The 57,671-nt window shown below is 35.4% G+C and carries 49 protein-coding genes and 3 pseudogenes; 19 read left to right on the top strand and 33 right to left on the bottom strand.

What is annotated here, in order from left to right; translation table 11 throughout:
* Positions 1-8: 8 nt before the first annotated feature.
* From XJ32_RS13445 to XJ32_RS12975, 14 genes and pseudogenes are all read right to left on the bottom strand, one after another.
* Complete coding sequence (locus XJ32_RS13445) at positions 9-2,285, bottom strand: restriction endonuclease subunit S (RefSeq protein WP_437339621.1); 2,277 nt, start codon at positions 2,283-2,285, stop codon at positions 9-11.
* A gap of 216 nt (positions 2,286-2,501) precedes the next feature.
* Positions 2,502-5,153, bottom strand: a pseudogene (locus tag XJ32_RS13440) (N-6 DNA methylase); the annotation flags it as partial.
* An 85-nt stretch (positions 5,154-5,238) separates the two neighbouring features.
* A complete protein-coding gene (gene purB, locus XJ32_RS09135) occupies positions 5,239-6,567 on the bottom strand; it encodes an adenylosuccinate lyase (RefSeq protein WP_077389234.1) in 1,329 nt (442 codons plus the stop codon).
* A 318-nt stretch (positions 6,568-6,885) separates the two neighbouring features.
* On the bottom strand, positions 6,886-7,833 hold the full coding sequence (locus tag XJ32_RS09130; RefSeq protein ID WP_077389232.1) for an arginase: 948 nt from the start codon (positions 7,831-7,833) through the stop codon (positions 6,886-6,888).
* Between the two features lie 17 nt (positions 7,834-7,850).
* On the bottom strand, positions 7,851-11,057 hold the full coding sequence (locus tag XJ32_RS09125) for a cytochrome c biogenesis protein CcsA (RefSeq protein WP_254422343.1): 3,207 nt from the start codon (positions 11,055-11,057) through the stop codon (positions 7,851-7,853).
* A 51-nt stretch (positions 11,058-11,108) separates the two neighbouring features.
* Positions 11,109-11,714, bottom strand: coding sequence for a thioredoxin fold domain-containing protein (locus tag XJ32_RS09120; protein WP_004083968.1), 606 nt, complete (start codon positions 11,712-11,714; stop codon positions 11,109-11,111).
* Positions 11,715-11,809: 95 nt separating this feature from the next.
* A complete protein-coding gene (locus XJ32_RS09115) occupies positions 11,810-12,397 on the bottom strand; it encodes a thioredoxin fold domain-containing protein (RefSeq protein ID WP_034563969.1) in 588 nt (195 codons plus the stop codon).
* Positions 12,398-12,679: 282 nt separating this feature from the next.
* Complete coding sequence (locus XJ32_RS09110; RefSeq protein WP_077389230.1) at positions 12,680-12,859, bottom strand: hypothetical protein; 180 nt, start codon at positions 12,857-12,859, stop codon at positions 12,680-12,682.
* A 58-nt stretch (positions 12,860-12,917) separates the two neighbouring features.
* Positions 12,918-13,445 (bottom strand): restriction endonuclease subunit S, encoded by a 528-nt coding sequence (locus tag XJ32_RS09105; protein WP_254422535.1) that lies wholly within the window; start codon positions 13,443-13,445, stop codon positions 12,918-12,920.
* A gap of 81 nt (positions 13,446-13,526) precedes the next feature.
* Positions 13,527-13,691, bottom strand: coding sequence for a hypothetical protein (locus tag XJ32_RS12025; RefSeq protein ID WP_155761505.1), 165 nt, complete (start codon positions 13,689-13,691; stop codon positions 13,527-13,529).
* A 192-nt stretch (positions 13,692-13,883) separates the two neighbouring features.
* Positions 13,884-14,392 (bottom strand): annotated as a pseudogene (locus tag XJ32_RS09100) (N-6 DNA methylase); the annotation flags it as partial.
* Between the two features lie 15 nt (positions 14,393-14,407).
* Positions 14,408-15,076, bottom strand: a complete 669-nt coding sequence (locus XJ32_RS09095) for a Crp/Fnr family transcriptional regulator (RefSeq protein ID WP_174566019.1) — start codon at positions 15,074-15,076, stop codon at positions 14,408-14,410.
* Positions 15,077-15,351: 275 nt separating this feature from the next.
* Positions 15,352-16,749 (bottom strand): TonB-dependent receptor, encoded by a 1,398-nt coding sequence (locus XJ32_RS12980; protein WP_254422533.1) that lies wholly within the window; start codon positions 16,747-16,749, stop codon positions 15,352-15,354.
* Between the two features lie 17 nt (positions 16,750-16,766).
* Positions 16,767-17,750, bottom strand: coding sequence for a TonB-dependent receptor plug domain-containing protein (locus XJ32_RS12975; protein WP_254422342.1), 984 nt, complete (start codon positions 17,748-17,750; stop codon positions 16,767-16,769).
* Between the two features lie 250 nt (positions 17,751-18,000).
* Between XJ32_RS12975 and XJ32_RS09085 the strand changes: the two genes are divergently transcribed.
* The 3 genes from XJ32_RS09085 to XJ32_RS09075 all read left to right on the top strand — a co-directional run bounded on the left by XJ32_RS09085 (position 18,001) and on the right by XJ32_RS09075 (position 23,155).
* Positions 18,001-20,466 carry a putative barnase/colicin E5 family endoribonuclease gene (locus tag XJ32_RS09085; RefSeq protein ID WP_155761504.1) on the top strand — a complete coding sequence of 822 codons (2,466 nt, stop codon included), beginning with the start codon at positions 18,001-18,003 and terminating at the stop codon, positions 20,464-20,466.
* A 275-nt stretch (positions 20,467-20,741) separates the two neighbouring features.
* Positions 20,742-21,104: a DNA adenine methylase gene (locus XJ32_RS09080; RefSeq protein WP_077389224.1), complete on the top strand. Its 363-nt coding sequence runs from the start codon at positions 20,742-20,744 to the stop codon at positions 21,102-21,104.
* 80 nt (positions 21,105-21,184) lie between these two features.
* Complete coding sequence (locus XJ32_RS09075; RefSeq protein WP_077389222.1) at positions 21,185-23,155, top strand: PBECR3 domain-containing polyvalent protein; 1,971 nt, start codon at positions 21,185-21,187, stop codon at positions 23,153-23,155.
* Between the two features lie 201 nt (positions 23,156-23,356).
* On the opposite strand, the gene XJ32_RS09065 is transcribed toward XJ32_RS09075, so the two are convergent.
* Positions 23,357-23,659 (bottom strand): FeoA family protein, encoded by a 303-nt coding sequence (locus tag XJ32_RS09065; RefSeq protein ID WP_254422341.1) that lies wholly within the window; start codon positions 23,657-23,659, stop codon positions 23,357-23,359.
* An 88-nt stretch (positions 23,660-23,747) separates the two neighbouring features.
* Between XJ32_RS09065 and hisC the strand changes: the two genes are divergently transcribed.
* The 6 genes from hisC to XJ32_RS09035 all read left to right on the top strand — a co-directional run bounded on the left by hisC (position 23,748) and on the right by XJ32_RS09035 (position 29,543).
* Complete coding sequence (gene hisC, locus XJ32_RS09060; RefSeq protein WP_077389216.1) at positions 23,748-24,848, top strand: histidinol-phosphate transaminase; 1,101 nt, start codon at positions 23,748-23,750, stop codon at positions 24,846-24,848.
* Positions 24,849-24,869: 21 nt separating this feature from the next.
* Positions 24,870-26,561 carry a flagellar basal-body MS-ring/collar protein FliF gene (gene fliF, locus XJ32_RS09055; RefSeq protein WP_005218340.1) on the top strand — a complete coding sequence of 564 codons (1,692 nt, stop codon included), beginning with the start codon at positions 24,870-24,872 and terminating at the stop codon, positions 26,559-26,561.
* A gap of 9 nt (positions 26,562-26,570) precedes the next feature.
* Entirely contained in the window at positions 26,571-27,602 is a 1,032-nt protein-coding gene (gene fliG, locus XJ32_RS09050) for a flagellar motor switch protein FliG (protein ID WP_004088974.1), read from the top strand.
* A complete protein-coding gene (gene fliH, locus XJ32_RS09045) occupies positions 27,589-28,383 on the top strand; it encodes a flagellar assembly protein FliH (RefSeq protein ID WP_004088976.1) in 795 nt (264 codons plus the stop codon). The genes fliG and fliH overlap by 14 nt, the downstream gene beginning before the upstream one ends.
* 17 nt (positions 28,384-28,400) lie before the next feature.
* Positions 28,401-29,102, top strand: coding sequence for a 1-(5-phosphoribosyl)-5-[(5-phosphoribosylamino)methylideneamino]imidazole-4-carboxamide isomerase (hisA, locus tag XJ32_RS09040; RefSeq protein WP_077389214.1), 702 nt, complete (start codon positions 28,401-28,403; stop codon positions 29,100-29,102).
* 66 nt (positions 29,103-29,168) lie between these two features.
* A complete protein-coding gene (locus XJ32_RS09035; RefSeq protein ID WP_004088980.1) occupies positions 29,169-29,543 on the top strand; it encodes a chemotaxis response regulator CheY in 375 nt (124 codons plus the stop codon).
* A 74-nt stretch (positions 29,544-29,617) separates the two neighbouring features.
* On the opposite strand, the gene XJ32_RS09030 is transcribed toward XJ32_RS09035, so the two are convergent.
* Positions 29,618-30,274: an outer membrane beta-barrel protein gene (locus XJ32_RS09030; protein ID WP_005218348.1), complete on the bottom strand. Its 657-nt coding sequence runs from the start codon at positions 30,272-30,274 to the stop codon at positions 29,618-29,620.
* A 306-nt stretch (positions 30,275-30,580) separates the two neighbouring features.
* The gene (locus XJ32_RS09025; protein ID WP_077389212.1) at positions 30,581-31,246 is read right to left on the bottom strand and encodes a DNA-methyltransferase; all 666 of its coding nucleotides are present in this window, start codon (positions 31,244-31,246) and stop codon (positions 30,581-30,583) included.
* Between the two features lie 165 nt (positions 31,247-31,411).
* Between XJ32_RS09025 and XJ32_RS09020 the strand changes: the two genes are divergently transcribed.
* Complete coding sequence (locus tag XJ32_RS09020; protein ID WP_077389210.1) at positions 31,412-31,687, top strand: EscU/YscU/HrcU family type III secretion system export apparatus switch protein; 276 nt, start codon at positions 31,412-31,414, stop codon at positions 31,685-31,687.
* A gap of 219 nt (positions 31,688-31,906) precedes the next feature.
* Here the strand turns inward: XJ32_RS09020 and dnaJ are convergent, their stop codons facing one another.
* Positions 31,907-33,028, bottom strand: coding sequence for a molecular chaperone DnaJ (gene dnaJ / locus XJ32_RS09015; RefSeq protein WP_077389208.1), 1,122 nt, complete (start codon positions 33,026-33,028; stop codon positions 31,907-31,909).
* A 93-nt stretch (positions 33,029-33,121) separates the two neighbouring features.
* Here dnaJ and recR point away from each other — a divergent pair, with 93 nt between their 5' ends.
* Positions 33,122-33,703 (top strand): recombination mediator RecR, encoded by a 582-nt coding sequence (gene recR, locus XJ32_RS09010; RefSeq protein ID WP_077389206.1) that lies wholly within the window; start codon positions 33,122-33,124, stop codon positions 33,701-33,703.
* 214 nt (positions 33,704-33,917) lie between these two features.
* Here recR and XJ32_RS12020 read toward each other — a convergent pair whose 3' ends face one another.
* The 4 genes from XJ32_RS12020 to XJ32_RS08995 all read right to left on the bottom strand — a co-directional run bounded on the left by XJ32_RS12020 (position 33,918) and on the right by XJ32_RS08995 (position 36,314).
* Entirely contained in the window at positions 33,918-34,094 is a 177-nt protein-coding gene (locus XJ32_RS12020; protein ID WP_155761503.1) for a hypothetical protein, read from the bottom strand.
* 53 nt (positions 34,095-34,147) lie between these two features.
* A complete protein-coding gene (locus XJ32_RS09005) occupies positions 34,148-34,504 on the bottom strand; it encodes a hypothetical protein (protein ID WP_254422340.1) in 357 nt (118 codons plus the stop codon).
* A 341-nt stretch (positions 34,505-34,845) separates the two neighbouring features.
* A complete protein-coding gene (gene leuC / locus XJ32_RS09000) occupies positions 34,846-36,108 on the bottom strand; it encodes a 3-isopropylmalate dehydratase large subunit (RefSeq protein ID WP_077389204.1) in 1,263 nt (420 codons plus the stop codon).
* Positions 36,099-36,314: an NADPH-dependent FMN reductase family protein gene (locus XJ32_RS08995; RefSeq protein WP_254422339.1), complete on the bottom strand. Its 216-nt coding sequence runs from the start codon at positions 36,312-36,314 to the stop codon at positions 36,099-36,101. Before XJ32_RS08995 ends, leuC begins: the two co-directional genes overlap by 10 nt.
* Positions 36,315-36,604: 290 nt before the next feature.
* Here XJ32_RS08995 and gatB point away from each other — a divergent pair, with 290 nt between their 5' ends.
* From gatB to XJ32_RS08970, 5 genes are all read left to right on the top strand, one after another.
* Positions 36,605-38,035: an Asp-tRNA(Asn)/Glu-tRNA(Gln) amidotransferase subunit GatB gene (gatB, locus tag XJ32_RS08990; protein WP_077389202.1), complete on the top strand. Its 1,431-nt coding sequence runs from the start codon at positions 36,605-36,607 to the stop codon at positions 38,033-38,035.
* 51 nt (positions 38,036-38,086) lie between these two features.
* Positions 38,087-38,266: a hypothetical protein gene (locus tag XJ32_RS08985; RefSeq protein ID WP_077389200.1), complete on the top strand. Its 180-nt coding sequence runs from the start codon at positions 38,087-38,089 to the stop codon at positions 38,264-38,266.
* A gap of 49 nt (positions 38,267-38,315) precedes the next feature.
* Positions 38,316-39,464, top strand: coding sequence for a lipid-A-disaccharide synthase (gene lpxB, locus XJ32_RS08980; protein ID WP_077389198.1), 1,149 nt, complete (start codon positions 38,316-38,318; stop codon positions 39,462-39,464).
* Positions 39,465-39,575: 111 nt separating this feature from the next.
* Positions 39,576-40,397, top strand: a complete 822-nt coding sequence (gene galU, locus XJ32_RS08975) for a UTP--glucose-1-phosphate uridylyltransferase GalU (RefSeq protein ID WP_004086979.1) — start codon at positions 39,576-39,578, stop codon at positions 40,395-40,397.
* Positions 40,398-40,535: 138 nt separating this feature from the next.
* A complete protein-coding gene (locus tag XJ32_RS08970; RefSeq protein WP_077389196.1) occupies positions 40,536-41,606 on the top strand; it encodes a hypothetical protein in 1,071 nt (356 codons plus the stop codon).
* 249 nt (positions 41,607-41,855) lie between these two features.
* Here XJ32_RS08970 and XJ32_RS08965 read toward each other — a convergent pair whose 3' ends face one another.
* From XJ32_RS08965 to folE, 7 genes are all read right to left on the bottom strand, one after another.
* Positions 41,856-42,446 (bottom strand): phosphatase PAP2 family protein, encoded by a 591-nt coding sequence (locus XJ32_RS08965; RefSeq protein WP_005217672.1) that lies wholly within the window; start codon positions 42,444-42,446, stop codon positions 41,856-41,858.
* Between the two features lie 31 nt (positions 42,447-42,477).
* Positions 42,478-43,236: a hypothetical protein gene (locus XJ32_RS08960; protein ID WP_077389194.1), complete on the bottom strand. Its 759-nt coding sequence runs from the start codon at positions 43,234-43,236 to the stop codon at positions 42,478-42,480.
* A 344-nt stretch (positions 43,237-43,580) separates the two neighbouring features.
* Complete coding sequence (locus XJ32_RS08955; protein ID WP_155761502.1) at positions 43,581-44,030, bottom strand: hypothetical protein; 450 nt, start codon at positions 44,028-44,030, stop codon at positions 43,581-43,583.
* Positions 43,975-45,126: a class I SAM-dependent methyltransferase gene (locus tag XJ32_RS08950; RefSeq protein ID WP_077389190.1), complete on the bottom strand. Its 1,152-nt coding sequence runs from the start codon at positions 45,124-45,126 to the stop codon at positions 43,975-43,977. The genes XJ32_RS08955 and XJ32_RS08950 overlap by 56 nt, the downstream gene beginning before the upstream one ends.
* A 256-nt stretch (positions 45,127-45,382) precedes the next feature.
* Positions 45,383-47,548 carry a menaquinone biosynthesis decarboxylase gene (locus tag XJ32_RS08945; protein ID WP_077389188.1) on the bottom strand — a complete coding sequence of 722 codons (2,166 nt, stop codon included), beginning with the start codon at positions 47,546-47,548 and terminating at the stop codon, positions 45,383-45,385.
* A 1-nt stretch (position 47,549) separates the two neighbouring features.
* Positions 47,550-48,776, bottom strand: coding sequence for a GHMP family kinase ATP-binding protein (locus XJ32_RS08940; RefSeq protein WP_077389186.1), 1,227 nt, complete (start codon positions 48,774-48,776; stop codon positions 47,550-47,552).
* Positions 48,777-48,840: 64 nt separating this feature from the next.
* Positions 48,841-49,371, bottom strand: a complete 531-nt coding sequence (gene folE / locus XJ32_RS08935; protein WP_254422532.1) for a GTP cyclohydrolase I FolE — start codon at positions 49,369-49,371, stop codon at positions 48,841-48,843.
* A 522-nt stretch (positions 49,372-49,893) separates the two neighbouring features.
* Between folE and XJ32_RS08930 the strand changes: the two genes are divergently transcribed.
* Complete coding sequence (locus XJ32_RS08930) at positions 49,894-50,835, top strand: GTPase family protein (protein WP_077389182.1); 942 nt, start codon at positions 49,894-49,896, stop codon at positions 50,833-50,835.
* Positions 50,836-50,950: 115 nt separating this feature from the next.
* On the opposite strand, the pseudogene XJ32_RS12015 reads toward XJ32_RS08930, so the two are convergent.
* Positions 50,951-51,118: pseudogene (locus XJ32_RS12015) on the bottom strand (NAD(P)-dependent alcohol dehydrogenase); the annotation flags it as partial.
* A gap of 319 nt (positions 51,119-51,437) precedes the next feature.
* On the opposite strand from XJ32_RS12015, the gene XJ32_RS08925 reads away from it, so the two are divergent.
* The gene (locus XJ32_RS08925) at positions 51,438-52,811 is read left to right on the top strand and encodes an MBOAT family O-acyltransferase (protein WP_077389180.1); all 1,374 of its coding nucleotides are present in this window, start codon (positions 51,438-51,440) and stop codon (positions 52,809-52,811) included.
* Positions 52,777-53,919, top strand: coding sequence for an SGNH/GDSL hydrolase family protein (locus XJ32_RS08920; protein ID WP_254422338.1), 1,143 nt, complete (start codon positions 52,777-52,779; stop codon positions 53,917-53,919). The genes XJ32_RS08925 and XJ32_RS08920 overlap by 35 nt, the downstream gene beginning before the upstream one ends.
* 146 nt (positions 53,920-54,065) lie before the next feature.
* On the opposite strand, the gene XJ32_RS08915 is transcribed toward XJ32_RS08920, so the two are convergent.
* The 3 genes from XJ32_RS08915 to XJ32_RS08905 all read right to left on the bottom strand — a co-directional run bounded on the left by XJ32_RS08915 (position 54,066) and on the right by XJ32_RS08905 (position 57,161).
* The gene (locus tag XJ32_RS08915) at positions 54,066-54,311 is read right to left on the bottom strand and encodes a hypothetical protein (RefSeq protein ID WP_155761501.1); all 246 of its coding nucleotides are present in this window, start codon (positions 54,309-54,311) and stop codon (positions 54,066-54,068) included.
* Between the two features lie 207 nt (positions 54,312-54,518).
* Entirely contained in the window at positions 54,519-56,837 is a 2,319-nt protein-coding gene (gene priA, locus XJ32_RS08910; protein ID WP_077389177.1) for a replication restart helicase PriA, read from the bottom strand.
* 12 nt (positions 56,838-56,849) lie between these two features.
* Positions 56,850-57,161: a hypothetical protein gene (locus tag XJ32_RS08905; RefSeq protein WP_077390277.1), complete on the bottom strand. Its 312-nt coding sequence runs from the start codon at positions 57,159-57,161 to the stop codon at positions 56,850-56,852.
* Positions 57,162-57,671: the final 510 nt, after the last annotated feature.

Genomic DNA, 57,671 nt, shown 5'->3' with positions numbered 1-57,671 from the left:
TCAACGCATTATACAGCAGAACCTGTTACTAAAAAACTTTTTAAAACTTGCATTTTTCTGTCTTCAAATGTTTGACTTTGCTCTTTAAACAATGTTATTTTATTTTCCACGCTTTCAATAACGGATATGATTTTTTCTTGCTCTTCAATTGGTGGGAGTGGGATTTTTACATTTCCTATTCTCTCAATAGAAGCACGCAAATTTCTGCTAAATCCTGCCTTTTTTCCTGCCTCATCTAGTAAAAAGCTTACAATTTTAGCTTTTATATCTTTGTCATTAACTTGCAAAACTCCGCAATGGTCTGTTGGATAAAAAGGTGTATTTTTGGGGATAAATCCCACCATCCAATCCCCATCAATCCCCCATAACACGCTGTCTTTTTCATAATCTTTTAATAATTCTTTATCAATAAATCCAAAAGGCTTTTTGACATTTGCACTAAAAACAGGGATTTGCCCTTGTGGGTTTAGCTCACTATCTAGCACTCGCTTACCAATTTGTAGGCTAAATTTGCTTTTATCATTTAGGCGATATTGTGGATAGCCTTGTGTTGATGGGGTGGGGAGAGAATCTAGCAAGGAATGTAAGCTTTGAGTAAGTCCTGCTTTTTGTAAGATTTTTGTAATGAAGCGTTGTAAGGTCTTTCTTTGTGAAAGCAGAGATTCTATCTCGCTTAAGATTTCTTTAAGCTCTGCCTGTTCTCTCTCTCTCTCGTTATTAGCATTCAAGGCATTGCTCAAAATCTCTGTCTTTCTTGTTTCTAAAATTTCAAGCTTAGAATCTATTCTTTTGATTTGAGATTCTACGCTATCAATAGCACTTACGATTTTTTCTTGTGCTTCAAGGGGTGGGAGTGGGATTTTGAGATTTTCAACTTGTTCTAGCGATAAGTTCTGCTGTGCTATCCCCTTTTTAAAACTATCAATTTGTTTTTCTATATCATTTGTATGTAAAGCCACTCTAATAAAATGGGTTTTATTTACATTTGGCTTCAATCGCACAATCGCTAACGCCTGATTAGTGTTAGCTGGTAAAATTTCTTTTGTTACAACCGCAACTCTACCTAAAGCACCTGCTATTGAAAATAAAATATCATTTTCTTGTAATTGTGAGCGTTCTAGTTTATCGTAACACTCTTTGGAAATATAAGCCATTTTATGTGGAATAAACGCTCCAGATTCTGCAATACTTTCAACTTTCACAAAGTTTATTCCCTTATCTAAAAATGAAAAGCCTATTGTCGTGGGTGTCGTGCCTTTTGTAATTTTTATTGATATATCGCCTAGCCTTACCCTTTCCCAGCCGTGTTTTGGTGGGATAGGGATAGAATCTAAAAGGGCTTTTAAGTCATTTGTGTTTGTCATACTGAAGGGTTTTGAATGCGAAGTATCTTTGCTAGTTTTATTGTCGTTTTGAGTGGTAGCGAAAAATCTTGTTCTAGATTCTGTATTTGTAGATACTTCGCCTAAAGGCTCAGTATGACAAGTAGCGGAGTTGGTAGGATAAGTGGTTGGGTCGGTATAATTAGCTAAAAGGTCAAAATCTAGTTTAGATTCTAGCTCTTGTATAGAATCTAGTAAGGAAGTGATGAAGTCTCTACTGCTCTCGCTAGAATCTACAATGCCGCATTTGACTAAAATCGCTCTTATTAACTCTTGGTGTTTTTCTATGACTGCTCTTATGGTGTTATACTGCTCTTCTACTTTTTCACATTCTGCTACGATTTGCTTTTGAATCTCTAAAGGCGGCAAGGGGATTTTCACTTGCTCTTTTAAAATTGTGCTATTTAGACTTTTTCCAAATGCGTTATTGCCTCTAATAGAATTTAGATTTAATATTTTGCTTTCAAAAACCCAAAACAAGTATTTATCTAAAATTTTCAACTTATCTTTTGGTATAAGTCCAGCTATTGCTTCATTTGTGTATAAATCTTTTCCAGCAATAGCAGTTTTACCTATACTTAACTTAAAACTTAAAAGTGTTGTGCCTTTGGGTATAAGCTTTACATTTGATTTTTTAATTGCTTCATCGGTGATTTTTTCTTTTGTATTTGTGATAACCTGTCCGTTCATTTCGGCTATTGAAACCCATAAGTTATTACCTTGAAAATAACTATAATTACTTCTTGTTGGAGTTCCGCCGATTAAAATTTCACACACTTCCCCTAACTTCACCAACTCAAATTTACAATTTTCAAAAGGATTCTGTGCGTTAAACTCGCCTTGTGAATTGATAGGATTTAAGCTTATAGCCTTATTAAAATCTACTTTGCTAAAGTCTAGCATATCTATGAGTTTTGCTTTAAAAGCATAGGGGCTTAAGTCTTGTGGGATAGGATTGGATTCTATTTGCTTGTCATTTTCTAAAGAAGCTTCGCTTTGAGCGTTAAGCGAAAAATCTAGCTTAGATTCTGTATTACTAGATACTTCGCTACGCTCAGTATGACAAGGGGAAGGGTCAGTATGATAAGTAGCGGAGTCGGTATGATTGCCATAAGCAGTAGATTCTAAAAACGCTTGGCGGACAAGGTAGGCTAGTTTGTTTGGATTATGCGGATTATCCCTTTCAAAAAGTGGGCTTAGATAGGGGCTATGTAGCTCTTTTAAGCCTTCATCGCCTTTGCGATTACTCCACTCATAGCCTAAGAATCTTTTCTGCTCTTTGCTATCACTTGGGGCTTTGATGATGATAGGGGCTTGGTTGCGACTTAGAGAGAAATAGAGTAATTTATCTTTTTCTATCGCTCTTGCGTAGGCTAAAAAGGCGTTGTGTGCTAAGGCGTCTTTGTCTTTAGAATCTTTATAGGCTTTAGAATCTAGCAGCTTTTTATACTCACTTGTTTCTTTAAAGGCAGCGTGGTATTCTTTAAAGGCTTCTAGCTCTAAAAGCTGTGTTGTATTTTTAGTATTTTGCGCCCTAAACCCCGCAGCCCACCCATTTGGTTGAGATTCTAAACTTCCATTTAAAAAGCTCTCATACTCCCCTTTATCAAAGCCCCTAAAATCACAATACGCATTAAAGGCGTTTATGTAGTCTTTATAAGGCTCATTTTGTGATAAATGTCCGCTTTCTATGTAGTTTTTGATATTGCTATAATCTTGTGAAATGGTTGTGTTTTCTGGTGTGAAATTTTCCTTTTTGCGTAAGAATAAAATAATGGTATTTGTGCCTGTCGCTCCAAAAGTCCCGCTGCCTAGCTCCACGATAGCGATAAAGTCAAAATTGATAAGCAATATCTCTCTTGTGCTTTTATAAATGCCATCTTTGTTTAAAATAGAGCTTGGCAGGATAATGGCGGCTTTGGCATTGTCTCTTAAAAGCTGGTTTGCTCTCTCTATAAAAAAGCATTCAATGGCGTTGTTTGTCTCTATATTTATCTCATTAGTAAAAAGCGTGTAGGTTTTTTTGGATTTAGCACTTAAGGTCTCTAAAAAGCCCTTGACAGAATAAGGGGGATTAGCGATAAGTAAATCAAAGCTGTGGTTATTGATTTGAGGCTTTTGCTTGTTGCCTTTATCTGTTTTGGGATTTTCTAGCTCGTGTGTGGCAAGGGCGTCTGCATAAAGGATATTGATTTCATTTTGTCCATACATTGCAGAGGAGACTTTTGCCACTTTACTTAGGCGGTATTCTTTCTCAATGCCATAAATTTGTTTGTAATGCTCTTGTAAATCCTGCGTGGCGTAGCGTTTAAGCTCGTTTGCATAAGTGTTTAGAAAATGTCCCGCCCCACAAGCAAAGTCAAGCACTTTTAAGGGTTTAGAAGCCTTTGCCATAGAATCTAGCGGTAAGGCATACATAATAAATTCACAAATTTGAATCGGGGTGAAAAACTGCCCTTCATCTTGCTTCATACCCTTTTGTAAAAAAAGCTCAAAAAGATTGCCTAAGAATTGATTGGTGGAATTTTGCGTGAGTTTGTAGGGAGAAAAAAGCTCGATGATTTCTTTTAACACTATGGCATTTTGTAAAAACAGCTCTTTATTATGCACTTCTAAAAAGGCAAAGTCATTGTTGGAGTAGAATTTCAACTCTTTGATATGCTTTTGTATTTGTGCTTTTAAATCTGTTGCGTGGAGTTTTTTAAAGGCTTTTTCTATATCATCATTAGAGACAAAGGTAATTTCTTCGCCTAAAAACTCACTCATCGCTTCTTTGTAAAGGAGCATTAGCCTATCTTGCATATTGGCATAAGTATCTGCCATAACGCCAAAATAGCCAAATTTAAGATTGTTTTTATTAAAGCTTTCATCATAGATTTTACAAAGAAAGATATTTACAAGTTTGTCAAAGGCATTTTCCTTGCCTGAAATGTTGTGTTTGCGTAAAATCTTGGCAAACTCGTGGTATTTACCCTCTTCTTTTAGCTCTTGTAGCTTGTCAAAAGTTAGGATTGTTTCTAAAATCCTATAAGCATTAACATCATTTTCAAAAATGCCTTGTGTGAAAGATTGTAGTTTATAGCTCTCTTTCCATACTGCAAAAAGTTCAGTGTTATTGCTTGCTTTTTTGTAAGATTTTTCTATATCGTTTTCTTGCAAATATTCATCATTATCAAAGGCTTGGATAATGTAATTTTGATATTTGATACTTTTAGATTCTTGGTCGTGCTTTTCTAAATCGCTAGTGTAAAGGCACAGGAATTTTGTAGCTTTTTCTTGCTGAAAATAGCTAAAAAGCTGTCCGCCGTTATTTTGCATTCTCTCCCATTCTTTGCTAAATTCGCTTTTAGTTTTATTGTTTTCTTGTGTGGTTTTACATTCTATAATGAGATAAGTGTTGTCTTGGTTATCACGCACTAAAATATCAGCTTTACCACCTTTTAGTTCTCCGCCCAATCGCCATTTTTTCTCTAATTCTAGCGACTCTGCCTTATAGCCTTTTTCTAATAATCTATGCACACATTCAAAAACGACAAAATTTTCAGGGTGAGAGAAGTTTGAAGTCGTGGTGTCATTGATTTTTATGCCTTGTGGATAGATAAGCTTTTGATTGGTAAAATCTACTTGCATTATGTAGGAGTTTATGGTCTTTGTGTAGATATTTGCTTGTTTAGATTCTAGACTTTTAGAATCTAGCTTTTTGTCCCCCGTAGAGAGAGCTTCAAATCCCAAAATCTCTAACACTTCTTTTAAATTTTGCTGTGTAATCATTAAACGCCTTCATAAATAAAATTAATAAACCATTCAAAACAGAATCTAACTTGCTAAATTACTATCTGCAAATCACTTCCCTTATTTACCCAAACACCCTTTTAAAGATAGAATCTACATTTTTTGTGTAGTAGCTAAACTCAAAACATTCGCGGATTGCTGCTTCACCGATAAGTCCTACAAGTTCGCTATCCGCTAAAAGATATTGCAAATATAAGCTCTCGCCCTTATCGTTTAACGCACTTTTCCCCCCTTGCAAATCACCCCACACTTTCATCGCATTTCTTTGCACGATTTTATAGGCGTCTTCGCGTGATACGCCTTTTTTAGGTAGCTCTAGTAAGATTCGCTGTGAAAACACAAGCCCACCTGTAAGGTTGAGATTTTTCATCATATTTTTTGGATAGACCACTAGCTTTTCAAGCAGTCCTTTTAAACGCATTAGCATAAAATCTGTGGTGATAAAGCTATCTGGCAGGATAAATCGCTCCACGCTACTATGGCTGATGTCTCGCTCGTGCCATAGTGCTACATTCTCCATTGCGGGCAGGGCATAAGCGCGTATCATTCTGCAAAGTCCTGTGATGTTTTCACTCAAAACCGGGTTTCGCTTATGCGGCATAGCCGAGCTTCCCTTCTGCCCAGATTCAAAATACTCTTCTGCTTCATAGACTTCTGTGCGTTGCAGGTGTCGCACTTCCACAGCGATTTTCTCACAGCTACTAGCCAAAAGGGCTAAATCACTCATAAGCCTAGCGTATCTATCCCTTTGTATCACTTGATTACTCACAGGGGCTGGTTTTAGCCCTAGCTCTTTGCACACTAGCGTTTCTAGCTCCATAGGCGTATGGGCGAGATTCCCCATAGCCCCGCTTAGCTGCCCCACAGAGATGACTTCAAGCGTAGATTCTAACGCCTTTAAATGTCGCCCTAGCTCATCATACCAAATCGCTAAAACTAGCCCAAAGGTGATAGGCTCTCCGTGGATTCCGTGGCTTCGCCCTACCATTAGCGTGTCTTTATGCTGATAAGCCCTTGTCTTTATCGCTTCTCTCACTTGCCTTATATCATCTAAAATAATCTTTAAGCTATCTCGCATTTGCAGTGCCACAGCGGTATCTATGCAATCGCTAGAAGTGATCCCATAATGCACCCATCGGCTCTCTTCACCCAAGCTCTCCGCCACAGAAGTGGTAAAAGCGATTAAGTCGTGTTTGGTAACCGCTTCAATCTCATCAATCCTAGCGATGTCAAATTTCGCGTTTTTACATATCTTTTCACAATCGCTATCAGGGATTAGCCCTAGCTTATTCCACCCTCTAACTAATGCCTTTTCTACCTCTAACCACGCGGAATACTTGGCATTCATATCCCATAGCTTTTTCATCTCTTCTCTTGCGTATCGCTCTACCATATCATTTCCTTAAGTTGTGTTTATAAACCTAGAAGTGTAGCAAAAAGTTTTTAGTATCATTTAAATTATGCTTTTTAGAATCTTGTTAGTCTGCAGCAAGTAGATTTTGTGGTGAAATTTACTTGATAAAATGAGAAATAAAGTATTATCTCTTTTGCAGGTTAAGCTGGTGATTTTTACAGATTCTGTAATGTCTGATCCAGTTATACCTTTTAGGCACTTCTAAATTTTACTCAAAGATACTTTCACAATCTTTTTATTAACACTTTCTGCAGAGTCATAAAATTTATGTGATGTCATCAATGCTAGATGCATATACTATCTTTGCAATACAACATTATTTGTTAAAGATTCTATAACCTCATGTAAAAAGTTGCATACTGCGGCTTTGTCTTGTTCTTTTGTGTTGCCTAAGGTTGGGTTAAATTCACTCAGCTCAAAGGCGATGATTTTATGTGAAAAAGATTCTATAATATCTTTAGTAAGCATGATTAGCTCTTGCATATACAGCCCATTTGGCTCGTTGCAACCTGTGCTTTGAAACTCACTGCAATCAAGCACATCTATATCTACACTCACATAAATCTTTGTGCTTTGAGTTAAGACTTCTTTCATCTTTTCTATGCAGTCTGCCCTGCCCTTTTGTAAAGATTCCACACTAAAGACACATATATTTTTAGAATCTATAACATCTTGTTCTGCTTTCTCTAAGCTTCTAATACCGCAATACACGATATTTTCTGGTTGTATAGAATCTTTTGAAATATTCATTAACTTTTCCCAAGATTCTTCTTGTGATTGTGTGAGTGTGTTTTTATTTGGGGCTTTATGTCCTATGATGGCGGCTAAGGGCATACCATGCAAATTACCGCTAAAAGTGCTAAAAGGCGTGTGAATGTCTGCATGTGCGTCAATCCAAATTATGCCTATTCTCTCATCTGGTAGCGCATTTTGAATGCCTTGTGCTACTGCCAATGCACTTGAGTGATCCCCACTAATAATAAATGGGAAATTATTCTCACAAATAATCCCTTCAGCCCTTTTAGCGACTTTATCTTTAAAAAAATCATACAATACATCAATATGCTTTGTATAGTCATCTTTTTTTGCTGGTGGGATTGTGCTACTATCTAAAGAGAGATAATTTTTATCATGCAAAATAGCAAGATTCTTCTCTCTCATATACTCACATAGCAACGCAACACCTTTTGCTGAGCCAAGCTTCCCCCCTGCAATATCAGAAGCTATTCCTAGAATCTCTATCATGCCCTACCCTTTTAATATTAATGTGTCTCTTTTGTATGAAGCAATTTTCTTTTCATAAAAGCTAAAGAGACTAATATAAAAATTAATGCCAATGAAATGAAAATAAGCCTATTTACACTATCACCCTCACCTTGAGCGTAAGCGTGCATACCTGTGCCAAGATAGAAATTCACCCCAAAATATGTCATCAAAATGCTAGAGAAAGCAAGCACTGCAAGGACATTATAAATATAAGGCAAATAAAGCGGTTTTAATAATCGCACATGCAGCACACACGCATACACGCCAACAGAGACAAGCGACCAAGTCTCTTTAGAATCCCAACCCCAATATCTACCCCAAGATTCATTCGCCCATACACCACCTAAGAATGTGCCAACAACAAGCATTAATATCCCAATAATCATACTCATCTCACTGATCGCACTTAAGGCAAGAATGGCAGAATCTACTTGTGGTCTTTTCTGCTGATTACGGAAGATAAAAAGGATAAGATTTGTAATGCCAAGCATAAAAGAAAGTCCTAAGAAGCCATAACTTGCTACAATTACTGCAACATGGATATTAAGCCAATATGATTGTAAGACGGGCTGAAGATTGCCAATTTGTGGGTCCATAAAGCCCCAATGTGCTACCATTAGAGCCATACCCGCAAGAAAGCTAGCCCCACACATAGCAAAATAAGACTTACGCAAGATAATAACACCTGATAAAGCACTAGCCCATGCGATATAGAGCATAGATTCATAGGCATTACTCCATGGAGCATGTCCGCCGACATACCAACGCAAAATAAGTCCTAAAGTATGTGCGACAAACACACAAAAAAGCAAGATATAGCAAGTTTTGCCAAGCCATTTTGGAATCTGTTTATTACTCAAAATCGCAATAAAAGCTATGAAAAATAATAACATGCCAAGTGCTAAATAAAAGTATTGTGATACTGGAAACACATCTGTTTTATTGAGAAAAAGTTCAGATTCTACAAGCGTGGGATTAAGATACAAGCTACCACCTACAAGGGCTTGATAGCGATTGTAAAAGAGAAGTGTTTCATTTAACTTCTCCCATTCACCTAAAGCAACACCTACGCGTGTTTGCAAACGAAAATCTTCTAAGAAATAGACAAGCAGTGTTAGCTCTTTTCTATCCTCTGGATTACTTTGCTGAATTTGTGCTATATCAAGCATATTTGGATTACCAAAAGGTATCCACGAGTCGCCATCTGCTGGAATTAGTCGCAAATAATGCCATATTGAAAATGGCATAAGCAAGTCCATTTTCTCATGCAATCTTAAGATTTGCTTATCAAACTCATTGCGTTCAGAATCTCTTTTTTTAAGTGCCGTATTTACAAAATGATAAAGCTTATATGCTTTCTCAAACTTCTCCAATCTCTCTGCATTAGGCGATATACTAAAGGCATATACATCGTTTAATCTATCTTTGTGAAATAAATCTTCAAACGATACATAGCTATCTCTAACGCCCAAAATATCAAGTATTTCTTTATTTGTTACTTTGATTAACCTTAGCTTTGCCATATCCTCTGGCATAGTCATAAGTCCTAGTAAAAACTGATTATGCTTTAAGCCCTTAAACTCTTTTTTACCTGTAACTTTTCGCATAATCTCATCACTATAAGTATCAAGCAGTTTAATACGCCCATCAAAGCCTTGTATCTGTATCTTTGCAAAACGCTTTAAAGTCTTATTAGGGATTTTTTTGAGCCCCTCTATTCTCTCTCTTATAGCTTCATCGCTCATATCTGCAAAAATGGGGGCTATTTTTTCTGCACTTTCTTTGCTTGTTGCAATATGTGCTATGAAATCTTCATTTGCTTGTATATATTTTTCCCTTAGCTGCTTGTCTAAATGTGATTTTTTCTCACTATTAACACTATCTAGCGATTTTTTGCGGGGTAATTCTTGTGAGAATTTGCTTGTATCAGATTCTATATTCTTAGATTCTGCATTTGCATATAAAGGTGTGCTTAGTTGAAATAAGGCTAATCCGCAGAAAATAAAAGCAATGCTTAATACCTTTTGCGATTTTACATAATTGCTTAACTTTCTAAAGCGAGAGTCATTGTCAAATAAAAGCCATAAAGCCCCTAGAATTAAAAGCGTATAGCCTATATATGTTGGAATCTTTCCGGGGTCATTATTGACTGAAAGAATCGTTGCCGCATAAAGTGGCATTCCATTTTCATCGTGCATTTCCTTGCCTTCTTCATCTCTTTTTACACGATATTCACTTTGGAAGAATCTATATCCCTTGTAGTCAAGCACATTATTCATAAATATCTTAAATGGATATTCGCCATATGTTTCATCAATCACACGCACATAAGAAGCAAAGCTTGATGGCATTTGTGAGCCCGGATAATTTATCACTTCAAATTTATCAAGCTTTAATTCAAATGGAAGTTGTATAAACTTTGGTCCCCATGAAAGCGTAATAAAGCGATTGCCAAAACGAGCAATTGCCCTTTCACCGCGATTTGATAAAAGCATGGTATGTGTGATACCATCATAGGTTACCTCAAATTTTGCTAAATAATGATTCTCTCTTTTTTTCGCATCAATCTCTTTGGGATCTATCTCTCTATTCTCATTTTTTGCTTGTTCAAAAAGAGAGCTTAAAGAATAGTTAATAATAGAAACAGATTTAATACTTAAAGGCTTATCAAAAGCCTCTTTTGTATCTAAGCTAAATTTTGAGAATCTCACATAAGGACTAAGTGAAATATCATAACCTTTTTTAAAGCTATCGAGCGGCAAAATATCACTTTGTGTGCCATTCTCCCCGACATCATTACTCACAAGCACATTTAAAAAGTTATCCCTAGATTCTATAAAGCTACTACTTCCCCCATCTTCTAGCACCATATTGCCCTCAAAGCCATAATAACGAGTAATACCAGCCCCCATAATAATCACAATCAAAGCAAAATGGAAAGTATGCACGCTGACTTTAAAGCCATTATATTTCACACTCTTTAGCATACAGCCAAATAGACTAAGCCCAAGCCACGCATTAAGTAACTCAAACCACCATGACGCATAAATCACATCATGTGCGACAATAGAGCCATACTCTTTCTCTACAAAAGTAGCCCAACCGATTGAAGCCGCATAAAGCACCATGAGAAAAATGCTAAGAGGCATGGACGCAAAAAGATTATTCAAAAGTGCCTTAAACAATACAGAAAGTTTTGCCATAATATCTCCACTTACAATTCACTACAAAAGAGATTCTCTAAAAGTTTAACCCTAAAAATTTAATTTGCCCTGCGTGTATTGCTCTATAAACATAGCCATACGCTTTTCACTATTTTTTTCATCACCATAACCTTTGTTTTTTACAAATTGTAACATGGCATTAAAATAATTAGGATCATATCCATCAAGTTTTAGAATCCTAGTCCCATCACTCTCAAGCCATATAATAAGTGGAGTTTTCACCGCACCATAATATCTTGCTAAATCATCACTTTTTAGACTTTTTTGCATATAGGCTACTTCATGTGTTTTGCTATAACTCGTATTTACATAATAGGTTACAAAGTTATCTTTTATAAAGTCATGCAATTTTTGATTATCACGCATATCTTGTTTTAATATCTCGCAATATTTACAATTATTCACACCAAAGATAAGCATAATAGGCTTAGAATCTGATTCTATACGCACATTATTGCTGATAATATCTTCTAGTCCCTTATATCCAGCTACATCGATATTTTCTAGCTTTGTATCTAGCTCTTTTGTACTTTGTTCTCCATCGCTAATTGAGATATTACCATCTTTACAGCCAGACATAACACAGCAAAAACCTAATATTGCTATACTTAAACTTTTCTTAAAAACTTTATTCACAACAATCCTTTTTGTATTTAATAAACCTTTAACGCTTTTTAGACCTTAGTCGCCCTACCCTATTTTATAGAATCTTATCTTGATTTTATAGAATCTTATTTTGCACCTTTTGCTAAATCCTCTTCATATTCTAAGAATCCAGCCACACGCTCTTTTGGGCTATTATAATTTTTCCAAATATCATTATAAATAAATTCTAATAAATGGATTATCCTTTTCTCCCCGGGGAATCCAGCTACACGCATAATCTCTTTACCATCAGTGCTTACAAACACGATTAAAGGCAGGGATTCTAACTTATAGAGCCTTGCGGTATCAAGTGAGCTTAACCCAGAGAGATTGAGATAGGGGATAGAGTGCTTTTTCTTATCGCTTAGATTGATATAGTAAGGCAAGAAATTTAGCGTAATATAGCCTTGTATCACATCATTACCGATTAAACTTGCACTCAAAATACTACAATGATAGCAATCATCTTTGCCAAAGACTATCATCACAGGCTTATCACCAAGCTGAATGCTTTTACTATTAAGAAAGATAGAATCTAAATCATCATCTATATTCACATTCGCCACTTCTTGCTTTGCCATAGCATTTTCATTATGATTTGCATTTGCTTGCAAGATTCCAAACACACCAAAAACTAACAAACATAAAAGCATTGTGCGTATCTTACATTCCATCTTGATACTCCCTTTATCCACAAAGCATAAAAGCTTGTATTCTACAATCTTAAAGGAAATAAAGCTTTAATAAACTTGCTTAGATTCTATGTTTAAAATGCAATAAGTTACCAAACTATAAGGCAAAATCTCTAGCTTAGATTCTATATTTTCAGATACTTCATCTAAGGCTTAGTTATGACAAATTTAAATTCTAAGCTTAAATACTTCACTACACTTTAATCATGATAAAATACATTGTCATTTTGAGTTTGCGTAGCAAACGAAAAATCTCTATGCGTGTCATTTTGAGCCTTCCGCCTCCCTCTTGTCATTTTGAGTCCTCTCCCCTTTGTCATTTTGAGCCTTTGAAAAAGGCGAAAAATCTTTTTTAGATTCTATTGTGGATTCTGTATTATGAGATACTTCGCTACGCTCAGTATGACAAGGTGGAAAGACTTTTGATATGACAAGTGGGGACATTGTCATGACTAAAGCGTAGGCAAAGTATCCCTTTATATTCCTTAAACCATAATAATACCTAAGCAAATATTGCTTTTAATAACATATCCCGCATTGCTTGGAGATTCTGAATCTGCTTTGTGTTGTTTTCAATCTTATTTTGAATACCATTTAATTGTTCGTTCAGTATTCTTATAATATCTGTATGCGGAAGGTGTATATTAACTGCTTTTAATGCTGCGATAGTTAAAGCTTGTTGAGTGCTACCAATAGCAATGGAATCTAACTTTTCTTTTCCTTGTGGGGATTTAAACCAATAAAACAAAAATAAGCTTGTAATGTTTTTAAAATTTTTAAACCAAGTTAGATTACCATCTTTAAAATAAAACTTTTTATCCTTTGGCACAAGATAGGGAATCCCCAAAGTCCCAACTGAAGTGAGCAGAATATCATTTGCTTGTGGCACTCCAAATTTATTTGCTATATCGTTGTATTTATTTTCATCAATAAATAATTCATTTTGTGGATTATTGCCCTTGCTAAATTCTATAATTTCTTTACTTCTATAAAAGGGGATTCCATATTCTACATATTCGCTATAAAAAATTCTTTTGCTTGAAGTGATTTCTGCAACTTCCCCAAGCCTTACTTCCTGCCATTGCTCTTTATGGAGAGATTGTAGAAAAGGTTATAAAGAGAGAGATTCCAAAGGTAAATCTAAGCTAGATTTTGTGTTACAAGATACTTCGCTACGCTCAGTATGACAAGGAGGAGAGTCGGTATGACAAGAATAATAAGTATGGCAGGGGGACAAGGCTTTTGTATGACAAGTGCAAGATTCTAAAGATTTCATTACTACGCTCCGTTATAAATTTTAGACACTTCGCCTAAAGGCTCAGTATGAAAAAATATATTCTCTTTTTTTCGTTGTCATTTTGAGCCGTAGGCGAAAAATCTTTTTTTTTTTTTAGAATCTTTTTAGATTTCATAATTTTAGATTTTTCGCCTTTTTCAAAGGCTCAAAACGACAAGATTAGATTCTGTATTATGAGATATTTTCATTCCCACCTATAATCTCTAAATTATTTAGAATCTTTTCACTTAAGATTCTCTTTCAAAATCAAAGTCTTCATCATCTTCTGCCAAGCCCACATAGCGACCGGGTGTGAGGACATAGCCTAGATTTGCTATCTCTTCTTTGCTTACACTTTTACAAAAGCCTAGAATATCGCTATATTCCCCACTTTGCTGCTCTTGTGCCTTTTGCCATTTGTGATAAGTCTCTGTGATTTTAGCAATATCACTTTGAGTTAGAATCCTATTTTTGCGATTGATGAGTTCGCCTAGACTTCGCGCGTCAATAAAAAGCGTGTTGTTATGGGATTTATTGCGTTTGATAAACCACAGACACGCTGGAATCTGCGTGTTTAAAAAGAGTTTTGCAGGGAGATTGACAATACATTCTATAAGGTTAGATTCTATTAAGTTTTTGCGGATTTGCCCCTCTGTGCTTGTGTTGCTTGTAAGAGAGCCTTTCGCAAGGACAAATCCCGCCCTGCTTTAAGAAAGCTAAGATTCTATATCTTTGCCTAGCTCATACAGCCCATTTTTAAGCACAATCTCATTGCGATTTGTCTCAATTAGCCCTTGTGTTTTTAGCTCTTTTATCACTCTTGTAACTGCCTCTCTGGCACTGCCGATATTGTTTGCTATGCTTTCTTGACTTGCTTCTACGCGGTTATTTTTGGCATTGCTTAGTAGAAACTTTACTACGCGATTTTTAAGACTTTTAAAGGTTACATCATTAATGGTGTCAAAGGCTTGTTTTAGGCGTTTAGAGACTAAAAAGAGATTAAAACGCATAATAGATTCATTTGTGTGCGTGAGTGTCTCAAAAATCTTATTTGGCAGGATAAACACGCTAGAATCTTCCATAAACTCAAGCACCACATCAGCCTTAATGTTTGATAAAATACAGCTTGTAGAGATGATACAGCTTTCCTTATCGCTTATGGTAAAAATGGTGATTTCCTTAGCATTGCTTGAGACACTAAAAAAGCGAACTTTCCCGCTTAAAACATACAAAAAGCCTAGCAACTCATCGCTATCTGGGTAGATTCTATATCCTTTTGTGTAGGCTTTTACAATACCCTTATTCTGTAATACTTCAAGGCTTCTCTCATCGCCACATATTGTGGTATTTATCTGCGTTAAAATCTCTTTAGATAGTGGTTGCATATTTTCCTTTTGTGATAAAATCGCTTGAATTATAACTTAAAAAGGTTAGTGTTGAATCGTGCATAAAGATAGATCTTAGCTATCTGGCTAAACAAAAAAAGGGGATAAGTAAATTTTTAGATCCATTGTATTAAGAAAGCATTGTCTCTTTGTCCATAGTTGCAGATCAAAAACTAAAAATGCTCTACTACACCCAAATAACAACCGCTGGAATCCAAATCTATAACTAGAAACCACATTATATTGCCGATATTTAATTCCCTATCCAAAACCACCTAAAAATTATATCTCAATTCCGCATAGTAGTTTCTACCAAGGGCTGGGGCATAGAGTGGGTATTTTTGATAGGTAGCATACCAAGAGTTAAAAAGATTTCGCACGCCGACATTAATTTTTACATCTTTAATGCTAAACATAGCACCTAAATCACTCAGCACATAGCCACCCTTATTCATAATATGACTTTTTCCCGCTGCATTGCTTGTGCCACTTGTAGAATCAAGTGATTGCGAAATATAGGTATTATTGAGAAAGAGTGTAAGGTTTAGGGTGTTTGTCCGCAAAATATCAGCTTCTACATTGAGAGTTGCTTTAAGCCAAGGGACATAAGGCACCATGTTGCCTTGCAAATGGGCGTTTGCGACATTTGTTTGCAATATATTTGTATAAAGCATGCCTATACTTTCACTTAGTCTTAGCCATGAAGTATCAAAAAAGCTTTGTTGCGCACTAAGCTCTGCACCCACTCTTTGTGTCTGCCCTAGATTGCTATATGTATAGGCTGTGCCATGCGTGATATTATTTACAAAAATCTCATTAAATGTGTGCGTATAAAAAAGTGTTGCAGAGATATAGCTAAAGTCAAACTCATCTTTCATACCTATTTCAGCTGTGATATATTGCTCTGGTTTAATGCCATTTGCTTCATTTTTATTTAACATGCCTTTACCACTATTTGTGCTTGACTTTGGATCGGCGTTAATCATTTGAAAAGCACTCGGGCTTATAAAGCCTAACTCCAGCTTTGCATAGGTGTTGCCTGTATCGCTGTATTGATAGCTTGGTGTGATTTCTGCAGCATAGCTTAGATTCTGTGCGTGGTCTTTGAAGTTAAGATATTCGCTAGATTCTGTTGTGTTGTTATTAGTTTTTGTTTTTTGCCAATAGTCTTGGATATTTTGCATCCAATAGTTAGAATACTCTAGACGCACACCGCCACTAAGCTTTATGGAATCTGTAAAGCTAAAGCTATCAAATGCATAGAGACTATTTGATAGCTTTATGGCGGTATTTGTGATGTTTGTTATATAATGAATCATTTGTTGTTGTGGAGCAGCCCTAAAAGATATGGTTGCCCCTCTTGCATACATAGGAAAAAAGTGATCGATATGATTTATACGCTTTGAAGATTCTAGGATATTATCAAGTCCTACTATCAGTGTATTGTTTGTCGTTGTGTATTTTGCCTTTAGATTCAGTCCTGCGGCATGATTTTGGAAACCACTAGGCTTTCCCATATCCATGATACCTGCTGGACAAAATGATCCCGTTGCCTTTGTGCTAATGCAGTATTCATACTCCATATATCTTGTAAGTGAGAATTGATAAAAGGCTAACGCATCAAAGTCTAGATTCTCACTCCATTTTGTCGTGTAGTTAAGTGAAGTTTGCAGGGAGTCATTTTGCGTTTTTATGGTGTATTCATCTGGGTTGTTTCGCTCTTTTTTATGGTGCTTTCATCTTTTGTGATTGTTGTTGAACTGCCACCATTTCTAACATTAGAAGTATATGAGAGATAGCTTAGAGGGATACTCTGCCATGAGTGTGAGTAGCTGATATTAAAGTCAAACTTTTGATTTTCAGAGGGATTATATAGGACTTGAAAAGCGGTGTAGAGATTTGTCTCATTGTCATTGCTAAAGGCTTTAATCTCACTTTTATCAGTAGCAATACCTGCAACATTACGCGCCCCGGGTGTATATCCCACACTCACATCGCCTTTTATGAATAGATTCTCACTCAATTTTTTACCACTAGCAATGCTTAAACTCCCACCTTGAATCCCCACACTCTCCCCGCTTATCGCTTTTAATACTATGCGGTTAAAATCCTTGCTTGGCATTTTTGTAACGATATTGATAATCCCACCTCTTGTGCCATTACCATACACCACAGCCCCACCACCCGGTATTATCTCTATCCTTTCTATATTCTCAATATCTATATTATTGTAGGGCGAAACGCCATGAGAGGTATCTAGCAGGGATATAGGCACACGATTGACTAGGATTTTCACCGCACGATTAGAATCTAGTCCTTGACCCCTTAAGTCTATATTATTGCCAAATCCATTGCTATTAAAAGTGATAAGGGGGCTGTATTGCAAAGCTTGATTAATGTTTAAAAACCCCTTGTTTTGCAGCTCTTCTTTGTCTATCAATACAATATTTTTTGCCTCATCTTTGAGTGGTAAATCAAAGCCTGTGCTAGAGGTTACCACAGCATTTAGTCTTTTTGTCTGTGTATCTGTATTCTCTGGTGTAGAATCTATTAATGCAGCTAGTTTGTCATTTGTCGCTATTTCATTCGCACATAAACTTTGACTTAAAGATATGCTTAGTAATGCAGCGGATAGAATGAGTTTTGAACCTTTTTGTGTTAGTATATTACACATTGAAATACTCCAAATATAAAATAAGAATTAATATTATAATTATATAAAATATTATTTATGATAATTACTTGCATAATTGAATATTAAATATTTTAAGTAAAATATGTTACTTTGAGTAACTAGATTTTAGATAGATAGGAATTGTATGAGATAAAAATATTGAGATTATGGAGCCTACATTTATTCATTCACAGGACAAGAAGAATACTGCAAAATCCCAAAAGGAATCCACAAAGATAATCGCTTTGATATGATGAAGCTAAAACAATATTTTGAACAAGGCAAAACGGAAGCGGATTTCCCACCTGATTTTTACCCATCACCTTCAGGAGTAAGACAGGCGATAGAAAATGATTTAAACATTAAACCTATAAAAGAATTTGGCACAAATTATGCCGAGCATTATCATAGTGGGGAATCTGCTATACAAAAACTCATAAGTGAAGCACAAGCACATAAAGAAAGCGGAGTTAAGGGCGAGTATAAAGGACAAGTTGCAGGGGCGTTTCATCGTAAAGAATTAGGGGATATTGATTCAGTTTGGGGGAATGATAAAATAGGCTTACAAAAAGTAGTGGAAAAACATTTAAACGATTTTGCAAACTTTGCAGGAAATAATCCTTATGAAAAAATGTCAAATGCAATAAATGAGATTATACAAAATGGCAAATTGCTTACCGAAAATGGCGTAAATACGCTATGGTATAAAAATGGCAATGAGTGTTATCTCGTGGGAATCTCAAAAGGATTTAATAAAAAAGGTGATAACAATTGGATTATAACGAGTTATAAAAAGACAAAAGGTAAAATACCTGATGAGATTAAAGGCGACACCGCGAACCTGTCCGCTTATAGCGATGAATTTAATCCTTTACTGACTTCTAAAGATGAACCTTCAAACTCTGGTGCCATTATACCACAAAATCCCACAAAAGCACAAAGCGAGTATTTTAATCCATTTATGAATGAGTATGAGAAAATTAAAGAAATTAAAAAACTCCACACACAAGATGACAATCTTATTAGAGTAATGAAAATTGAAGGCAGGAATGACTATATAGAGCCTTTAAGCAATATGAGTGTAAGCAAAGAATACCTACAAAAGCAAACAGCCCAAAGCTTAAAAGAGCAAATCACACAAGCTATTTTAGGCAACCAAACACAGCTTAAAGCCCTGCAACAAGGCTATAATACCTACCACTTAAGCCCTTTTCAAAAAGAAATATTAGAATCTGCCCTAGATATAGCAAATAATCCCGCAAAGCTTAAAGAATACAAACTACAAGGACTACAAAAACAACTCAATAATCTTAATAACAATGAATCCTATCATATAGAAAAAGGCAGGGAATACGACAAAGCTAGATACGCAAAGGATAGGCAAGAGCTAGAAAAAGAAATCTATGCGTTAAAAGGAATGGAATCTAATCCAAACATAAAAGCACAAGAAAAGGCTTTAAATAATGAAATAGATTCTAATTTCACATACACCACACAGGAAACAAAAGGCATAAGAGATTTAAGAAATGATTTAAAAGAAGTATTAAACCCTTATCTTAATAAAGAGATAGTTAATAAGGAAACAGGCATAATCGCCACCATATCCACAAAAGGATTAACCAAAATAAGTAGCAGTAAGGCTGTTGCAAAAACCATTCAAAATGGTTTTACACGAGATGAACACTTTAAAGTAGCACAAGATTTAAAAAGTTTATTTGAAAATAGTAAATTAAAAGAATCACACTCAGATACAAAGGCACGAGATGAAATACAGGCGGTGCACAGATTTACAAAATCTTTACAAATAAATGGAAGCCAAGCCGAAGCAAAAATTACGCTATTTGAAAATAATCAAGCAGGAAATAAGATTTATAGCTTAGAATTAGAAAGTTTGGAAAAGCCCACACCCTTAAGCCCTAGCACGCCCCAAACTAAAGCAGGTGTGGCGGATTTAACTCAGTCTGTTGGAGGAGACGCAAACCCAACCAATATTGCTAAATCTGTTGCCGACATTGTACCACAAAACATAAAAGATTCTATAACTATGCAAAGCAACGCACATTTAGGAAGTGGATTTTTGGGTGGAGTGATGAGCGGTAAAAGTATAGAAAGACTAGCTAAGAATCCTAAAGCAAAGGCTGTAATGGAGAGAATATATTTAAAAAAAGATATAATACCAAAAATGCAACAAGGCAAAAAAGTGGATACACAAGAAGTTATAAAAATACTAGAAACAAGCCCACAAAAAGGCGATGATAAAATCCTTATCGGTGCAGAAAACCTTAACGCTGAAGTAATTGCTTGGGCGATAGATAACAACAAGAAAATACCCATTAACACGCTTGATGAGACAAAAGCCAAACAATTAGGTTTTAGAATTCCACAAAAAACCACAAGAAGCATAACGCCAAGCGAAGTGATACATACGCTAAAAAGGCATGGCGAAAACTCACCTATGGTAAAAAATGGAAACCAAAAAGCTGTAACGCTTGATGAAATCGCAAAATACCAAAGCTATGCGGATAAAGCCGATAGAAAAACTTTAACAAAAGACCATAAGGGCAAGGAAATTTTATTAAGCGGTAAGCAAATAAATGGATATTATGTAATTGTAGAAGAGATACGACAAAAGGTTAATGAACTAAGTTTTAAAAGTATGTATTTTGAAAAAGGGGATTTAAATAAGTCAAACGCCTTTAAAAACGCTAACCATTAGAATCTAATGGCGTCCCCGACATACACGATTAACGCTGGAAACTTAGATAACGCACTAAACCTTTAAGGCTTATCTCTAAAGGCTTAACAAATCATACCACAAAATCCCAAATAAAACAAGCCCCTATATTTCAATTAAAAAAGTAAATACAATAAAAGGTGTCGCTTATGTTTTAAGCAGTTTTACGCAATAAAGCATAAGTCCCGTTATTAGCATATGCGTAGTGGGATTAACTCTAAGATAGTATATAAACAATAGGGGATATAATAAAAAAAATGCAATACAACAAACCCCCTTTAGCATTTATGGGAAATAAGAAAAACATGCTAAAACATATAAAGCGAGTTTTGCAAGATATGCAGGGCGATGGATATATAAACGATGAAACAATATTTTTAGATGTATTTGGCGGTAGTGGCTTAATCTCACACAATATAAAGCAATGGTATCCTAAAAATAGGGTTATATGGAATGATTATGACAACTATCAAAAAAGACTAGATGGCATAAGCGATACAGAGATATTAAGGGCAAAGATTTATGAAGTATTTGGTATTAATGATTCAAAAGAAAAATTCATACAAGCACAGAAGCAAGAGATACAAGACTTTCTAAAGAATACGAACAACAAATCATAGATGAGTATGCAAAAAGTGGGAAAATAAAAGGATTAAACCCACATACAGAAACTAGCATACAAACAAATAAAGATTCTGTCATGTTGAGTGCGAAGCACGAAACATCTTACTTAAATGGAAATAAAGATGTTTCGCCTATGCCTCAACATGACAATATAGAATCTAAAAGCATACAAGAAGTAATAAATATTATTGAAACAAGCCCACAAAAAGGGCGAGACATGCAAATCATCGGGGAAGCAAACTTTACTCCACAAATTATAGAATACGCACATAAGAATAATAAAAAAATAGCTATCGACAAGTTAAGCAAAACAGAAGCGGAACAATTAGGTTTTAAATATGCAGATGATGTAAGAGTAACCATTGACTATCAAGCAATTAACCACACGCTTAATCGGCATGGAGTAGAATCTAACTTAGTTAAACAAAGCGGACAAAAGCCAGTAGAATATAGCGATATAGCAAATTATAGGAATATTGCAAAAACCGCTAACGAAACATTTTTTAGTAAAGATGATTTAGGACAAGATGTAATCTTAAGTTTTAAGCAAATTAATGGACACGCAATAATAGTGGAAAGTATCCGTAAAAAAGGCAATGAATTAGCATTTAAAAGTATGTATTTTGAAAAAGGTAGTTATAAAAATTCCAAAGCATATAAAGATGTGGTGGAAAGCCAAAAGGCTAACCATTTTCAAGCTCCTTATGGTTATGAGCCACACGCTGACGCCAACACTCCGCAAATAAAAGCGGATAACCACATTATACCACAAAACCTGCCAGAAGTCTATAAGCACATGTTAGATGAAATAGACAAACAAGCAAAACAAGATTATAAAACAAGCATTGATAACTTGCAAAATGCCCTAAATGATACAGACTTTAAAGCTACATTACTGCAAGGCTACAAACAAGTAACAGATGATGCAATTGAAAGCTTAGGACTTGATAATCAACTCACAAATACTTTAAGACGAGAAACACAAAAGCTAGAATCTAAACAAAGCATAAGTTTAAGCGAAGCCATAGAATTACGCAAAAATATAAATGAAATCATGCGAAATTATGAAAAAAGCAGCAGTGATTTAAAGAAATTTAGGGCAAACAAACACCTAGATAGCATAAAAGATAATATCGATAATGCGATTAAAAACGCCCTAGATTCTAAAGTCGCACAGAATGAAGCGAACCAAATGGGTGGGGTGCGGGGTTTAGGACGCAATGAAATAGAAATAAGTCCAATTACGCAAAACAAATCTTTGCCAGAACTAAGACAGGAATTAAAAGATACACTGCTCCCAATCCTTAACAAAGATATTATAAACGAACAAACACAGGCTATCGCACAAATATCAAACAAAGGCTTAAAAAAGATGATGAGCGATAAAGCCATATTAAAAAGTATAACAAATGGCTTTACTAAAGAAGAGCATTTTGCCATAGCAAAAGATATAGAAAACCTATATAAACGAGCAAAGCATATCGCAACGCAAGATGACTTAAAAGGAAATGACACTAATTTAAAAATTCACAGATATAGTAACGAAGTGGTGATTAATGAAAAACCAGCAAAAGTATTAATAACTGCTAAAGAATATTTAGAGAATGGTAAAAAGATTTATAGTGTTGAGCTAGACAAAATCGCGTCAGTCAAGCTAAATCCCAGCGGCAAGGGCTTAACTGAATACCCAAAGTCAAAAGACATCGACACCACAACCTTCGATGCGCCCAATGGGATCCCAAATCCTACCCAAAAAACATTAACGCGTCAAGAAGCAGACGAACTTTTCTCACACTTTCAACAAGCAAATAAAAACTACGCACAAATAAAAGAGTCTTTAAATGACAAATTTGCCAAAGCCCTAACCAAAGGCATGAATAAAAAAGATTTAGATTCAAGACTTACCATAGAGCAATGGAAACAAAGAGTGCTAGACACACAATGGGGCGATTCAGTAAAAGGCTTAGAGAATACAATATTTAAAAACTTTAATCCAAGAATGCACTTAACATATTGCTATGAGTCTTCATTAATGCGTTACATTTAGGACAAATTATAGCCGCAATATCTTCAGCACCAAAACAATCACTTTTTGCTTGATGGTATTTCATATATCCGCATTTTTTACATACATAAAATACAGGTTTTGGTTGTATCATAATAATGCTCCAGAAAGTTATTTTGATAGAGTATTTGATAAGTGATTCTAGTTTCATTTTATATGGTATTCAATATGAATTAAATAATTTTATATTTTTTCAATTTCAATTAATTCCGCTTCACTCTTTCGCAGTGCCACTTGTGTGCCATTCACATATACACTATAAGTGTGTTGCCACATTGAGACATATCCAAGTTGCACAGAAGCCCCTTCATAAATACCTAGAGAATGCAGTCTTTGTGCGAGTAGATTCTGCATATTACATACAGATTTTATCCTATATGTTTCATTACGTTGCATATCAAGCAAAGTCATAATCACCACCACAATAATGTCTATTTTCAAAGTAAAAACTCTGTAAAATAGTAACATAAAAATATAAATTCGCAATCTTTATGCTACAATTTCGTTTTTAAGGTTACAATAAGCAATGAGACCTTGTTAGTGATTATGCCAGAGCGATTTATAAGGAAATATTATGAAATTTCACCAGCATATCTCTGTTTTGCCTACTTATGAAGTTGGAAAACCACTAGAGCTTGTTATGCGTGATTACAATATTGAGCCACAAAATATTATTAAGCTTGGTAGCAATGAAAATCCGCTAGGCACATCGCCGCTTGCAAAGGAAGCAATCCTTGAGAATGCGTGTAATGCATATATATATCCCGATGATTCTTACTATGAGCTTAAAGAATCTTTGGCAAAAAAATATGATATAGAAAGCAATCAAATCATTATTGGTAGTGGTAGCGACCAAATAATTGAGTTTTGCATACATGCAATTTGTGATAAAAATACTAAGGTGCTTATGGCAAAAACGACTTTTGCAATGTATGCTATCTATGCAAAGCATTGCAATGCTACTATTTTACGCACACCTGATTTTTTTCATAATCTAGATTCTATGTTGCAATATTATGAAGCACATAAGCCTAGCATAATCTTTCTATGTACGCCAAATAATCCGCTTGGAGAAGCGTTGCCTAAATCTCAAGTGATTGATTTTTTAAAAAAAATTGATAGAGAGAGTCTTGTAGTCCTAGATTGTGCGTATATGGAGTATTGTGCGTATAAAGATTCTAATTATGCGATTAGTCCTAAGGATATTATAGATTTTCCAAATGTAATTTATCTGGGGACTTTTTCTAAAATATATGGATTAGGTGGTATGCGTGTTGGATATGGTATCGCAAACAAGACTATAATTGACACATTAAATAAGATAAGACCGCCTTTTAATATCACGACTTTAAGCCTTAAAGCCGCTAGTGCTAGTCTTTTTGATGAAGAGTTTTTGCTAGATTCTGTTACAAATAATTTTAGTGAAATGGAAAAATATAAGCATTTTGCAAAGCAATATGAGATTGATATTTTGGAATCTTATGCAAATTTTGTTACTTTTATATTGCATAATAAGTTAAATTCTACTAAAATAAGCAATTTATTGTTACGGCAAGGAATTGTTGTGCGAGATTTGGCAAGTTATGGACTTAGTGCTATGCGGATTACCATTGGAATCCCACAGCAAAATGACATTGTCATACAAAAATTAACAGATATACTACAAGATTTATAAATATTTTAAGGAAGGTGAGTTTTGGATTTTAAAGCGATATTTACGCAGTTACAAAATTTAATTAAAAAATTAAATCGAAAACAACAAATTGTTATTCTTGTAACTGTTGTTGTTTTTGTTGCTTTTTTATCATATCTCATTGTATCCTCTTTAGGTTCAAAGAAAGGGGATAGTGTCGATGGTTTTGGGATTCTCTTTTCAGCTGAGAATCCAGCAGATGCAGGGTCTGCGATAAGCTATCTTAAGCAGCAAAATATCCCTTATAAAATGATTAATGACAACACTATTGCAGTGCCACAAGACCAAGTCTTTGTTTTGCGTAATGAGCTTGCCGCACAGGGCATTATAAAAGGCAGGGTTGATTATGATATTTTTAATGAAAATAGCTTTGGTGCAACACAAAGTGAATTTGATGTTAAAAAACTGCGTGCAATTAAGGGACAATTAGAAAAGACATTAATGGCATTAGCCCCCATACAAGATGCAAGAGTTGAGATTGCAGAACCAAAAGATGATGTATTTGTAAAAACTCGTGCTGTGCCTAGTGCAAGTGTAGCATTAACGCTTAGAGATGGCATGACGCTTACACAGAATCAAATCTTTGGTATTCAAAACCTTATTGCAAATTCATTCAATGGGCTTAAACCAGAAAATGTTATCATGGTAGATCAATATGGTAATCCACTAAATAAACGCGATGAAGCAACCATTGAAAACGAACAGGCATTTAAAAACTTTGCTTATAAGGTGCAGGCAGAACAAGAGATTGCAAACAAGATTAGACAATCGTTAAGCAGGCTTGCTGGTGGCACAGACAGAATGACTGTGAGTGTGAATCTAGACTATGACTTTGGTAAGCAAGAAAGCACAGAAGAGATATATAGTAAAGAATCTGCTGTTGCAAGTGAGTCTGGTAAAGAGATAGAGAGAAAGGGACTTGCACCAAAAGATCCGGGTGGCGTTCCGGGTGTTATTAATAACATTGCCGAAGTTAAAGACCTAGATTCCAATAATAGAGAAGAGTATAGAGAAAGTCAGTTTGTTAAAAACTATATGCCCGATAAAAAGACAACGACTATGCGATTGCAAACCCCCCAACTTAAACGCATGACTGTTGGTGTTGTGATTGATGGGACTTATACTGAAGAGACAAATGAAGAAACGGGCTTTATTACAATGAAATATACCCCAAGAAGCCCAGAAGAGCTTGCAGAGATTAAAAAAATTGTCGAAGCAAGTTCAGGTTATGATGAAAGTCGTAATGATATTGTAAGCGTTATTGCTGGGCAGCTTAATGCTATTGGTTCTGGCACACCACCATTAACAAACTTTGAAAAAGTAGCCCAAGCGGTTGAAAAATATCTCGGTCCATTTATGCCGTTACTACGATATGTGCTTGTTGTTATCGTGCTATTCTTCTTCTATAAAAAGGTTATTGCACCATTTGCGGAGCGTATGCTTGAAGTGCATGAAGAAGAGGAGACAGAGAAACAACCGCTATTTGACTTTGATGATGATGATGATACGCTAAACAGAGCGAATGAAATGCGTAAAAGAGTGGAAGAGCAGCTTGGCATTGGCGGTGGATTCAACGAAGATGCTGTAAAATATGATGTGTTGTTAGAAAAAATCAAAGAAGCAGTGAGAACGAAACCAGATGAGATAGCAGGTTTATTTCAAGCACTCATACGCGATGAAATCGAAATGAAATAAGGGGCAAAAATGGCAATGACCTTAACTCCAAAGCAACGAGCTCAGTATGATGAACTCTCTATGTCTGAAAAAGTAGCGATTCTACTCATTCAAGTTGGTGAAGAAATCACAAGCGAAGTATTCCATCATTTAGATATAGAATCTATTACTGAAATCAGTAAGCATATCATGCAATTAGGTGGCACAGACAAGGCTGTGGGTGCTGCTGTATTGGAAGAGTTTTACACTATATTGCAATCTAACCAATATATTAATTCTGGCGGTGTTGATTATGCAAGAGAGTTGCTGATTAAGACACTTGGACCAGATATTGCAAAGAGAGTGCTTGATAAACTTGCAAAAACTATGCAATCTACCAAGAATTTTGGTTATTTGGATAAGGTAAAGCCGCAACAACTTGCAGACTTTATTGTAAATGAGCACCCGCAGACAATAGCCCTAATTCTAGCACATATGGATTCTGGTGGTGCAGCAGAAACTTTGGGCTTTTTTACAGATGAGCTGCGCGCGGAAATTTCTATCCGTATGGCAAACTTAGGGGATATTTCACCTTCTGTTGTAAAAAGAGTTTCAGCGGTGCTAGAGCAACAAGTAGAATCTCTTACAAGCTACAAAGTCGAAGTTGGTGGTCCTCGTGCTGTTGCTGAAATGTTTAACCGCATGGGACAAAAAACCGCAAAAGCTACATTAGCACAGATAGAGCAAAGAGACGAGCAGCTTGCCAATGAGATTAAAGAAATGATGTTTACTTTTGAAGATATGATTAAGCTTGATAAGTCCGCTATTATTGAGATTCTAAAAGTTGCAGATAAGAAGGATTTAGCATTGGCATTGAAATCAAGTGCTGATGAATTGAAGCAGAAGTTTATGAGTAATATGAGTTCGAGAGCAAGTGAGCAGTTTGCTGAAGAGATTCAGTTTTTAGGTGCGGTTAAAGTGCGTGATATAGAAGCGGCACAAAGAAAGATTATTGAGATAGTTCAAAATCTATCAGAACAAGGCTTAATACAATTAGGAGAACAAGACGATGTTATCTCGTAATCACAATCTCATACAAGATGAACAAAAAGGTGATCACTCAATCAATAAATATGAGTTTAAAGCTATTGTGCCTTTAGAGATTCAGACAAATACAGATTCCACTGAAAATACAACCGATGAGCAAAATGTAGAGCAAGTGAATGCATATCGTCCGCCAACTATGAACTCTTTAGAAAAGGAATTAATCGAAAAGCTATTGCATAAAAGTGATGAGTTATCCGGGAATCTTGCAAAGCTTGAAATGCAGTTTGAAAAAAATCAAGTAAGCATGCAAGAAACACTTGAAAAAACAAGTGATGAGTCATATAAAAGGGGATTTGAAGAGGGAAAAAATGAAGCAAAACAAGCAATGGAAGCAGAGATACAAGCAGAGCGTGAAAAGATAGTGCAATCATTGATCACTTTAGAAAATACACTAAAACAATCACAAATCCATCTTGAAGCCCTTGAAAAAGAGTTAAGTTCTATTGCTATTGATATGGCAAAAGAAGTTATAGTAAAAGAAATTGAGGAAAATTCACAGCGAGTTGCTTTGGAACTTACAAGATCTTTACTATCAAATATTATGGAAGCAACACAAATTGGTATTAAGGTCAATCCTATTGATTATGTATATTTGAAGGAAAATCTAAAGGATAAAGAAAAAATACAGATTGAAGCGGATAATGCCATTTCTCGTGGGGGTGTTGTTATCTCATCAAATCTTGGTAATCTCGATGGAAATGTAATGTCTCGCTATAAGATGCTGAAGCAGTCAGTGTTGGATAATTTAAATGATTAGAATCTAGGATAAAAATCATGGCAATTTTATTTCCTGCAATAGATTTGTTAGGCGGAAAGGCTGTGCGTTTAACAAAGGGTGAGAAAAAAAGTGCTAAAGAGTATGGTAATGCCCTTGATTTTGCAAAATATTTTGAAGATTGCGGTGCAAAATGGCTTCATATAGTGGATTTAGATGGTGCGTTTGAGGGAAGTCCAAAAAATCTTAGCGTAATAGAAAATATTGCAACTGAAACTAATCTGCAAATACAAGTTGGCGGTGGAATCCGCACTGAAGACACTATAAAAAATTACCTAAATGCTGGTGTATGTCGCACGATTTTAGGCTCTATCGCCCTGCAAAATCTAGATTGGACTATCTCAATGGCAGAAAAATATCCAATTGCTTTAAGCATAGATTCTAAAGATGGCAATATTGCTACTCATGGTTGGGTAAATGTGAGTGAAATAAAAGCAATTGATTTTGCTGCAAAGTTAAAAGGCAGTAGTGTGCAGGCAATAGTTTGCACGGACATTCAACAAGATGGTATGCTTTCTGGTATTAATTTTGCTTTGACTGAAGAGATTGCGGAAATTAGTGGCATTTTTACCATCGCAAGTGGTGGTTTTTCTGGACAGAAAGATTTAGATATGTTGCATAATTACCCAAAAGTTGGTGGTGTAATCATAGGAAAGGCATTTTATGAAGGTAAGCTTGATTTTAAAAATGTAAAATTTTAATCTTGGTTATTAAAAGTATGTTATAATACACCGATGAAGATTTAATTAATTTATAAGGAGCAAACATTGAAATTGCTTGTAGTTGATGATAGTTCTACGATGAGACGGATTATTAAAAACACTCTTCAAAGACTTGGTTATGAAGATATTTTAGAGGCTGAGCATGGAGTTGAAGCTTGGAATCAGATGAGTACCATTGAGGGTATTAATGTCTTGATTACAGACTGGAATATGCCAGAGATGAATGGCTTAGAGCTTGTAAAAAAAGTGCGTGCAGAAGAAAAGTATAAAGATATTCCAATTATTATGGTAACAACTGAAGGTGGAAAATCAGAGGTTATCACCGCATTAAAAGCTGGAGTTAATAACTATATTGTTAAGCCTTTTACACCACAGGTTTTAAAAGAAAAACTAGAAGTTGTGCTAGGAATTAACGAGTAATTGTTTGGCTTTCTAATACCCATTCACGCTTATCTAAAGAGACATTACATAAGCGTGAGAATTGTAAAATCCTATTAGAATAAATAAGAATAGTTCGCACCTAAAAATACTTGAAATCCTATGATATTTTCTGTCGCTTTTGAGTGTGTAACGACACTTTTTGTTGAAAACTCAAATTGATGATGTCTTGCCACAAGTGTTCTAACTCCAAAGTTTAGCCCTATAGTAACACCACTAAAACTTGGAATATCCATGTTTTGAATCGTAAGTGCGCTACCGCCCGGATACAGCGTAGTCATATATCCAGCCCCCATGCCAACATATATACCAACTCTTTGAGATTCTGTACTAGTGAAATCATGTAAAAAATCCATATTTATATCACCAATCATGGTAATACCAGACACTTTTAAATCACCAAAAGCATAACTTGGCGCACCAAAAACACCACCAATGCTAAGGTAATATCTCATGCCATTTTCTCTATCAAAATATCTCTGTCCACCTATACGCAGATTGAGACCAAAACCTGCATTAACTTGCATTGTCTCTTTAGCTGGGACACCGCCTTGCCCAGCGTTACCACTAATTGTTAATCCTGTATTTGTAAGTGCTCCAACAGAACCACCAAAATCAACACCAAGAAAAAAGCCATTCCCTTTACTATCAGCAAATGACATATTGACACAAATACAACTTGCAACAACAACACTCAATAGATGCTTTTTCATACATATCCTTTATAAAAAAATCCATAACATAATCGTTCATTTACACTTTTTTTAAAACTATAAAATACAGATAACACATTTTTTTTGCTACCAGCACAATAAATACGAGTAATGATTTTATATGTTGGTCTAGCGGTTATATAACTTTTAATCCCACAAATAGCAATATATAAAATACTTAGAAGCTCTCATAAATCTATATTTTGGATTACAACAACAAATCACAAAGCAATATTAAGTTTTTTTGGTGAATTAGTCGTTAGAATCTTATTTGTGCGTTGCTTCAAATTAATGAATATAATGAATTTATAGCAATGTGCTAAGATTTGTGCCGATAAACTCTCGCCCTAATTCCCTAGCACACTCAAACACGCTAAAGCTCCCACTTGCTGGATCAAGCACCAAATCGCCCTTGTTCGTGCAAGATTCTATTAAAGCTTTTTGCAATCCTTTGGGCTTTGAATGCGGATGGATTTTTAGCTCATCATTTGGAATCTTTTCACTCCACACATCGCGGATATTATGAAGCCGCCAAGTATTTTTTGCCTTTATCGGTGCTTTTTGCAAAACCAGCAGATATTCGCTCTGTCGCCTTGTGCGATAGCCCATACCCATTTTGAGCTTATCCCAAGTGATGAGATCTACCACCTGCAAACTTGTTTGCTCCACCCACGCTTTCACCCCCTCGCATAGATGAAACTTATCAATCCATAGCATCAAATAACAGCTGGGCTTTAGCACTCTATCAATCTCGCATATAAAGCTTTGAATCTGTTCTTCACTCATCTGCACAAGTGTGCTTCTGCCCTTTTGTCGCTCCCCTTCATTCCCATAACGCATTTTATCAAGCACCCCACGATACTGCGGATCAAAAAAACACAAATCAACACTGCAAGATTCTAAACTCCCCATAAGCTCTAAGCCATCAATATTAAGTCTAGTATTCAGCGGATATTTTGTTTTAGATTCCATAATTATGCCTTTAACGACAATGCGTGGTTTTGTAATTCCTGATACAAACAGCTTGTATCTTCTGTGAATATTTGAGATTATAACATAAAGTTATGACAGCTTTAAACCATCATAAATAAGTAAAACCGCCGATTTAGTTTTAGTATAAAGCTAAAAGGATTATACATGAGAAAAAAAGCTGCTGCTCTTGCCTATGAAGAGTATAAAGACCATGCCCCTCGCGTTGTTGCAAGTGGGCAGGGGAAAATCGCAGAAGCAATTATTGCCAAAGCAAAGGAGTATCAAGTGCCACTTTTTTGCAATGCTGAACTCGTTGATTCTCTTATAAAAATGGAAGTAAATAGCAATGTACCCGAAGCATTATATCAAGCTGTTGTAGATGTGTTTATATGGCTACAAAATACAGAAAATACCGCACATATCAGTAAAAAATCAGAGTAAATATAATTACCTTGTAAATTCATGGTTTATGTTTTATACCCCACTAATCAAAACAACCTTAAAGTCTTCCACAACGCACAACTCACACAGAATCTATTTTTACATTTTTTAGCATTATTTACACACAATGACATAAAAACATAAAAAAACCTATGAAGTTATACTAGATTCTAAACCTATATAAACAAGCGTTATATATACACAATGGATATTCTTATCTCATGATATTTTATCCTTAAGCCAGTTTTTGACTTTATCAAAACATGAATCAATGAAGCTTTTATACGGCTTACTTGTATCCCCAAAGCTTTCTTGTAGTTTTAACACAAGATTTTGTTGCTCTTCATTGAGATTTTGTGGATAGGTGATTTTTATCTGTGCGATAAGCCTGCCCTTTTTTCCGCTATTAATATCTGGCACACCTTCATTTTGAAAAACAAACTGATGTCCATGTGCAGTATTTGGCGGAATGTTTAACTCTGCTTGTCCGCTAAGTGTGGGAATCTCTATCTTACCACCAAGCACAATCGTAGTAAAAAATACGGGGACTTCCATATATAAATCATTGCCATGACGCACAAAATGCTCATCTTCTTTCACAACCACTTTGATATAGAGATCGCCTCTCACACCGCTTTTTACTTCATTCCCCTTACCACGATATACAAGCTGATTGCCATTATCAATACCCGCTTTTACTTCTAGCTCAATCGTCTCTTTTACACGCTCAAAGGCATTTCCATGACATTTAGTGCATTTATCAACGATGATTTTACCCGTCCCCTCACAAGTAGGACATGCGACTTGCATTTGTATAATAGACTGCTGCACGACAACCCTGCCGCGACCATTACACCTATTGCAATCCTGCATTTTGCCATCTTTTGCCCCAGTGCCACTACATGTTTTACAATAGCTTTTATACTCCGTTTTAATCGTCTTTTTACAGCCAAACACAGCTTCTTTAAAGCTTAGATTCAGTCGCAATACATAGTCTGGATCAAAGGCATAATGCTCTTGTGTATTTGACTGACCCCCTCCAAAGAAATCCTCAAATATACTGCCAAATATATCACTAAATCCACCACTAGAGCGAGAAAAGCCTTGTGATTGAAGTCCATCTTTGCCATATCTGTCATAAATTGCCCTTTTTTCACTATCGCTTAATACTTCATAGGCTTCATTAATCATTTTAAAGTTCTCTTCTGCTTCTTTGTCATCTGGGTTTCTGTCAGGGTGGTATTTTAATGCAAGTTTTCTAAATGATTTTTTGATTGTATCATGGTCTGCATCTCTGCTAATCTCTAAGATTTCATAGTAATCCATATCTAATGACGCCAAAATACATACTCCAAAAGTAAAATAAAGCCTTCATTATATAAAAAAAAAGATAACTTTGCTAAAACTTATCACTTTTTTGCTAGAATCCCCCGCATGAAAAACTATCAAAACAACTTATTTTCTTTTAATACACTTGTAAATGCCCTTGAAAAAATGCCAACCATAGGCAAGAAAAGTGCGCGTAAAATGGCTTATACACTAGCTATCGAAAACGCTCCGCTAGGATTACAAATCGCACAGGCGATCCATGATTGCATTGCTACGATTGAAAAGTGCAAGGTTTGTGGCGCACTTAGTCATGGTGAGATTTGCCATATTTGCCTTGATTCTACTCGTAAGAATGGCACACTCTGTATTGTGTCTCACCCAAAAGATGTGTTTTTGATTGAAGATATTGGCGAATTTCATGGGGTGTATTGCGTGATTGAAGACTATAAACATTGCGATTTTACAGATCTTATACAACGCATTAAAGATGAGAATATAGAGGAAGTGATATTTGCGTTCATGCCCTCACTTGAAAGCGATATGATTGTCATGTTTATACAAGAAAAGTTAGCAGATTTATGCTTAAAATTTAGCAAAATCGCACAAGGTGTGCCATCAAATGTAAGCCTTGATAATATCGATCATTTCTCTTTGGCAAGGGCGTTTAATGCACGAGTAAATGCGTAGAGTTTGGGTTGCTTGGGTTATTAAATATGCCATCATAATTCTGTGATTATATTTGCAGAATATCTTGCATGAAAGACATAAGATTTAGTATTGTGGTTATTAGAATCTTATTTGCTTTTTTATATAAGGAAGATTCTAATGCGTAAAACCATTTATTAGCAAGATTAGTTATTTTTAATTCCCGCGATTATAACAATTATGATTGGCACAGAAATCACTCCGCAAATAATCCAAAGAATTTGAAATGGCTCACCTGCATACCAATAATATGCTTCTCAAGTCCTTTAATAAACGCTATAAAAGGTAATACAAGAATAGCGACTGCTGTGCCAGCACCAAGTGCAGCAATAAGAAGCGCCAATACGACAAAAAATACAATTAAACCAGCCAATATGGCACAAATAGTGGCAATAGACTACAGCATATTTTTATCCTTCCTATAAATTAAAGTTTCTTTAATAAGCTATCGAGTATTTTTCTTATAGCTGGATTTTTAACAAATGGCAAAGCATAATCACTAATCATTTGCTTTGCAGTATCTTTATTTTCTTTTGCAAGATCTGTAGCAAATTCCCAAGTGGATTTCCACCACGATTTCTCATAATCTTTTTTACCATCATCTGTGCCTTTTTCTTTATTATCTTGTCCTATATACACAAGACGCTTTATAGGTGGGGTTTTCTTTGTGATAAAGTAGAGTAGCTTAGTAATATTATATGGCATCTCTTGTAGTTTATTCTCTTTCTTTAATCCCGCAGAGTAGTATATAGGCTCTACATCTACGCCTGTATCCTTTTTCACCCGCTCTTGTATATCATTGACTTTAGAATCTATTTTTTTGAAAGGATATTAAATGGAGCATATGATTTTATCTTTGAATAGCCTTTGCATAACTATCTTAGGCATAAGTGTGGTTATTCTTGCAAAAAATTAGAGAAAGGAAAAACAATGCACAATAACATGATATAACAGAGAAAAAACGAAGTTATGGTTTTCCTTGAGAATAAGGAGATACAAGAGTAAATTTGTGCTTTGTGTAGAAATGAGCAAGGAGGGATAAATTTAAGGTGGTTTATTAAACATTGCATTAGATTCTAAGCTTGCACAATACAGGTTGTTTATCCCCCCCCCCCCCCCACAACTCAAATAACATCTTGCGGGGAGCTTAGAATCCCCCTTACCGCACTAGCAGCCGCTACTTCAGGGGAGCTAAGATACACTTCGCTTGTGGTATGCCCCATTCTGCCTACAAAGTTGCGATTTGTGGTAGAGACGCATTTTTCATTTGCCGCTAAGATTCCCATATGTCCGCCAAGGCAAGGACCACAAGTTGGTGTAGATACTACCGCTCCGGCTTTAATAAAAGTCTCCAAATACCCGCGATTAATACACTCTAAATAGATATTTTGCGTAGCAGGAATGATAATGCAACGCGTATTTTTCGCTATTGTTTTATCCTTTAAAATATTTGCTGCTACTTCCATATCGCTTAGTCTACCATTCGTGCAAGAGCCGATGACAACTTGATCTATTTTTATCTCGCCCCATTGTTCTCTTTCTTTGGTATTTTCAGGCAAATGCGGAAACGCCACGGTGTGATCTATGGAATCTAAATCAATATCAAAGACTTCTTCATACTCCGCATCTTCATCAGCCTTGTAGATTCTAAACTCCTTGCTCGTGCGTCCCTTAGCATATTCAATCGTAATGTCATCTACTTCAAAAATGCCATTTTTCGCCCCCGCTTCAATCGCCATATTCGCAATGCAAAGCCTATCATCAATAGTTAAGTTTTTTAGCCCCTCCCCGCCAAACTCCATACTTTTATACAACGCCCCATCAACGCCGATTTTACCGATGATATGTAAAATCACATCTTTGCCACTCACATAAGGGCGGAGTTTGCCTTTGAGATTAAACTTCATCGCCTTTGGGACTTTAAACCACGCCTCGCCTGTCGCCATTCCCACAGCCATATCCGTGCTTCCAACCCCCGTGCTAAACGCACCCAACGCCCCATAAGTGCAGGTGTGAGAATCTGCCCCGATAATCAAATCACCGATGGTTACAATGCCTTGCTCAGGCAAAAGGGCGTGTTCTACCCCCATATTCCCCACATCATAGTAATGCTTAATATCAAAGTCATTTGCAAAACAGCGGCATTGCTGACTTTGCGTAGCGGCTTTTATATCCTTATTTGGTGCGAAGTGATCCATCACAAGTGAGATTTTATTTTTATCAAAAACTTGCGTGAATTTAGCTTGTTTAAAGGCGTTGATTGCCACAGGCGTGGTAATGTCATTGCCTAGCACCATATCTAGCTTTGCTCGTATCAAATCATTTGCTTTGACAGATTCTAGTCCCGCTCTATCGGCTAAGATCTTTTGACTCATTGTCATTCCCATATTTTGCTCCTTACTGATTGTTGTTTATCATTTTGTAATGTCTCTAAATACTCTTGCATAGGCAGTGTATCCACCTTTGCACTAAAGATAGCAAAAGATTCCAAAATCTCGCAGCCACAATATTTAAACGCACTTGTAAGCGGGCTTAAAATCGTATTAAGACTATATCCGTGATGCCCATCATAGCTCTCTTTTGCCCCGCCCAAAGTCGTAATGATTTGAAACTTCTTGCCCTGCAGTAGCTTAGAATCTCAACCCTTTGGGTGGAACAAGGCTTGGGGTGCAAAAAATGGAGTTCAGATTCCTATCTTTTTGCCATCTTGTTTTTAAGTAAAAGAAAAACAGGGTAAGATTATACACTTTTTATTGACTAAAGAAAGTAAGATTTGTAGGATCTAATGTAAAAAACACGCAAAATATCTAAATCTCATGAAAGATTTATGTATAATACGCGAACTAACTAACAATAAATATCCTATGTAACTAAAGGGAAAATATGAGTAGTTTTGAGACAATTATCGGTTTAGAAGTGCATGTGCAGTTGAATACGAAAACAAAGATTTTTTGTTCATGTCCTACGAGTTTTGGGGAATCGCCAAATACAAATGTGTGTCCCGTGTGTTTAGGGTTACCCGGTGCACTTCCTGTGTTGAATGAAGAGGCGGTAGCAAAAGCTATATCTTTTGGCACAGCAATCGGGGCTACAATACACCAAGATTCTGTATTTGCGCGTAAAAATTATTTTTATCCAGATTTACCAAAGGCATATCAAATCAGCCAGTTTGAGATTCCAATCGTTGGCAAAGGGCAGCTTGATATTGAAGTTGATGGGGAGATAAAAACCATAGGTATCACGCGCGCACATTTAGAAGAAGATGCAGGTAAAAATATCCATGAAGGCACGCATTCAAAAATTGATTTAAATCGTGCTTGCACGCCGCTTTTAGAGATTGTGAGTGAGCCTGATATGCGTAGCAGCAATGAGGCGATAGCTTATCTAAAGAAGCTACATTCTATTGTAAAATTCCTTGGTATAAGTGATGCGAATATGCAAGAGGGAAGCTTTCGTTGTGATGCAAATGTGTCTATTCGTCCAAAAGGTGAGAATAAATTTTATACAAGAGTTGAGATTAAGAATCTAAATAGCTTTAAATTTATCCAAAAGGCTATTGAATATGAAGTAGCAAGGCAGCAAAATGCCTTTGAAAATGGCACTTATGATACTGAAGTCTATCAAGAAACACGCCTATTTGATACTGATAAAGGCGTAACAAAATCTATGCGTGGTAAAGAAGAGAGTGCAGACTATCGCTATTTTAATGACCCAGATTTATTGCCTGTTTTTCTTAGTGATGAGTTGCTAGAGCGTGCTAAAAATATCCCTGAAATGCCAGATTCTAAAATCAAGCGGTATATAGAAACACTTGGCATTAAAGAGAGTGATGCAAAGGTATTAGTGCAGGATATTGATATGGTGCGATATTTTGAATACATGGTAGAAAAGGGGATATCGCCGCGTTTAGTATGCACATGGTTAAGCGTAGAGTTGCAAGGGCGACTAAAAAATGGTAACACACTTGCTACTTGCGGTATTAATGAAGCTACATTTGCAACATTATTGCAACGCATTGAATCTCAAAAGATTAGCGGCTCTGGTGCAAAAGAGATTCTTGATGTGCTAGTGGAAAAAAGAGGTGGCGATGTTGATATGCTGATTAAGGAATTAGGTCTAGAGCAAATCAATGACGATGGTGCGATATTGCAGGTTATTGACACGCTTTTAGCAGCAAATCAAGATAAAGTTGCAGAATATAGGGCAGGTAAGGAAAAAATGTTAGGCTTTTTTGTAGGGCAAGTGATGAAACAAACAAAGGGTATGAATCCAGCAAGGGTAAATGAGCTTTTAAGAGAGAAATTAAAGGGGTAAATATCTATGATAAAAGTCCATGCTATGCAATAAATAATATGAAAAGAAGAGATGTTTAACAAAAAGTATACACTAAGCTTTATGCGTGTTAAACATAATATGCAAAAGACTCTGAGTTATTGTCGCTTTGGACTTGTGAAAAAGAGGGAGAACCTCTTTGCTAAAATCTGTGTTAAGGCTTTGCGACATTCAACACAACAATCACCAGATTCTAAAATAAAGACGATTTAATAAAACAATATAGAATCTTAAATCATAATAAAATACAATAAGGATAAAAATGCAAAATATTACAACAAATAAAGATTTAATTACTAAATCTAGCACAAAAGAACTTAAAATCTTTGTCAGTGCGCTTGAGCCAAGCTCTAATCTACACTTAAGAAATCTCGCGAAAGTTTTGCCAGAATCTTGCACACTCATTGGTGTATGTGAAAGTGAGATAGGACGGCAAGTTTTAAGCCCTAGTGAGTTTGCCATTATGGGTTTTAGCGATGTGGCAAAAAAGATTCTATTCTTTAAAGAGGCTATGCAAATTCTTAGTGAAGCAGCCCTTACATGCGATAAGATTCTCTTAATGGATAGCTCATCATTTCATCTAAGACTTGCGAAAAAGATACGAGAGAAAAATCCAAATATTCCTATTATGTATTATATATTGCCGCAAGTGTGGGCGTGGAAAGAATGGCGTGCAAAAGAGATTGAGAGGCTATTTGATAAACTTGCGTGTATCTGGCCCTTTGAGCTGCACTATTATGAAAAAAAAGCACGATATGTAGGACATCCGCTACTTGATATTTATACAGAATCCAAGCAGTTTTATAATAAAGATTCTAATATCTTTGTATTTATGCCCGGTAGTCGCAAAAGTGAGATAAAAAAGCTGATGAATGATTATAGAATCTTAGCTAAAAAGCTTTTAGAAAAGCATGAAAATGCGATCTTAAGGCTTATTATCCCAGAGAAATTCCGCGGTACAAAAATGATGGAGATATATGGCAATATCGACATGTTTCATATTGTATATAATACGCAAGAGGGCTTAAGTAATGCGTCTTTTGCCTTTGTGTGTGCGGGGACTGCGACACTTGAGGCAAGTCTTATGCAGATTCCATTTGTGCTTGTCTATCGTGCAAAATGGATTGACTACTTTATCGCAAGAATGTTTGTAAAGCTAAATTTTGTTGGACTAGCAAATATTATCTATCAAGCTATGCTTAAAGAAAATGGCAAGGATATTAAAAAAGCTGGGCTTGGTGATGACTATTTACATGAAGAGCTTTTACAAAATGATTGTAATGCGAAAAATATGCTGAAAGCTTATGAAAACTTTGAGTATGAGAGATATTTTGAAGGCACTTCTACACTACGCAAATACTTAAAACATGGTAGCAAGGATAATGTGGCAAAATGGCTACTTGAGCCTTGATTTTAAGTGTTTTATAGCAAAGAGGGCATAGAATCTTGTGAAGTCAAAAATGTAATTCACATTATTTTTTGTATAATTAGACTTTGTGAATAAAACTATAAAAGGATAGAAATGATAGAGACTTGTTTATTCCCCGCGGCAGGTTATGGCACGAGATTCTTACCTGCGACAAAGGCAATGCCAAAGGAAATGCTACCTATTCTTACCAAACCACTCATTCAATATGGCGTAGAGGAAGCCCTTGATGCAGGCTGCAGGACAATGGCGATTGTTACAGGGCGTGGTAAAAGAAGTATTGAGGACCATTTTGACATTAGCTATGAGTTAGAGCATCAAATAAAGGATACTTCAAAAGAGACTTTGCTAAGCGAGATACGAAACATTATGGAAACTGCTACTTTTAGTTACACACGGCAAAAGGAAATGCGAGGTTTGGGACATGCGATACTTACAGGCGAAACACTTGTGGGTAAGAATCCATTTGCAGTGATTTTAGCTGATGATTTATGTTATAGCGAGAGTGAGGGGGTGCTTACTCAAATGATGAGAATCTATGAAAAATATCGCTGTTCTGTCGTAGCTATCGAAGAAGTAGATTCTAATGAAGTCCATAAATACGGCATTATCGAAGCTGATATGCTAGAAGATGGAATCTATAAGGTAAAATCCATGATTGAAAAGCCTAGCGTTGAAAAAGCCCCAAGCAATCTAGCAATTATTGGCAGGTATATCTTAACGCCTGATATTTTCAATATTTTGCGTATGACAAAGCCCGGCATTAATGGTGAATTGCAAATTACAGATGCACTCTTAGAGCAAGCAAAGTTAGGCAGAGTTATCGGCTATAAATTCAAGGGAATCCGCTATGATTGCGGCAGTATCGATGGCTTTGTAAAAGCAACAAATGATTTTTATAAACGATCACAAAAGTAACACTTTTTACATTGATAGCTTCAACTAAAAAATTAAAAGTATGCGTATTTCACAGATTATAAAAGTTATGCTAGAATGCTCGATTAATTTTTCAAATGGCATACATAGCTACAATATCTGTTGTCAAAGGAATTTATTATGAATAGACTTGCACGAAAGATTGTGCTTTTTGGCGCGGTCATCATTGCGATATTGCTTATAGTGCTTTATTTTGCATCAAGGAAAATGTTGCAGGAAGTAGAAAGTCGCCTTAATCAAGGTATGGAGTTTGCGCGCATTCAGGTAAAAGAAGCCCAAAGTAGCCAATATGGCATTCAAAGCTTTGATTATACACCATTTAAATGTAGCGGACTTATGGATTATAAGTGCAAATCCGAAAAGATAACCATTTATATGGACGACTTTACAACCTCACACCATGATATACATGAGAGCATACGACTTCACAATTTTACATTGAGTAGCGAGGATATAAAGAGTAAAAATCATCTTTCATTTAAGGTAAAAACAGATATAGAATACCCAACTATGAATAAATTTTTTGGAGATTCTACAAGAGAGCCACTCATTGCATTTTTTAATCATAGTGCCGACTCGTTACTGCCAAATAAACTAGAATGCGAGCAAGACTATCTCTACAAGACTGGTGAAGGCACATCGCATACAATCACAGCAAACACACAATGTAATCTCATATCACAAATGTTTAGCACCAATATAGAATCTGTAAATGTTTTCACACCAAATGCGGAACGCACACATATAATTGGGATTCTATATGACATAGCAATGGCTATGAATGGGGATTCTAATAAAGAGGAACTGCAAGCTCAAAATATCCCACACGAACTGCTTTCATTAAAGTTTAACATTCAGCCAAAACAATCATTTAAGGATTTTCTAGCAGCCAATGATAAGCTTACTTCAGAGCAAAAAAAGACCTTAGAAACACAATTTGAAGCAAATCTAAGCCTTATGAAACTCATCGGCACGCCTTTCCTTGCATCATATATAGGCACAAATAGTCAAACTCTCATACAAGGCGTAAGTGATATTATGCAGAACAAATCAAAAGAACTAGACATTCAACTCACACTTAAAAATCCACCAAATTTTCAACCACTGAAAGTCTTTAAAAGCATGAGTGTAACAGACTGGCTAAGTTATTTTAACAAAAACTACGACATTGTAGTCAATACAAAAGAGTAATAAAGATTATAAAGTAGTAGGCACAAAACCCTTGTATTACGATTTTTAAGATTACACTTTTAGTTCTCAAATTTATCTCTTTGGTATTGTAACATTCGGGTTTCATGCAACAATGGATTTGAATTCCATATGGGTTAATATTTCAATTTGCAATAGTCTTTTATGCTTATAAACCTATTAATCACGAAGAACTCAATGCGTAAAAAACAGATAAGAAACTAAACATTCTCATTGATTCTATGACAAAACTTACCACCGATAATGCATATTAACACCATAAAAGCTACCAAAGCTATCGGCACTAATTTCAGGCGTTACGATAAATCTTGTTTGCGGATTATATCGCGTAGTAAAGACATACGCCCAGCCCCACGCGATTGCACTGCCGATTGCGACTTGCCAAATCGTGTGTTTTTTAGCATATACGCGAGATGCTGCGGTAACCACGCCAAGCCCTATAAGTGGCAATGCAGGTTTCCAACCATAGCGATAATACACAAAACCAGCAGCACTAAACGCACCACCAGCATGTCCGCTAGGCATACCTTTATAGTCATCACAGCAAGGTCGTTTTGCAAAATCTATGCTTGTGCCATTGAGATGAGCGTATTCAAACCCCCTTTTGATAAGCTCTATTGTGCCTTGTGTGGCAAGAGAACCAGCGGCAAGTTGAGCTGCCCCCTCATAATCACGCATACCAAGACTAACGATTAACACGCCAAATGGCGCAAGTGTCAAAATATCGCCTAATTTTTCAAATTCATCTCTGGCTTGCATATTTTGTGTAAATATGAGTAAGCATATACATAAAATCTTTTTATATGTTTTAGATATAGACATTTATCACCTTATTCATTCTAATTTTTAGAATCTATTTTGCTTTTATGTGCGTAATCTTTTTGCATTGCAAATCGCGTTGTGAGATGATCTCATCAAGTGTTGTGCTAAAAAGTGAGCCTTGACATTTGACCTCATATTGTGCCACTAGCTTATAAAAATCATCGTAAGATTCTATAATGCCATTCATAAAAGCATAGTGTTTTAACTCGCGTAAATCATAAATTGCATTGGCATTTGAAGCTATATTTGAAATTATAGATTGCAATGTAGTTTTTATATCTTCTTTGCTTTTTACATGCTTAAAATCCTTTGTGTAGAAAAATAAAAATTGCTCTTGATTTTGCACATTTGCAAACTTTTCTCCATAGTATTTTTTATATGGATTCTTAGTGAAAGACTGCAATGTGTAGCCTGCTATCTCCCCATCACATGGATATTTTCTTGTTGTAAGTAATGATTGTAAAGTTTTTACATACTGCTTATTAAAACCACATGTAAAAGTAATGTTAAGTTCTGGGATATTAGCTATTTTATAAGAGTCGTTTAACTCTTGTAGTTCGTTTATAGCCATGCTAAATGTTTCTTTTTTGGGAAGCATTTTTGCAATCTCTTTTACTTCTTCTAAAAATATTTTATCACTCTGCACATAAGCATATTTAATCGTATAGTTTGATGAGTTTTTAAAAGTATCTTGCATGACATTCATGCAAGAACTCAAACACAAACAAGCCAAAGCAATAACACAAAAATGTAATATATAGAACCTTGGTTTAATAAAATGTAAAATCATAAAAAACCTTATGTAGTAAGAAGTAAGTAATAATCAAAGCTAGATTTTGTTGATTCTATCATGAAAATTTCATAATAGCGAGGTTGCCATTGACCTTTTAAACATAGCTTTGATTTTAAAACAAGTAGTATAGCAATAAAACACTTACAAACTCTTATGTTAAGAAGCATTTATATTGAAAAAAGTGAAAATACCTTGTGAAACTAGATTTTTTATTGAGATGATATTTTGTCTTTTTGAGATGAAGTCAAAATCTCTTTTGTACAATCCAATCTCAAATGTTTTGCTTTGCTTAATAGATATCAAAACTTAACATCTGTTATAAACCAATATCCTACCCGATCTTACAAAATACCCAAATTCTTATAAAGCGGTATTTTTGGCAATAAATCCTGCAATACAGAATCAAGCTCTTTTATATTCTCTTTATCACTTTCTAAATCTACACCAGCCTTATTGAGTTTTCTACCTTGTGCCTTGAGAATATCCCATGCGAATGCACCTAAACCTTTTTCATCTACACCACTCATTAATCCATATAAAAACACTTGCGATACTTCATTAATCAATACACCGCCACCAATAAGTGGAGCAGCCGCATATCGCACATATTGCTTTTTGCACTGATTGCTGAAAATATGTCGATTGAAATCTATTGAGCGTTTTGCAATGGAATCTGTAATGTCTCTATTTGTTACTGGGTGTATATAGCCGCTTGTCATCATATCTGCGACAAGTTTAGCTAACTCTCGTATATGTAACCCCCCCCCCCCCCAGCTGTAGCTGTGCCTCACGCATGCTTTTTGGTGTATAAGAATCTTTTGCAAGAAATGCAATCATATCTTTCCTAATTGCATCAAGATCTTCTGCATCACTATCGGGTATGCTTGTAAGTGTAAAGCGGGTATTGAGAAACTTATCGCATATTTGCTGCCCTGATAGCTTTTGTGCCCCTTTTACAAATATATCATTTCGAAATTGTCTATTAAGATAGTAATCTTTTAGCTGCTCTTTTAATGTCGGTTCTGCGATTTGATCTAAAAAGGCTTGATTTTGCTTATTTAAACTAGAATCTTCATAATGCCACAAAGGTAATGCCCCACATGCAAATTGTAATTTACATGATTCCAAATCACGCACCATATCAACAAAGTAGCAACAATTTGCTCCATCATTAAAAAATTCATGTGCTAAATAGTCAAACTTTTCATTTTCTATTATTTGTGAGACTCGTGCTGCACTTGGATTATTCTGCAGATAAAGCGGATTCGTCTCTAAAAAGTCTTTGAAAAATCCAAGCGCATTACGGATTCGTTCGACTTTCGTACCAGATATATAGTCATGATACATTGTAAGTAACTTGCGTGAAGACCATTTGCCATCCCAGCCCGGAAAGCAATTATAGCTTACATATACAATACCGCCAACTTTCAAATGATCGCGGATAATCTGCAAAATCACCTTTTGATTCTCATAACTTACCCACGACCACACACCATGTAACACAATGTAGTCAAACTCTGCTTCTTGCTTTTGCAATCGTTTATACAATAGCTCAAAGCTATCATCATAAAGCTGTATATCCGCGTTGCCAACTTTGGCTAAGTTTCGTGCAAATAGGGTATGCGATGGATTAAAATCCGTCCCAACAAAACTCATATCAGTAGTGGCAGCATGCACGCATAAACTCACACCCCTACCAAAGCCCATTTCAAGATAGCTCTGCTTATCATTAGAATCACTGCTTGTTTGCAAACTAATGCAGTCGTGCTGACCGACATCAAAACCCGCAAAAGTGAGATTTAGATTCATAAAAAGTGGATTTAGATACGAAAAATAAGTATCAAGATACTCAATGTCTGTCAAATAACCATCATTCCAATTTGCCATCAATAGTCCTTTGGTGTATTTTGTGTGCGATATTGTAGCATAAAACTAGCTTTGTGTATTGATATTGTAAGTCCCAATTTTTGGCTTAACTCATGTTGCACTGCGAACACAATGCAATAGATATGATGTGAAATCTAACTTTTTTGTCTTAGAATAATAGCTAACAGAACTAAACCTTACCTTTTACAAAAACAACATCAATATATCATACATTAACAACACAAAGCGTAAAACAAAAAACCATAAAAATCAAAAACTACAAAATCCCAAATTGTTTATAAAACGACTCATCAATATCTTCTAGTAAGCCTTGCTCTTTTAGGCTATTAAGGATAAATTGAGAGCAAAGTGTATCTTTGGGCCATTCTCTATCATAGCCCTCTAACTTGCCCTTAGCGGTTGCGTCTAAAAAAGCACATTCTTTAATAATCTTTAAATCCCTTGCTACATCGATAGAATTTACCACACGCCATACAAGCATATAGTAATTTGTCAAAATATTATCACTATCTACAAAAATAAAAAATGCCCCATATTGTCTAAGGGTTTCATAGAATCTAGTCGCATATTCTAGTATTGGCGTATCTTTTTTGTTGATACCACAGATTATAAGCGGATTTTTATGCTTATAGATATGCAGAGATTCTATCTCATTTGCGATATTTTTCATAATTTTTAATAAGTCATTTTCGCTAATTTCTACAAAATTATGATTTAATATTTCACCGCTTGCATCAATGCCTAGCTTCCCACTCACAGCAAATCTCTCACACGCATGATCGAGTGCATCGCAGTTTCCCATAGTGCTATATAGCTTTTTAGTATTGATTCTATCAAGGATATAATCACATAGAATCTTGTAGTCTTTATGCAGTTTTGGTGCTTCTTCACTCACAAAAAGAGCATGTTTTACAAAGCTCATCTGCCCTATGCCAAAGAAAGTGTGCATCATTTGCAGACTTTGTGCGGGATAATCTGTCTTTACTTTCGCTAGTATAAGATTATGAAATACGCCATTTTCTGGCATAGAATAGTCAATAAGTCCATGTGCGCTTGTCTGTAAAAGCGGCAGAAAAAGCCGCTCTGTCATATAGCCCATATATTTATCTTCAAGTGGTGGCTTACCCACAACGGTGGCTAGATAGACTGGGTTACGCTTCATAGTGATGGCACTCACTTGCATGATGGGATAAGGCTCTATTGGCGTGTAAAATCCTGTATGATCGCCAAACTTTCCCTCCGGGGCAAATCTGCTTGTATCCACAAAGCCCTCAATCACAATATCACAATCATGCGGCACGGCTAATTCATTACTCACACATTCAGCTAATAGCGGATTTTTAGCGCGTATAAGTCCATAAAGCATAAGCTCAAAAATCTTTGGTGGCATAGGGGCTTGAGCGCACCATATATAAAGAGGGTCGCCACCTATGGCGATGCTTACAGGCATGAGTTTATTTGCTCTTTTGTATTCGTGGAAAAAATGCGTTGCATCTTTATGAATCTGCCAGTGCATAAGCAACTCATTATGAGAGTGAATCTGCAGTCGATACATACCGATATTATTAGATTTACCATCAAGACTTCGTGTATAAACCTGCCCCATTGTGATAAATCGCCCCCCATCTTCCTCCCAAGTCTTAAGTATAGGCAGTGAAAATAGATCTATTGAATCTTTTGTATAGATTCTCTCTTGACATGGGGGTTTGTTCTTATATTTTTTAGGGAATACATGTCGCATAGCCCATAACTCTTTTAGCTTTGCAAGTTTTTCACTCAAAGTCTTTGGCATGGAGAGATTGAGTAGATTTTTCATCACATTTGCAATAGATTCTAGGGATTTAAAATCTGCGTTTGAGTTGTAATGCGTAGCGATTAACTCCAGTCTTTTTTGAGAGCCAAAGACATTCATTAGGACTGGGATATGAAAAGATTCTATATCTTGGGTGGTTGTGTTAGAATCTTGGTTGCTAGAATCTATGCTGTTAAAATTAGATTCTATAAGATTGGATTCTATATGTGCGGTGTAGGTTAGGTCTTGTGTCATTTGTGTTGTTGGGTGTAGTTTTTTGTCATGTTGAGCATTACGAAAAGGCGAAATATCTTTTTTAGATTCCATGTTAGATACTTCGCCTAAAGGCTCAGTATGACAAGGTTTAGAATCTAGATTTTGAGAAATTTCGCTTTGCTTAGCATGACAATTACTAGATTGCATATTGTGTTGCGTGCATTCCGTGCTAGTCCCTGAAAGTGTAGAATCCTTATGTTTTCTATATATGGGACGAGTGAAAAGCAGGGCTTTAGAATCTTTTTTCTTCACTTCTAAATAGGCTAAATGCGGGATTTCTAACTCAATATCAAGGGGTGTGTCAATAATCTTTAATTCATTGTGAGATTCTAAAAAGCGGATAAAATCTTGCATACTATTCCTTTATATCATGATTTATGCTAAAAAAGCTTGAGCCACTGCCACTAAAATACACATTGCCATATTTTTTATGTAGCCCTTTTGCGATAGCTTCTAACTCATAGAGATTACAAGCAGGTTTATATAAGTCATTAAGCGTATATATATCATGTGCTTGTAATAGCGTAATGGAATCTTTTTGTAAGTCTATATTATCTTTTTTAGAATCTTTTATAGCTTGTTTTTCTCTAGCAAATTCTTTATATACTGCCCCTGTATTACATGCGATAGTATTACAATGGATAAGAAAATGCGGTAATTTTTCATAAAAAGGCTCTATAATCTCGCCTGTGCCATAGACATTTGCACTAAGAAAGTTTATAGAATGATCTTGTCTTTTTTGTTTGAGAGAGTCTAAAAATATAGAATCTAGATTCCTGTCATATTTGCAAGTGTGGGCAAGAGATTCGCTCGTGCGAGTGCGTAAGCACGAAATATCTTTTTTAGATTCTATATTAGAATCTTGTTTAGACTCTTTTATCATTTCTAAATCTTTAGATATCTTGCTACGCTCAACATGACAAATATTAGAATCCAAGTTTTCATCTTGTGTCTGCTTAAATAAAATAGAATCTAAATCCCCCTTACTTAAGTTTTGCTCTACATAAAAATATGGTGTGATATGTGTGCTATTTTGCGTATAAATCATAAGAAAAAAGGCTACATCACTACCAAGTGCTTTTGCATATTGATATAGAATCTCTTTGCTACAATTTAGGTTAAATAACTCATTGAGTAATAAAAGTATTAAAGCCGCATTCACACTGCCACCACCAAGCCCACCGCCAACTGGTATTCTCTTATCCACGATAATACGAATGAAGCAAGGATTAATGTTAGAATCTATATGTTTTGCTAAAAGTGCGTAAGCTTTATAAATGAGATTATCTTCTAGTTTGCAGTCAAAATTGCCATAGAGATAGCATTGTATTGCGTTATGCTGCTTTGTTGTTTCACTAAATGTTGTATATCTTTGCGGTAATTTTTTGACTAAATCTTTTTGTGTTAATACTTCGTTATCTAAAGACTCTTTTATAATTAAAAAGGAATCATATAGACTACTTTCTACTAAGCAAAAACGCGATTGTAATGTATGAAGATTCCCTATTTTTTCGCCTATTTTTAGTGTGATATTTATCTTTGGATAGGCTTTAGCATAATAAGCTTTCATTGTTTTAGTCATGCAGATTCTCTTATATTTTAAATAAAAAGGATATTATACATCATTGTTTTAGATTTACACAAAGCTAAGTTTTAATAAGCTGCATAAACTCCATTCTAGTCCTTGAATCTTGCTGGAATAATCCACGCACAGCAGAAGTGAGAATCTTTGAGTTTTGCTTGGCATTACCACGCATTGCCATACATAAATGCAGGGCTTCACAGACTACCATAGCCCCTTTTGGTTTGAGTGAATGCATGATGGTATCAGCGATTTGTGTGGTAAGCTTTTCTTGTATTTGCAATCGTCTAGCAAAGACTTCTACTAGCTTTGATAGATTTGAGATTCCAACGACTTTTTTATCTGGGATATAACCGATTGAGATTTTCCCAAAAAAAGGCAATAAATGATGCTCACACATTGAGTAAAACTCAATATCTCGCACAACCACCATTTCATTACATGCCCCATCGCTAAATACAGAATCTAAAATACTATTAGGATCTATTTCATAACCACTATACAGCATTTCATGCAGCTTTGCTACTCTCTCTGGCGTTTTTATGAGTCCCTCTCTTTTACCATCTTCGCCGATAAAGCAAAATAGGTCTTGCATGTAGCTTTGTGTGTTTTTTATATGTGTTTCTATATTTATTTTTGGCGTTTTTGATATGCTTTTTTTAGATGACATACTATTCCTTTTGATTTACTCTCAATTATAACACATAAAGCAAGATATAGCACTCATGCCCCTATGTTCTTAAAGTGAAATATTATATAAAATCATTTCTAGAATCCTGCGTTTATTCTTTAAAATTTGTTACAATTTGCGTTTTTATTTTAAATATATTTTTATGATTTAGAGTAGTTAGAGTGAAGCTTATAATGAGGATATTATGATTTTTTTTACTTTGCTGTGTATATAATAATGTAATCAAATTTTATCATTTTCACTCATAGCGAAAGTGAAATTCCCTATTCTATACTTATATCCACAAACTTTTCATATCAATCACATCACAAAATTTTGCCTCTCTTAAAGACGATGAGGTTTTATGTTATAGTCCTTGATTTGTTTTTTTTTTTTTGTAGAATGCACTCGAAGCTATATGCTTAATTTTACATTAAAGGATAAAAAATGATTTCTTTAAAAAAGTATCCATTTCCACAACTTCCAGAATCAGACTGGAAAAAGATTCTCAAAGAAATCCACAAGCTAAAAGACAAACTTGAAGATGAACAAAGAGAGGGTATGAAAGCTATCTTAGATAGTCTTGATATACCGCTTAATATCCTGCTAATGGGTGGCACAGGCGTGGGTAAAAGCTCTACAATCAATGCCATTTATGGAGCAAATAGAGTAGAAGTTGGCACAGGTGCCAGACCACAAACACAAGAGATAGAGCAATGTCAAATCTCTAAAAATATCACCCTTTATGATTCTCCCGGACTTGGCGAAGGGAGTGAAAAAGATAAGCAGCATATGGAGAAAATCGATAAATTGCTGACTGATACAGATGAAAACGGCAATGCTAAAATTGATCTAGTCCTTGTTATTACTGATGGAAGTGTAAAAGTGCTGGGGCAAGAGTATGAAACGATAAAATATCTGCTTAAAACACTAGGCGATAGTAAGCGGATTTTAATCGGGCTTAATAAATGCGATAAGGTTGAAAGTGAGGAATATTTTGATAGAGATAATAATGAGCTAGGCGAGGAACAAGAGCAGTTTTTGCAAGAGAAAGTTGCGGATTTGCAAGAGCGTATTAAGAAAGATACTGGACTATCACTTAGCAAAAAGGATATTGTGTGTTATAGTGCAGGATACTATAATAAAAGAAAACAAAAACAGTATAAGCCCTACAATATATTGCAGTTAGAAAAAATGATACTAAGAAAAATCCCAAAGCAAAAAAGAGTCGTGCAAAGGGTAGAAGAAAGCAAAAACGCTCACGACCAAAATGACTTTTGGGATAGCGTGGTTGATTTTGTAGATATGGTAACTGATCATATACCTGTGGTAAGAGATCTTAAAAAGGCAGGTAAAAAGTTATGGGATATTCTCACAGGCTGGTGGTAAGATACAAGGCAGAATCTACATTATAAAAATAGATTTTAGTGCTAAAAGGATAGCAAGTTTTAGAATAGATTCTAAAAATTTGTTATTATTTAGCCACTTTTGAGCTACGCTATTTTTACCCCTCCAAGCTTCCCATATCAATCACATAGCGGAATTTTGCCTTGCCGTTTGTAAGATTGCTATAGGCTGTGTCAATGTCCTTTACACTAATGATTTCTACTTCAGGGTAGATTCCCTGTTGCACGGAAATATCTAGCATTTCTTGTGTCTCTTTTATGCCGCCAAAGGGTGTATTGATACATAATTTTGTTTATTTGATTAATTCACCTTATATTTTTCACTAACTATATGTATTCACTTATTAAGATTGTGTTTTACAAGTATTTAGCTGTATTTATTTATTTATTTATTTGTCTAGTTATGTTTGTATCAAATTATGTTGAATATTGGTGTAAATCTGTATGGTTTTTAAGATTATAAAATATAAAATCATTTCTAGAATCCTGCGTTTATTCTTTAAAATTTGTTACAATTTGCGTTTTTATTTTAAACATATTTTTATGATTTAGAGTAGTTAGAGTGAATCTTATAATGAGGATATTATGATTTTTTTTACTTTGGAGTTTGCGATTGTATTCTTATTGTTTTTCTGTTTATACTGGGGGTTAAAATATGTAGGCAGAATCTATCAAAATGCTTTATTGTTGCTATTTAACTACGCTATATTATTATGGATTAATCCTTATTTTGGTCTTGTAGTAGCCATATATACGCTTGTTATCTATCTTTTTTCTAGTCTTATTTATCTGTATGAAACGCGGATTATGCTTACTTTATCGCTTGGGCTTGTTGTGCTAAATCTTGCTTTTTTTAAATATTTTGCTTCCATTAAAGATAGCTTTGATATGATATTTATGCTTGTTGGGCTTGATGTCATTGATATTAATATCTTATTTCCTTTAGGACTTAGCTTTTATACCTTTGCTTCAATTACCTACCTTGTGTCTGTCTCAAAGACTAGAAAAATGGCTAGTCTATTTTCTTTGGCAATATTTTTATCATTTTTTCCTACTTTTATTTCTGGTCCTATTATGCGGAGTGAGTTTTTCTTCTCACAGCTTCATAAAGAAAGACATTTTGGTAAGACAAGTCTTATTTTTACATTGATTTTATTTGGCTTATTTAAGAAAGTATTGTGTGCTAGTTATCTGCAAACCTATTCAGATTCTATATTACAAAATCCTGCTGATTATAGCTCTTTGACGCTTTTACTTGGAATCTATGCGTATGCAGTGCGTCTGTATTGTGATTTTAGTGGCTATGTGGATTTGGTGAGTGCATTTGCCTTAATGCTAGGCTTTAGCTTACCGCAAAATTTCAACATGCCCTATGCAGCAAGAAATATCAAAGATTTTTGGGGGCGATGGCACATTAGCTTATCGCTTTTTATACGAGATTATATCTACATTCCTTTAGGTGGGAATAAAAAGGGCTTTTTTCTAGCTCAAGTTTTTGTTATGATTTCTTTTGGCTTATCAGGTATATGGCATGGAAATACCTATAATTTTCTTATTTGGGGGCTTTTGCATGGATTTGGGACGATTTGCTTTAATTGCATGAGGGCATTAAAACTTTCTATACCTATCCCTTATGTAAGTGCTTTTATCACATTTCATTTTGTAACTTTTGCATGGGTATTTTTCTATTATCCAAACCTTGAAGACGCTCTCTTTTATTTAGAATCTTTCATGTTAAATAGCACAAAACCCTTTTTAAATACTGAGATTTTATTATGTATTTTATGTGCTATTTTATTTGTGCTTTATCCATTGTGTGAGAATATGGAGAGAAGATTTTCTATATTTTTCTACAAAATGCCTTTTATTTTGCAGCCATTTATATTTGCGGGTTGTCTTATTGGTATTATAGGATTTGGTCCAAGTGGCATTCCAAACTTTATTTATGCAGGATTTTGATATGCAAGGCACTAATATGGGAGTAATACGCTTTGTTTTTGTGGGACTACTTACTATGCTTTGTGTTTGCTATGTGTATCATAGAAGTATTATTTCCTACATTGTGCAGCAGTATCATTATGCAAGCGATATGATTACCACAGAATCTTCATTTTTTTTATTTGGGGATATGATTGCAGCTAGATTGGAAAAAATGCGAGTTGCCATCTTTGAACCAGAATCTAGCACAATAGAGTTAGCCCTGCCACAATATGATAAATCACCTATAACAGACACATTGGAATTCAATGAAGTCAAAAAGGAAGAGATTGTAGAATCAAATGATACTTCTACAAAAGATTCTAAACTAGCTAACGCAAATACACAAAAACCTATATTGCAAGAAGAGATTATAAATACAGAATCTACTTCTACTTACATACAAAATAGTGATAAAATGCTTATACTACCACCACAAACAAGGTTTCTGCTTATCGGTGATTCTTTAATGCAGGGCATTGGCATGGTTTTACCCCGTATGTTACAACAGCATGGTTTTCGCACAAAAAATCTTGCAAAGCAAAGCACAGGACTTACTTATCCATCATTTTTTAACTGGGAGAGGGCGACGATGCAAGCCTTTCAGCAGTATAAAGACATAGGCGTATTGGTCGTGTGTCTTGGGGCAAATGATCCATGGAATATGCCAAAAATGCGTTTTGGCACAGAGAGTTGGGAAGAAGTGTATAAAAATCGGATTCAAGCAATCATAAATATTGCAAAATCACATGGCACACAAGTTGTATGGTATGCAGTCCCTATGACAAAGAATGAAACTTTGAATAAGAAGTTAGCCTATCTCAACACGCTATACTATCAAGTCGTAAGTGCAAATGGCGGGATTTTTCTCACAGCTGATGCGATTTTACATAATGGCAAATTCAGTGCATATATAAAAGATAGTAATGGAAAAAGCAGACTAGTAAGAGCCCAAGATGGTATCCACTTTACCCCCTATGGCTCAAGACTGCTTGCAAAAACCTTGATAGACCGCATTGTGTTGCCCAAACAAGATACAGAGAATGAAGTAGATGATGATATAGAAAATATGGATAAAACTAAGTCATAAAATCCTTATTGATTTGATATGAGAATTTAAATGGCGGAGGGTGGGACGCAAAGGCACTTATAAGAGATTCTAAACTCTATATAACCTATAACCACAATCATGCCAATTCAACACGGAATCCCAAAATTTCACTATTTTTCTTAAATTCAATAATGACTAAAAGGTAGAGTTTCTGTATTCTTAGTTGTTTGTGCATAATTTTTTGTATTTATCTTTAGTGTATTAGAGAGTGCTAAAGCTAGGGCAGAATTTTTGTTTGCAGTGTATAACCTTGTGATTTTTTCTTTTGCAGAATCTTTATTTACATATTCTTTCTTTATCGCATTGCCTTTGTTATCATTAAGCATACCACATTCTATTACATTGGCATTTATACAATTTTCACTTTGCACGACTTCTAGTTGCGTATTTCTTATTTTTGATTTTATTTTACCAAAAGTAGCTTTTCCATGTAATTTTAGAATCTCAAGATAAGATTCTGTTACATCGTTTTGATAATATGAGTTTTAGAGTGTAAGCAAAGCCGTGGCATTCATTATATTCCTTTATATTTTTTTTACGATTATAATCTAAAACTTATGAGACTGAATATTTCCACATCAAAAACTAAGCGGGTCTATATCAATATCAATACAATTTTTTATATCTTTTGTAGCATATTTTAGTGCATGCTGCAGGGCTTTTTGTAATGTGAGATTGTTATATGAGCGAAGAAGGATTTGATAATAATATTTCTTTTTTATTTTAAAGATACTTGCCTCACTTACACCCACAATCTCAAAAGCATAGTCATTTTCACACTGAATCTTATGTAAGATAGAAGCAAATTCTTTTGCAAGATTATGTGCTTTTTTCTCACTGCTATGTCCAAAGCGAAGCAGGGCAAGGCGGCAAAAAGGTGGATACAAGGGATTTCTCTCATGCAATATATAATGTAAAACTCTCGTATAATCGCCCCATAGATTATTTATAAGCCCAAAATCTTTTGTTTGCACTAAAATATTTCCATGCTTTTTTCTCCCACTTCTCCCTGCGACTTGATACAGAAGTGAAAAACTTGTCTCATGTGCCCTATAATCTGGAATCTGCAGCATATAATCCATGCCAATAATTATGCTTAGAGTAACATTGGGATAATCATGCCCTTTTGCTATCATTTGTGTGCCGATGAGTATATCGATTTTTTGTTCTCCAAAATCATGTAGTAGGGCTGTGAGTTTTTTTTGTGTGCTAACATTATCTCTATCAAAGATGGCAATATTTGGCGTGAGATTATGAGATAAAAGGGCGGTTTCTAACTCTTTTTTAAACTCTTCTGTCCCCATACGCACACCACTTAGCATATCGCTACCGCATGTATTACAAGCCCTCGGGATTTGACTTGTGAAGTTGCAATAATGACACACAAGCGCATTCTTTTTACTATGCAAACTAAGCGTAATACTGCAATTTGGACATAGAATCTTTTGCTTACAAGTCCTGCATAATAGAATCTTAAAATTCGCCCTTGTTGGCAAAAAGATAATGACTTGCTCCCCCTTTTCAAGTGTGCTAGTGATAGCATGAAGTATATGCAAACTTATGCCAATTTGCTCACTTTCATCATAATGCAGTGTTTGTGTGCTATTATGAAATTTATTTTGCAAATGCAATAAATAGTTATGCTTTTTAGCTAAATAATAGCTTTTAGGGCTTGGCGTGGCACTGCCTAATATCACTTGAATGCCCTTTGTACTTAGGAAAATGGCTAGATCTCTTGCATGATATTTTGGGTTACTCTGTGATTTATATGAGTCATCATGCTCTTCATCGACAATGATTAAGCCTAGATTCTCAAACGGCAAAAATAAAGCACTTCTTGCCCCTGCAATGATTTTTAGCTTCCCATTTTGCAGGGATTGTAGTATCTTTTGCTTCTGTGTAGCTGTGCGTTTGCTATGCCATGTGTCCGCTAGGTTTGGAAAAGCGGTATTTAATCGCCCTTGCATTTGCGGTGTGAGTGAGATTTCTGGCATGAGTAGTAAGGCTTGTTTGCCCTCTTTGAGAGTTTTAGCAATAGCATGGAAATAAATCTCAGTTTTACCGCTACCTGTTGTGCCAAATATAAGGCTCAGGGATCTTTTACTGCATTCTGTAAAGATTTCTTGCTGATTGCTTGATAGGGTTTTTAGATTGCATAGGATTTCTGTTTGTGGGGGGTTGGATTCTATATTCTCTGTCAAATCTAGGTGAGATACGGGGCTTAGGGCGTAATTTTTAGAATCTAGATTCTTATCCAAATGGGTGGGTGCAGGGTGTAAGGGTGCAAAATTATTAGAATCTAGATTCTGTAAAAATTCGCCCTTGTCTATGCAATTTGAACGATTGATTGAATTAGAGGGGTAGTCATTATCGTTTAGATAACTCCTACCCTCTAATTCAATCAAAGCCTCCAAAGCCATAGAACAATTACTAGAATTTGTGGTTTTGTTTGCGTGGTTTGTTGGTGTAGAATCTAGATTCTTGTCATATTTAGATTCCATATCAAATGCTTGCTTACATTTAATATGATGATTAGATTCTAAATCCTCGTTTTTTTGTAGCTTAAAATTTGGCAACCCACTTGAGTGAATGTTAGATCCTAATCTCATATCCTTTGGCGTAAAAACTTGTGCAGTGATGCCTATGCTTTGCATATAATAAGCACTCATAAAGGGCAATAAAATGCGTTGTGTTTGTGTATAACTAAAATGTGATTTTTTAGCTTCAAGTATCTCAAACTCAAAGTTTTGATTTGATACTATCTGCACGATTATGCCTAGCTCCATTTTATTGCGTACGCTTACCTGCATAATATCATATAGCATAACTTCATCATGCGTATAATAAGTAAGCGGTGCAAGATTCCTATTAATAATTGCAACGACAATAAAGCACATAATACAATGAAACTAAGATTCTAAAGCTTGCACGATACGCATAAGCTCTTGTTCTGCGGCACTTTGATCTCTAAGAGTTGTTACAAAAAGTGTTAATAGTTCTTCTAGCGTGTATTGCTTTTGTGCGAATATGCTTACAATCTTTTGACGACAGATAGAATCCAGCTTTTCTAAACTTAGGCAAAATTTACGACTCTCAACTTGTATTGTAAGATGTGTTGGGATTGCGGTTGTGTCTTGTAAAACATTTTGTGTGTTATTGCTGTTTATGGAATTTTTAGAAGTATCTTTATTAACACAATCAGTATTCACAACATCAGACATTATAGAATCCGTGCTTGTTGCATGAGAGTTTGGGATGTTAGGGACTCTCCTTTGTTTGATATGATGGACAATAGATTCGGTCTTTTTGCCATTTTGAACCTTTAAAAAGGGTGAAATATCTTTATTCAGATTTGTTTTAGATTCCAGATTCATTCTATGTCCTGTGAGTCCGTTGTGCTGGTATGTGTTTTTTAGCAAATGACACAAGTGTGGCACACAATGGCACAAAAAATACAGCTTAAAAAGCTTTTTGGATTATAACACAACTTTTTAAATGCGATTTTTTGGGCTAAAGTGTGGCGTGAAGCATAAGAAGCAAAGAGCGATGTAAAACCAAGTAAATTCCTAGTTTTTATGCGATAAACTATTAAGAGATTTTGGGTCGCTTAAAATGTGGCGTGTGGGCGGTATCTCAAGACAATCTGTTTTAAAGCAGGATTAAGTATAAAGCCATGCAACATATAGCATTATGCTTTTTGTTTGCATGCAAATTAGACATAAACAAAGTGA

Source organism: Helicobacter bilis (genome assembly GCF_001999985.1).
In the GTDB taxonomy this organism is placed as follows: domain Bacteria; phylum Campylobacterota; class Campylobacteria; order Campylobacterales; family Helicobacteraceae; genus Helicobacter_A; species Helicobacter_A rappini.
This window is presented reverse-complemented; position numbering and strand designations above follow the sequence as displayed.

Bases quoted from the DNA above. Each gene is read 5' to 3' on its own strand.
- XJ32_RS13445 (WP_437339621.1), bottom strand. From the start codon at position 2,285: ATGCTAGACTTTAGCAAAGTAGATTTTAATAAGGCTATAAGCTTAAAT.
- purB (WP_077389234.1), bottom strand. From the start codon at position 6,567: ATGGTAGAGCGATACGCAAGAGAAGAGATGAAAAAGCTATGGGATATG.
- XJ32_RS09130 (WP_077389232.1), bottom strand. From the start codon at position 7,833: ATGATAGAGATTCTAGGAATAGCTTCTGATATTGCAGGGGGGAAGCTT.
- XJ32_RS09125 (WP_254422343.1), bottom strand. From the start codon at position 11,057: ATGGCAAAACTTTCTGTATTGTTTAAGGCACTTTTGAATAATCTTTTT.
- XJ32_RS09115 (WP_034563969.1), bottom strand. From the start codon at position 12,397: ATGGAATGTAAGATACGCACAATGCTTTTATGTTTGTTAGTTTTTGGT.
- XJ32_RS09110 (WP_077389230.1), bottom strand. From the start codon at position 12,859: ATGTCCCCACTTGTCATATCAAAAGTCTTTCCACCTTGTCATACTGAG.
- XJ32_RS12025 (WP_155761505.1), bottom strand. From the start codon at position 13,691: ATGAAATCTTTAGAATCTTGCACTTGTCATACAAAAGCCTTGTCCCCC.
- XJ32_RS09095 (WP_174566019.1), bottom strand. From the start codon at position 15,076: ATGCAACCACTATCTAAAGAGATTTTAACGCAGATAAATACCACAATA.
- XJ32_RS12975 (WP_254422342.1), bottom strand. From the start codon at position 17,750: ATGTGTAATATACTAACACAAAAAGGTTCAAAACTCATTCTATCCGCT.
- XJ32_RS09085 (WP_155761504.1), top strand. From the start codon at position 18,001: ATGATGAAGCTAAAACAATATTTTGAACAAGGCAAAACGGAAGCGGAT.
- XJ32_RS09080 (WP_077389224.1), top strand. From the start codon at position 20,742: ATGCAATACAACAAACCCCCTTTAGCATTTATGGGAAATAAGAAAAAC.
- XJ32_RS09075 (WP_077389222.1), top strand. From the start codon at position 21,185: ATGTTGAGTGCGAAGCACGAAACATCTTACTTAAATGGAAATAAAGAT.
- hisC (WP_077389216.1), top strand. From the start codon at position 23,748: ATGAAATTTCACCAGCATATCTCTGTTTTGCCTACTTATGAAGTTGGA.
- fliG (WP_004088974.1), top strand. From the start codon at position 26,571: ATGGCAATGACCTTAACTCCAAAGCAACGAGCTCAGTATGATGAACTC.
- fliH (WP_004088976.1), top strand. From the start codon at position 27,589: ATGTTATCTCGTAATCACAATCTCATACAAGATGAACAAAAAGGTGAT.
- hisA (WP_077389214.1), top strand. From the start codon at position 28,401: ATGGCAATTTTATTTCCTGCAATAGATTTGTTAGGCGGAAAGGCTGTG.
- XJ32_RS09030 (WP_005218348.1), bottom strand. From the start codon at position 30,274: ATGAAAAAGCATCTATTGAGTGTTGTTGTTGCAAGTTGTATTTGTGTC.
- XJ32_RS09025 (WP_077389212.1), bottom strand. From the start codon at position 31,246: ATGGAATCTAAAACAAAATATCCGCTGAATACTAGACTTAATATTGAT.
- XJ32_RS09020 (WP_077389210.1), top strand. From the start codon at position 31,412: ATGAGAAAAAAAGCTGCTGCTCTTGCCTATGAAGAGTATAAAGACCAT.
- recR (WP_077389206.1), top strand. From the start codon at position 33,122: ATGAAAAACTATCAAAACAACTTATTTTCTTTTAATACACTTGTAAAT.
- leuC (WP_077389204.1), bottom strand. From the start codon at position 36,108: ATGGGAATGACAATGAGTCAAAAGATCTTAGCCGATAGAGCGGGACTA.
- gatB (WP_077389202.1), top strand. From the start codon at position 36,605: ATGAGTAGTTTTGAGACAATTATCGGTTTAGAAGTGCATGTGCAGTTG.
- XJ32_RS08985 (WP_077389200.1), top strand. From the start codon at position 38,087: ATGTTTAACAAAAAGTATACACTAAGCTTTATGCGTGTTAAACATAAT.
- lpxB (WP_077389198.1), top strand. From the start codon at position 38,316: ATGCAAAATATTACAACAAATAAAGATTTAATTACTAAATCTAGCACA.
- galU (WP_004086979.1), top strand. From the start codon at position 39,576: ATGATAGAGACTTGTTTATTCCCCGCGGCAGGTTATGGCACGAGATTC.
- XJ32_RS08970 (WP_077389196.1), top strand. From the start codon at position 40,536: ATGAATAGACTTGCACGAAAGATTGTGCTTTTTGGCGCGGTCATCATT.
- XJ32_RS08965 (WP_005217672.1), bottom strand. From the start codon at position 42,446: ATGTCTATATCTAAAACATATAAAAAGATTTTATGTATATGCTTACTC.
- XJ32_RS08960 (WP_077389194.1), bottom strand. From the start codon at position 43,236: ATGATTTTACATTTTATTAAACCAAGGTTCTATATATTACATTTTTGT.
- XJ32_RS08950 (WP_077389190.1), bottom strand. From the start codon at position 45,126: ATGGCAAATTGGAATGATGGTTATTTGACAGACATTGAGTATCTTGAT.
- XJ32_RS08945 (WP_077389188.1), bottom strand. From the start codon at position 47,548: ATGCAAGATTTTATCCGCTTTTTAGAATCTCACAATGAATTAAAGATT.
- XJ32_RS08940 (WP_077389186.1), bottom strand. From the start codon at position 48,776: ATGACTAAAACAATGAAAGCTTATTATGCTAAAGCCTATCCAAAGATA.
- folE (WP_254422532.1), bottom strand. From the start codon at position 49,371: ATGCAAGACCTATTTTGCTTTATCGGCGAAGATGGTAAAAGAGAGGGA.
- XJ32_RS08930 (WP_077389182.1), top strand. From the start codon at position 49,894: ATGATTTCTTTAAAAAAGTATCCATTTCCACAACTTCCAGAATCAGAC.
- XJ32_RS08925 (WP_077389180.1), top strand. From the start codon at position 51,438: ATGATTTTTTTTACTTTGGAGTTTGCGATTGTATTCTTATTGTTTTTC.
- priA (WP_077389177.1), bottom strand. From the start codon at position 56,837: ATGTGCTTTATTGTCGTTGCAATTATTAATAGGAATCTTGCACCGCTT.
- XJ32_RS08905 (WP_077390277.1), bottom strand. From the start codon at position 57,161: ATGTCTGATGTTGTGAATACTGATTGTGTTAATAAAGATACTTCTAAA.